The sequence below is a fragment of the Dactylosporangium sp. NPDC050688 genome (assembly GCF_040654515.1).
Taxonomy (GTDB): domain Bacteria; phylum Actinomycetota; class Actinomycetes; order Mycobacteriales; family Micromonosporaceae; genus Dactylosporangium.
Genome location: NZ_JBFAIC010000066.1, coordinates 1 through 57,073 on the forward strand (window position 1 = coordinate 1; position 57,073 = coordinate 57,073).

A 57,073-nucleotide genomic window follows, 5' to 3' on the forward strand; every position below is an offset into this window, starting at 1 on the left:
CCGCGGTAAGAGACATCGTGTCCAGCGCGTTGGGGGGACTCTCCTACGGCCGCGCGGTGGCGAACATCGCCTCCGTGTTCATCCTCGGTATCGGCGTCATCGCCGCGCTCAACCAGATCGGGGTGGCGACCACCGTCACGACCCCGATCCTGATCGCGGTGCTTGCCGCCGTGGCCGGCATCCTGATCGTCGGCGTCGGCGGCGGTCTGGTGAAGCCGATGCAGGCGCGCTGGGACAGATGGCTGGACCGGGCGGAGACAGAGTCGGCCCGCCGCTCCGAACTCCCGAAGGCGTACGCGGCCGGCCAGAGCGACGCCGAACGGCTGATGGCAGAAAGGCCGCAGCCCGCCGCCACACCCGTCGCCGCCGGCCAGCAAGCCCCCTCGGCGTCCCGTGACCAGTCCCCCGGCCAGCGGGCCACCCGCCCGCCGTCACCAACGCCCGCGGCGGACGACGACACGCAGGCCGCGCCGCCGCAGACCGGTCAACGGCCACCGACCCGGTAGCGCGGGTGGTCGCGACCCGGCCGGGCCGTGCCACCGCCGTGCGCGTGAGCGGCAAGTCTGGATAGCCGAACGGTCATGATGCGGTAAAGGAGCGGCTGCGGCCTTTTCGTCCCGGTACGGCGGCTGCTCCGGCGCCAGACGAACTCACTGGGTCACGTTGCGAGCGGTACCGGCCGGCGGGCGGCTCGGCGTCGAAGTACACGCTGGGCCCGGCCCGCCGTGCGGCTCGCGAGAAGATGATGTCCGCGACACCGCCTTCGCGGATTGAAGTCAGAAATCGCTCGGCGCCGATCAGCATCGGTTCGGCCACCCCCGGCGGCCGTCAAGGTCAAGACCGACCGGCACGGAGGAGCGTCCATCAGCACAGGTCGACCTGAACCGTTCCGAAACAGCCGATCACTTTCGGAACACCTCAGGGCCACGATGGACGAACAACGCGAGAGGCGGTTGATCTACGTTTCCGCAGTTCAACCGCCTCTTGATCGTGCGCGCCCGAAGGGACTCGAACCTCTAACCTTCTGATCCGTAGTCAGAAGATCGAGGTGCGTTCTCTTCCACGGTTGCACTCTCACGAATCGTGCCGTTTCGCAAGGCCCTGTACCGGAAGCGTGCGGCGCGTATCCGCAGGTCCACGCGATCTCGCCTTCCAACGCCCGCCGCCAACGGGCGGCCGACGGGCTCGCGTGCCGAAACGGCGCCCGGCGTGCTGAACGGTTGCGCTACATCCGATCACCACCGGAACACAACGCGATCGCTACGGCATGGACCACGAGACCCTGGACCGCCGATCGCGCACCCTCACGAAACCGAGATCGACGCACTCATCTGCCGATGAGCGGACGTTTCTCTTGGCCGGGTGAGGACCGCCGGTCAGGACAAGACGCTGGAGGGAGGTCGGAAAGCATGCTGTTCGACGGTCCTCTTCCTGGGCTTGAGGGGTCGTTCGCGACCGCCGCCCGCGTCCTGGCCGCCTACGACCTCCTGCAACCGACTGACCGTGGCCGGTCCCGGTGGTCCCGGGCACGACGACGTCAGCGAGACTGGGAGCAATGCCGCTCTAACGACCTGGAGCTTTCCTATGCCGCACGGGATCGTCCGCTGGTTCGACGCCGAACGGGGGTTCGGCTTCCTCGCGCCTGACGACGGATCACCAGACGTGTTCGTGCACGCCTCCGAGATCGTCGGGGACGGCGGCTCGAAGGTGCTCCGTGAGGGCCAGGCCGTCGAGTTTGAGGCCGGCAAGAACGACCGCGGTCCCCAGGCGCTGCGCGTGCGCGGCACCGCCGAGCAGGCCGCTGGCGGTGCCGTGGGCCTGCTCGGCACGGTCAACTGGTACGAGCCGACCAAGGGGTACGGGTTCGCATCGCCAGACGGCGGCGGCCCCGACATCTTCGTGCACAGCTCGGCCATCGTGACCGGCGGCGTGGTCAGCGACGGGCAGCGGGTGGCCTTCGTCGTCGTCGAGGGCGAGCGCGGCCCGCAGGCCGCGCACGTGATCCCGCTCGGTCCTGGGGCCGGCCTGTCCGCCACGGCAGGCGGTGCCGACGGGGCGGACGGAACCGTCTCCTGGTACGACGAGGACAAGGGCTTCGGCTTCATCGCCCCGGACTCCGGCGCCGGGGACGTCTTCGTCCACGCCCGGTCCCTGGCCGAGGGCCTCACCTGGCTGACAGAGGGCGACCGCGTGGCGTACGAGCTGGTCAGCAGCGACAAGGGCCCGCAGGCCCGCGACGTGCAGCTGGTCCGAGGGGCCGAGCCCGCGCCGCCACCGCGACGCCCGGCACCGGCCGGGCCGCCACCCGCCAGGAGTAAGCCGCCGTCACGGGGCGTGCCCGCACGCGCGGGCCACGGCGTCGTCGCACGTTACGACGGCGACCGCGGGTTCGGGTTCATCACCCCGGACGCCGGAGGCGACGACCTGTTCGTCCACGTATCCGTGGTCGCCGGGTCGGAACCGCTGCAGCAGGGCGACCAGGTCCGGTACACGGTGCGTCAGAGCGACCGGGGCCTGCAGGCCGACCGCGTGGAGCGCCTCTGACACCTCTGAACACATGCTCATCTGCCGCGGCGTGAGTGCTGGCGTTCATCACCGCTGGTGACGCACCGTGATACATGGCTGAATTTCGTGTTCCCAGCGCCCGTCTCGAGCCCTCGGGTGAGCTTGTCCTGCGAGCCGCGGTAGCGGCCTATCTCGGTCGCTACCGCGGCCTGACCCGTCAGCACAGCGAGTCCGACCTGCACGTCTTCCTGCGCTGGTGCACCGATCACGAGCTCGACCCGCTCACAGCGGTCCGAGTCGACATAGAGCGGTACGTGCGCTGGCTGCAGGACGTCCGTCACTACCAGCCGTCCACCGTCTCACGCCGGCTGTCGATCGTGGTCGGGTTCTACCGAGTCTGCGTCATCGACCGCATCCTGCCGCACTCACCCGCCGACTACGTCCGCCGTCCCACCGTCCCAGCCGAGTCTCCGACCCTCGGCCTCGGCCACCTGCAGTTCGAAGCGCTGATCACCACCGCCCGGCTGTCGAACAACCCGAACGACTTCGCTCTCGTCGCCCTTCTCGGCCTGCTCGGACTGCGGATCTTCGAAGCGTGCGGGTCGAACATCACCGACCTCGGCGAAGAGTACGGCCACCGCGTCCTGCGCGTGCGGGGCAAAGGCGGCAAGGTCGTTCTGATCCCGTTGCCGCCAGCAGTAGCCAGGACGATCGAACGTGCCGCCGACGACCGCACCGACGGTCCGATCCTGCGCAACTCCCTCGGCGGACGAATGGACCGCCACGCCGCCTCCCGCCGGCTGCGACATCTGGCCTTCGCGGCTGGCGTTCGGATGCCTCGGATGCATCCCCACATGCTGCGTCATACGTTCGTCACGACCATGCTGGATGCCGGCGTCAGCCTCCGCGACGTGCAGATCGCCGCCCGCCACGCCGACCCGCGAACGACGATGCGCTACGACCGGGCCCGCAACAACCTCGACCGGCATCCCAACTACATCCTCGCGGCCTTCATGGCCTCCGGAACCTGACCTTGGAGCGCGACCATGCCGATGACAGGAAGTTTGACGAGCGCATGAATTCGAGTCCGAAGCCGTCAGGTGGTCCTGTCGCAGGCCGTTCTATCGCGTTCCCTGCTGAGCTGGCCCGTCTATCGTGATGCCGTGGAGAACGGCATCGGGCGGACGTTTTACGCTGGCCCCGCAATCGATGGCATAGCTGATCCGGACACCAGAGACCTCCTTGTGTGCAACGGGCTGCCCACCGAAGATCTGATCTTCGAGGCGGATCCCGCGGCAGATGTCGTCATCTCACCGTACGGCACACCGGCCGTATGCCTCGGTCAGGTTTCAGGAGGCCGCCTCTGCGTCGACCCGCGCTCCGGCGAGGTCTTCGTGTCCGGCACCTATGGCGGGACGTGGTATGTCAACAAGACGGTCCGGCAGTTCGCGCTGTCCCTGGCGAAGTTCGACGAGATGGTTCCGTTCCATGAGCGGAACGCGGACGACGAGGTGATGGATGCAGCCGTCGCGAAGTTGGTAGCCGCGCTGACAGCGATTGATCCGTCAGCGTTGAGCATCCCGGGCACGCACTGGCAGGACATCGTGGCCGACGTCGCTGACGGCGACTATGGGGCAGAAGAGTAGCGGGCCGGTCTACGTGACCAGTCAATAGGGCCACGAGCATGCTTCTGCCATGAGTCGCGCGCACCGTCCGGCCATTCCGACCGCTTGATCAAATGCACGCTCATGCCGCCGTTGGTGCGCTGGACCGAGCGGAGCTCGTCACAGACCGTCAACGGCGCACCGTGGCCGAGGCTTCCTGTCCTGCTGAGATGAGTGCGCAGCGCCGGATGCGACGGACGTCTGCGGTGTTCACCAGCCCAACGTCGGCTCGCCGAGGATGTCGCCACCGACCGCCGCGGCAAGGTGTTCGGCAAGTTGGGGCATTGCCGGGGGCACGTGCACGTAGAGACTGTGGCCGGAAGGCGGCGGACGGTGCCACAGCACGGCACCGTTGACGCCGAGCTGGAACCCGGACTCGTGATGCACGCCTGGCCAGCATGTCATCCACGAGATCTCCGCCGGCTCCATGTTCACCAGCGCGAGGAACGTGTCAGCCAACGTGCTTGGCAGCGGATGGTCAGGTGGGTAGACATGAGCGTTCATCGGCGGCAGTTCCCGCAGTGCGGCGGCCATTTCGACCGTCAGGGTCGTCGCCAGGTGTACGCCGCCGTCATCCCTGCGTGACATCGGCAGGTCATCTGGTGCTAGACACGGCTCCAGCACAGCTCTGGCCTGACGCACCGCATAAGCCGGGATGTCGAGACTCAGGCAGACGATGGCGGCGACGCCCACGTACCGGTCCAGGTCGTGCGAGTCGGTCTCGACGTACACACCGACTTCCGGCTGACAGCAGGTCGGCGCGGTGGCCAGAAGGCGCTGGGCCATGGCGTACACCTTGCCGAGGTCATCGCTGGTGTGGATCAGATAGACGGCCGAGTTTCCCATGGCGGGTAGTCTCTCCTGCCTGTCAGAGCGCGACCATGCTGGCGTGCGAGCCCCAGCCTGCGTCCCTCCTGGAGTGAATCAGCACCGTCTAGGCTCTCGCCAAGGTCAATATCTGACGCCGGGTGGGACAGGTATGGGATTCTGGGGCACCTACGTGGTCTTGCGGTCGGACGAGCCGCCCGCACAGATGTTGCCGGCGATTAGGACGCTGCAAGGCGCTGTTTCCCGCGGCGGCCCGTGGAGTGCAGGCTGGCGGGTGTGGATCGTCCATGACCCGGCCGGATCGCTACCTGACGATCTCCTCGAACAACTGCACGCCGTGATCGGAGCTCCGGTGCTGCTCGGTCGCGTGCTGGACAGCGACGCTGTGCACGTGGTCGCCGCGGGGACATCCGCCCAGCCGTGGAGCGTGTGGCTGCAACTCGACTCTGCCATGGGTTTTCTACTGCCCCCACCGGCTCCCTTTGACGACGACGGCAACTACCTCGGCGACGATTGGCGTGACCCTGCGTATGAGGCTCAGGTCGAACTGACCCGAGGCGAAATCCTCGCTCAAGCGCCGGGTGGCATGGCGGGCGCCCGTTCCGCGCAGGCCTGGGCACGGGACGCCGGCCTGACCCCGGACACCGTCGAGGCAATCACGAGCGTCCTGGACGGGCACGAGACGTTCGCAGAAGATCTCTTCTTACTGCTGCTCCAGCGACTCGGTCTCAACCCCGCGTAGGCGTCCTTCACCGATGCGACATTTGTGGGACGAATCGATGAAGGGTCCAGGCGGGGGTAACCGCTACGGTGGCGGCGGATGACGAGTGTATCGACGGAGGTGGACCGGTGGTGGACTGGATTGCGACGGCATCGGGCATGGCGGCGGCGATTGGGCTCCTGTTCACCGGGTATCAGGTGTGGCTGCTCAACCGACAGGCACGACATGATCGTCGGGTCATGCTCGACGGCGTGGCAGTGTCATGGCGTCCTGTGGAAGCACCCAGCCGCGTGGAGCGCGCCGACGGTACGTCCAAGTGGTTGTACGAGATAGTCCTGGTCAATCCAGGAAGGCTGCCGATAGACGACGTACATGTTCGGTTGCAGTTCCCGTGCGACGTTCTCCGTCTCCGCCACGACGGGGTCATGGACTCGCGAACGGACACCCTGACACTGAGCGCACCGGTGGTCGTCGGTGGCGGCGAACGCACGTGGCGCCGCCACCTCCTGATCGACTACAGCAAGAAAGGTGATCTCATAACGACCTATGCTGAGGTGAGCTTCAACGATATCGATGGTCGCCGGCGCACCAACCGATGGCCACGCGCTCCGCGGCAGCGGCTGGACAGCAGCGCCGCGACGCCATCACTCCGAGAGTAGTCATCTCGGCCGGCCGCCGACCGGGCAGCGGTTCGCCAAGGATCGTCGCGCCGCCGGCAGGACCCGGCCGGCAGCCCGCGTCGCGCGTCGACAAGCGTGCGGTGAGTTTGCCAGCCAGCAGAGACGTCGGCCGTCACGCTTTGTAGCGGCGCGTCCAGTGCGGCGAGTCGCAGTAACGGCGCTCACTCGTAGCCGATGAGCGGGCGCCGCGCCCGCCGTCGTGCCGAGGTGAGTCCGCCGAGAAGTGGCCGTGGGCGCCAGCCTGGTCGCGCGAGTCTTGCATGTCGACCGTACTTCTCGGCGATGTGCGGGCCCGTTGGCAGACGCTGACTGCAGGCGGGCTACAGGTTGTTGATCCGGGCCAGCAACTCTGCCTCGGTCAGGTTCTCCAGGACCGCGTCCTGCTTGCGACCCAGGACAGCCAGCAGCTTTTCCTTCTCCAGTTTCTTGGCTGCCACTGCCTTCGCCGCCTGGTCCTCCGCGAGGCGGATGGCGATGACGTGCTTGACGACCTCGAGCTTGGTCTCCAAGGTTGCCTTGGCCGGATTGGTCTCGGTGGCCACGAACGACTCGGTATCGATGGCCTTGAGTTCGGCGTTGACCGCCTTGGCCACGTCATCGAGGCTGAAGCCGGACTTGGCGGTCAGCGGAAGCTCCCACAGCTGTTCCGTGGTCAGCAGTCCCTTGGCCGACGGGTAGCGGAACTTCTCCCGCGTGGCCTTCTCAAAAATGGTCACGATGGCCTCTCTCCGATTCTCTGGGTACGAAATCAGAACTGGATGCTGATGAGGTGGCGCCGGCCGCCAGTCATGGTCACCTTGGCGACCACAGAGTTACGGACCGTGGAGCTGAAGCCCAGGCCGGACAGCTGATCCGGGGACGGCTCGCACTTGGTGCGATCGCCGAGAACCTCGAACACCTTGCGGTGCGGTTGCAGGTCGCCGCGGAGGAACTCGTTGTAGATCCCGCGGGTCGGCTGGTCGTTCACGCACCCTTTCAGGATGAAGAAGTAGTGGCGGTTGCCGACCTCGCCGTCGTCGAAGTAGTTCGGCGAGTACATGACGGTGGACACCGGCACGAACTGTTCGGTGGTGATTCCCCAGAGGTCCTTGCCTGCGCTGCCGGACTGCATGTCCTTACCCGGCCGGAAAGCGGTGATTACCTCGTCGGCGACCGTCATCCGGCCCACCTCGACGGTCTCCTTGTGGCCGACCGCCCGCTCGTGGATGTAATGCTCGATCTTCCCGTTGCTCTCGATCTCGATCACGAAGCCGACCTGGGTGCTTTCCCGCCTGTGGAACTGGTTCACCTCGATGCGGTACTCGCCGTCGGGGACGTTGCCGGTCCAGGTGACGTTCTCCACCGGATCGCGCGAGAACGGCCCGCTCGCGTTCATGTCGACGTCCAGCTTGTTGCGCTTGTCCTGGTACCAGATGTGGTCGCCGTTGGGTTCGAACACGTGCAGGTCGAGGTCGTCGTGGTTGAACCAGGACAGGCTCACCCGCAGCTTGCCGGTGACGTTGCCGCCGGCCCGCTTGACCTTCTCCTTGATCGAGTCGGCGACGTTGCCGTTGTAGGACCAGGCGAAGTCGTTGTCCCAGGTGAACAGCCGCGGAGCGGTCGGGTGCCGGCCGGTGGTGAGACTGACGAAGTGCGGTTCGTGGCTGTTGGCCACCCACAGGTCGATGGTCGCGGCGCCGGGCAGGATGTCTTTCATGAAGGTGACCACGGGGATCTCCTCCGGCTTCGCGTCACGAAGGCGCGCACCTGCCGGCCTCATGGTGGCCGCCTGCATGAGCAGCCCTTCGATGCCGTCCTTCATCCGCGACTGTGTGTCGTTGTCGACCCATAGCACGTTGGTGACCGACACGTCGGACAGCCGGGCGAACCGTCGCTGCAACGACTCCTCGATGCCCAACTCGTCGATGGTCTTCATGGCAGCCTTGACCATGGCCGGGGTGATCAACGCCGTAGGGCGCTGGTAGTTCTGCGGTGCCACCTTCGTCTCGAACGACCGGACCGCCTGCTCCAGGTCGACGCCCGCGGAGAGATCCTGGACGAGGGTGCCGATCACCGTGTTGCGGAACCGGGCTGCCGGGTTCATGGCGTTGGCGAAAATGAAGGCCCGTCCGTCGGTCGTCTTCGTCCACAGTTTCTGCAGTGACCGGAACTCGGTCACCGCCCGGCGATGCTCCGTGCCGCGGTAGAGGGCATTGTCGTCGATGAGGTCGACGACGGTGTCCAGAGCGTGCTGGGTCAACTCGGCCAGGCCACGCTGGAACACCTGCACCGCGGCGTCGAAGGCGCCCCGTGCCGCGCCGACGTCTTGGATGCGATGCCGCTTCTCCACCCGGCCGTACAGGTGGTGCCACACCTCGACCTGGCCGTCGCGCAGCGCCCGAGTCGTCCTCGTCCCGTACTGCGCCTCGGTGGACCGGAAAATGGTGGACAACGGCAGCGTGCCGACGAACTCGTCCATTGCGGCGGCGACGACGGAGAAGACCGGGTCGGATGCGGACACCCCGGACCAGACGGAGCGGACCTGTCCGTTGTGGATCTCGACGACGTTACCGAAGTTCTTGATGAACCCGCGGCAGGTCGAGCAGTCGTACTCGGACCGCTCACGGAACCGGAGATTGGTGCCGGCGGGGAAGGAATCGAGAAAGGTGAGCCAGAGTGAGTCCCGGTCGAGACCGTCGCCGACGACGTACATCTCGTCCCTGGACATCGCGGACAGACGTGAAGTCACATCTGTCACGAACTGCTGGAAATCACCCACTGCGTCATCCTCCTCGATCACCGCAGATCCTACGAAGTGCCTGCAATCGGAGAAACGCATTTCCGGCTGTCCGCACGGTCACTGACGACGCCGGTGGCCAGCGGTCAGTCGAACTGCGAGGAGACCAGTAGGTGTCCGCGCGCTTGATCAGATGCTCGCTCATGCCGCGTCTGGTGCGCGAAGGGCAACTGGAGTTCGTCACAGCGGGTGACCGCGCTTCCGCCATCGGTGGCCTGACATGCCGATTTCAGTGCATCCGAGCTGTGTTCACCGGTGGCGATCATGTTGGCGCGTTCGTGGTCATCGTGGTGGCGCCCCGGGTCACCGAGACGATCGGCGCCTCCGACGCAGCCAGCCGCACGCTCTACCTGGACCCGTACGCTGCGGTCCGCGGCGGACTGCGGTAGTCAGCCGGCGGTCAGGCAGAACGGGTGACCGGCTGGGTCCAGTAGCACCCGCCACCGGTTGCCGCCCGGCTGATGGTCGGGCCTGACCGCGCCGAGCTCCAGCGCCAGCTTCTCCGCGGCGTCGAGGTCCTCCACTTGGAGGTCCAGGTGGAACTGTTGTGGCACCTCCTGATCTGGCCACTGCGGGGCTCGGTATCCGTGGACTCGCTGGAAGCCCAGGTCGCGGCCTGAACCAGCGGTCAGGGCAACGAACTCGTCGGCGTCGTAGCTGAGTTCCATGCCTGTCAGCTCTTGGTAGAACCGGGCCAGAGCCCGGGGATCGGCGCAGTCCATGGTCACGCCTCGCACCGTGGCGATCGGCATCCTCCACTCCTTCTCGTCCAGGTTCGCGGGCCACGAAGTGGCCGCAGGTAGTGATCCAACCGCGCTGTCGTGGCCCGGCTCCGCTCAACACCGGTCACGCGGGCGGCCACAGGGACCAATCGCGGTGGCCCTGGTCGATATGGAGTCCCCTCGTGTTCAGCTAAGCTGAGGCTGCCTCGAAATATATCGAGGGGGCCTCGACTTAGCAAGGAGGTACGGTGAGCGCCGCGAACATGCCCCAACGCCGGATGCGTGCCGACGCCCGCCGCAACTACGAACGGGTGCTCGCGGAGGCGGAGGTCGCCTTCCGGGAACGGGGCACGGAGGCATCGCTGGAGGAGATCGCGCGCCGAGCCGGAGTGTCGATCGGCACGCTGTACGGGCACTTTCCGACCCGGCAGGCGCTGCTCGAAGCGATGCTGCACGAGAGCATCGACCGGCTCGTTGCCACCGCCGAGGAGTTGCTCACGCACCCGTCGCCCGGCGAGGCCCTCGCCCGGTGGGCCGGCGCGACTGGGGCGCACATGTCCGCCTATCGAGGGCTGGCCAGCTCACTGCTGAGCTCCCTGAAGGACGAGAGTTCTCCGCTACACCGGGCGTGCCAGCAGATGACCGCCGCCGGCGAGCGGCTGCTCGATCGAGCGCGCTCGGCGGGTCTCGTGCGGGCCGAAGCCAGCGCCGCGGACATGTTCGCGCTCGTCAACGCGGCTGCCTGGGTCCGCGAGCAGGTCCCCGCCGAGCAGGGCGACCGTCTGCTGGCGTTCATGATTGACGGACTGCGCCCGGTAACCGCCGAGACTCGCCGTCCCGCCGACCCTGGCCCGTGAGGTCACGGGGCCGGGAAGCGCCGAGGGCGGGTGCCGGCTCGCCCCCGCTTGAGCGACGAGGTCTTCTGTGTTCACCGCCTCAAGTCTTGCAGCACGTCAAGACGGATGCACGGATCTGCCGCCGCCCGAGTGCGGGCCAGTCGGCAGCCGTCATGCTCTGTACGTCACCGCGTCGTGGTGGTCCGCGCGCTCGTGGCCGATGTGCATGCGTCCGACCTTCATGCGAGGCGTGGTGGTGCACGCCTTAGCTCGGCGGTGGAATCACCCCTGATCCCCGCCGGGCAGTCGTCGTGCCGACGACAAACCAGGGCAGCCGTCCGGGAATTCCCTGATGGCACAGCCAGCACCGCGGCTGAACATGGACGAATGACTGTCCTGTCGTCATCAGTCGCCGCCCAGGCCGTGCCACACCAGCGTTCCGCCCGGCAACGGTGGGCAAGGCGGGTCAGTGTCGCGGCCGCTGCATGGGCCGTCGTCTTCGCCGCAGTTCACGTGTACTGGCTTGCCGGCGGTACGGCGGGCCTGCCGGGCGGGATGTCCCTGCTCGACAACCGCCCGCTACTGATCATCGATGTCCTTGCTGTTCCGGCGTTGGCGGTGGGCGGCTACCTCGCCTGGCTGCTGCCCGGCGGCGGTCCGCGCTGGCTGCGCCGACGCCTCCGGCTCGTCTCAGGCTGGACTGTTGCCGTCGTACTGCTGGCCCACTCGCTACCCACCGTGCCGGACTGGGCCCGGCTGATACTCACCGAGGCGCGACTGACCGATCTACCTGCACTGCAACGCTTCTCCGCCGGCCTGTACGAGCCTTGGTTCCTCGTCGGAGGATTGCTGTTTCTCGCGGCCACCCTCATCTCAAGCACCGGCACGCCGAGCAGCAACGCGACCTGACGCACGTCGCCGACAAGACGGACCACAACGGCGCTGTTGCGTCTGCCGATCAGTAGGCGCGTTTGGGCGGGTGCCGGTCGGGTCTCAGACGGCGGTGGCGAGTTCGGTGAACGCCGCAGCGACGCGGAGTCCGCGCGGGGCGTCGACGCCGAGTTCGTAATGTCCGCGGCGGAGGTTCTGCATGAACGCGTGTCCAGCGATGATCGTCTGGGCAGTCCGGTCGCTGCGTAGCCCGCGCATCGGTCTGAGCCGCTGTTTCAGCTGACCATGGTCGGCCTCGATCCGGTTTTGTTGGCATGCCGTTCGACGTGGTGCCACGCCCACGGTGCCAGCTCATCGAGCACCGCCGGATACACCGGCGCCGCGTCAGTGACCACCTCGGCTGGTCGCACCTTCAACATGGCCATCGCCCGGCGGAAGAACCGGCGCGCCGCAGCAGCGTCCCGACGGGCGGACACGAGCACGTCGATGACCTGCCCGTCCTGGTCGACGGCCCGGTACACGTACCGCCAGACACCGTTGACCTTCACATAGGTTTCGTCGACATGCCACCTGTCACCGGGTGCATGCCGGCAGAATCTGGCTGCATCGGCCAGCAGTGGCGTGAACCGCTGCACCCAGCGGAAGATCGTGACGTGGTCGACCTCGACACCACGCTCGATCAGGAGTTCCTCGACGTCGCGGTAGGACAGGTTGTACCGCAGGTACAGCCGGACCGCGACCACGATGACGTCCGGCGGGAAACGGAACCCGGCGAACGCCGACCGTGCCGGCCGGGCTGGACGCCAGAGGCTGGAGACCTTCACGACTCAAGCGTGCCCGACCAGGGCAACGCTCAACGCAACGGAGCCGCGAAACGTAATGACAGCCGCCGCTTTAAGCGGTTATGGGTGATTTGACGCTATCAATCGTATGATGCACCTGGCCGAACGGGCATGCTTGCCCGCCAATTGGATGATCGATCAAACGGTCATTTTTGGTGGCCGCACGGCGATAGTACGGGTCAATTTTACGCTTCGTATAGACATCGCTGTCGCCGAGTGAGGTCGTCGCGCTATGTCATCAGTTCGTGGAGGTCCGTCGAGTCGACGCCGCACTCGCTGGCTCTGGGTAGCAGCGTCACCATCGGCAGCAGGTCACGCCCGGTCCTACTAGTACGCCGTTCCCGCCGGCATGCTCTAGGTCGCCAGGGTGGGCGAGGATGCGACCGTCCGCGTCTGACCCTCAGACGGCAAGAAGCCCCGGCACGTCCTGCGGGCTGCCTGGGATGCGAACGGCGCACCACGCCACCCGGTGCGAACACCGGTTCGGTGGCCGAGACGTCGCGGAGGTAGAGCACGCCTCGACTGTCGGGATGATCGACTCCGCGGCAGCTGGCATGCAACTATCGTGTCCGCGTATCGGTCGGCGCTGCTGGTCCGGCGGCAGCGCCGTCGAGCGCGGTAGCTCAGCTGGTGGTGGTGATCGGCCAGATGCGCAGGAGGTACTGCTCGACGCCGTCGAGGGCGCGCCATGCTGCGATGGATGTTTCGGTGTCGGCGGTCTGGGTGTCGCGTTCGACTTCGGCGGCGCGTGTCTGCATTTCGATGCGTCCGGTGTGGCCGAGCTGGATGCCGTAGTCGCCTGGGCCTGAGCCGACGGGGATGTCCAACATGCGGTCCGGGACACCCTCCTCGTAAATGTCGACGTTCACCCGGCCGGTGGGCAGGGTGAGGACGGCTGCGGGCTGCCACTGCCACGGCGGTTCGGTGTCGACGGGTTCGGCGTCCAGTGGTTCGATCCGCAGCAGGGGCCTGCTGAATTGGTGTGCGCATCTGACGAGCAGGACCGCGCCGGCTGCACCGAGAAGGCGACCGCCGCGGCTGCCGGGGATGCGAGCGGCGTCCCAGGCCGGCCGCTGCGACTCCGGGCTGGTGGCGGAGACGTCGCGGACGAGAAACACACCCTCGCCGGTCGGGATGATCGACTCGACAGCAGTTGGCACGTCGGTCCTTCCGTTGGGCCGGCTCGGCGGCGCTGCCGCGTGCAGCGCCGCCGAGCCGAACGGCTTCAGTTGGTGATGGCGACGAAGAACTTGTCGTTGTCCAGTATCCGGTTCGCCTTGTAGAACCTGTTGTTCAGGTAAAGGTTGCCGGCGTCCTGGTTGTCTATCTCACCGATCATGCGCGCCGAGCCGTTCCACTGCATCCAGCCGTTGGTGTCGCCGTCGGCTTCGGTGGTGGACCAGTAGGCGCCCTCGTACGTGGATGCGAACGGGTACTCGTCGCAGTTGAGGTTGGGCGTGGCGGCGCCGTCGCCCCAGACGTCGACGCATACTTTCTTCGCTCTGTCTCGATTCTTGTCGATCCTGTCCGTGCCGGTCATGCGGCGCAGCGGTCGCTGCTCGCTGCCGAGCTCCGGTTTGTATTCGCCGGGGATCGCTTTGCCGACGAACGAGGGCCAGGTCCGGTCGACGTGGTGCAGGGCGTCGTCGATGTGCTGGATCGATTCCTGCACGCCGGCGGTGTTGTTCGCGGCGCGGGCCAGGGCTGCGAGGTCGAAGGTGGGGCTGAAGTCGGAGAACACGGTGCCGTTGGCACTGCTGGCCAGGGCTGATCCTGCGGAGTCGAAGCGGATCTCCGCCGATGTCATGTTGTTCTCGGTCCACGGGGTGATCTCCGGGTCCGATGGTGTGATCGCCATGCTGAGCTTGATCTGGTTGTAGATGACGAACGTGTCGCCGACGCCGGTGCCGTTGGGTGACAGCATCGTGATCTGCGTCTGCGGGTCGGTGCGCCAGTTCCCGAGGGGTCGTTCGACGGCGCCGGATGTCGGTAGGCAGGACACCGACGTGGTGGTGCAGCCGCTCAAGCTGATCTTGAGTGGGGTTGTCACGCGTTCCTCGCCGCCTCGTTCCTCCCAGTTGTCGAAGGTGAGGTACCAGTCCACGATCCTGTTGGCGCTCTGGGCCAGACCGACGAGCGTGTAGTCCCATTCGGTCTCTGCAATCATGACCGGGACCGGACCGCCGCCCAACTTGTACAGGGTGACCTTCCGATGGCCGGTGAAGCATCGGTTGAACCGGTCGGCCATCCAACCTTCCCGCGTCGTGGCCTGGTTGAAGTGTTCGTTGCGGCAGGTCCGCTTGAGGTCGTCCTGCGGGGTGCCGACCAGTGTCCGCTGGTTGTTTGTGCGGAGGCTGTTGCTGTTCGTCTGTGGCGGTGCGTTCGCGGGGGTCGGGACGCCGCCGCTGGATTCGGTGACGACCCAGGCGAAGGTCGGTCGTTTCGGCGCCGCGTGCGCGGTGCCGACCCCGGTGAGCAAGGCCGCGACGGCGGCGGCGACGCCAACCATGACACCTCGGGTGCTGCGGGTCATGACAGTCCCTTCCGGGAGCAGATGGTTCCCAGGCATGCGTAGAGCAGGTCGCCGGTCGCCGCTGCGTACACGGCGGTGTATCCACGCAGGTTCGTGGCAGCCCTCCGGCTGAAGCCGGTGACGGTGCCGTCGCCGGTGACGACGTGGATCTCGGCGCCGCCGTCGACGGTGAGGGTGACGCCGGTACGGCGGCCGAAGTCCGCAGCGGTCATCGTGCTCGAAGCGGGTTGGGTCGCGCCGTGGACGTCGGTCTGGACGCGTTGCCGGGCCGTGTCGGCGGTGATCGGCGCGGGTTTCGTGCCCAAGGTGCTGCGGGTGTTGACGTTGCATACCTTGCGGGCCTGCACGCACGCGGCGAGTCCGGGCACCGTGTCCAGGCAGCGTCCCGGGTCGTCGGCCATGCACGCGGCGAGCTGCCGCTGGTCGACGCCGTTGACCGATGTGGTGGTGGCCTGCGGCGTCACCGGTTGCGGCGTGACGGGCCGCAGCGCGAGCGCGCCGGTGGCCGGCTTGCCCAGCTGGATCCGGTCGACCTCCGTCGGCGAGCTCGGCAGGTTGGACACCCGCGGCATGAGCTGGGTGGTGAAGCAGTACGGCGGAGTGTGCGGCTCACCGGCGAGGATCGAACGCGGATCCGGCTGGCCGCAGATGTTGGCCGGGAACGCCGCGACGTCGACGAGCCGGGTGCGGCGCCAGGTGCCGTTGCCGAACACCTGCATCCGGTTCTCGAACGGCGTCGCGAGCGCCGCGTACTCGGCGTAGCCGGCGAACAGCCCGGTCTCCAGCTGCCTGGCACGGCTGCCGGTCGCGTGCTGGGTGGTGCCGACCAGGTTGAAGTCGTAGAAGACGTCCCACTGCCCGGCGCTGGTGCCCATGCTCATCCACGTGTGCACCGACCCGTCGGCGAGCGTCGAGTCCGGACGGCTGATCGGCCAGTACACCTCCGCGGTCTCGCTACCCTCCAGCCAGTACGCGGTGTGGGCGGTGCTTCCCGTCGACGCGGTGTACGACGCTCGCCAGCCCATCTCCTCGTAGTCGTAGCCGGAGTCGCCGCCGGAGCTGTCGATCGGGTTCCAGTTCACCTGGTTACTCAAGTCGTTGTAACCCGGGTTGCTCGGCGGGCTGGGCGGCGGGCCGTTGAACGACACCGGCTGCTGACGGAAGTTGAGCATCACCCCGGAGACCGGCACGTCCTCCCCGACGCAGAGACCGACCTCAGCACGTTCGGGGCAGTCGAAACCACCGACCCGGGTCCGCCACAGCTGCGTCTCATACACCGACGAACAGCCCCACATCGTCGCCGGCTGACCGTCCTCGCTGTACCACAGATCCAGGCACCGGCCATCACGCTGGTTGCGCAGCGCGAACCCGTTCGTCGGCCAGGTCTGTGCACGTACCACGGTCCAGAACTGCTGCGCAGCGGTCCCGCAGTCGACGAGGATCACATCGGAACCGTCACTGGCCGACACCGCCTGCAGGCACCGACCCGACGACGCGTGCCGGATCCGGTAGATAGGCGTCGCACCCGGTGACACCACGTCGAACGTCCACCGTTGCGCCTTGACCGACGCCGGCATGCCGACGCTGTACGTCCGGATCTTCACCTGCGACCCGATCGCGTCGGAGTCCGCGGCGAGCACCTGCATATCTCCGTCCGTGGACTGCCCGATCGCGACCGGCTCCGGCACGGGCACGGCAGCAGCAGCCGTCCCACCGGGTATCAAACCGCCGACAGCAGCAGCCAGCAGCGCACTGAGCGCGGCCGTTCCCTTGTGTCTGAGACGATGCATCCGATTCCTCCCCTGGACGCGCAGGGGCGGCAGCATCACGTCGCCATACCCACTGACCGCCCCCGCAGCAGATCAGCACGTATCTATGACTTGACAGACACTGCCATAGACGAACCGTGAAAACAGTGACGGATCACACACGATCAGTAATTTGGTTGCTATCCGAAAACTCGGACATCGCCACCCCGCGCCGGCGGCCGCGCGGCTCACCGGCGCAGCGGCGACCGCCCTCACACCGATACGCCCAGCACGACAACGAGCGTCAGCGCGCAGGCGACCATGCGGCCCGCCGAGGCGTCGTGCCCGTCAGTGCCACCGGAGTCCTGACAGGCCTCCACGCGGCGCTAGCCCGTAGTGGCACCCGTTCACCTCGTCGGTGACCGCTGAACGTGGTCACTCCAGTGGGTGCCCACTCTCGCCCCGTCCCGGCGATCACAGCCCTTGCGCTCGAACACATTCTGGCAGGCTGCATTCGCCTCGGTGGATGCCATCTCGCTACGACGCCGCCGTGCGAGGCATCCCGCTGGGCCCGCAGCTGTCCCGCCTGCCGAACTGGCACGCAAACCGGTGCGCTTCAAGGTTGCCGTCGGTGATGTCGACTTCCGCCATCCGTCCAGGGGTGGCTCTGGGGTGGGTCAGAACGGCATCGCCAAGTCAAGTGACGGAGGTCACCCGTTCGATTCGATCCACTATCCTTTGTAATAGGAAATTTTTGAGTGATGCATGTCAATGCAATGATCACCAGCACTCACGCATGCGGTTTGCGTGCGTCGAGGCCTGACGGATCGTAATCCTCCTAAACCATTTGTCGGATTTGTCATTTTTCGACGCACCGCACCTGGGGCTCCGCCCGACGAAACTTCCCCATAGGGTTCTGACAATGCCTTTCGGTCGACCGGACGACCGGAGAAAATCGCAGAACGGGAGGACGGGAACAGTGCGTCTGTTGACAAGAATGGCGACCGCCATATTGGTGAGCATGGCTGCCGTTGCGGCGCCGGTGGCCGCGCAGGCGAATCCGACCGAGGATGTGTACATTCCTCCGAAGCCCGCCGGGGCAGTCGCCTACGGGGTGATGGTGAATGGCAAGCTGACGGCGTAACCGCCTATGCCGCCCGCACGTGTGCTGAGGCCGGCGAACGAGCCGGCCAGCGTACTCGGAACGGGCGGCGGATGCAAGAACACGCTGAACATCGGTTCTTGCATCAACAAGGGTAACAACAGGTTGCGAGGAGACTTCTACTACAACTTCACCAATGATGCGACGGACTGGGCCCAGGTGAATATCGTCCGGCTCAGCGACAGTGCGGTGCTCGGGTGGTACAGCACCCAACTCAACCACCTCGGCCAATTCCCGGTCCAGGAGTGGGTCATCTCGGGCAGCGGTGCCGCACAGACGCAGGTCGACGTTACCAGGACTGCTTGTGCCCGGGGCACCTTCAGTTCGTCGCGCAGAGCCCAACGTACTACTACCCGTAGGGCCTGCGGTCCTCTCGATCGGACGCTGGAGAGGGCTTCTCGGCTCTCTCCAGCATCCCGGGCCGGCATGTCGAGGTTCGTATCCCCTACACCGGCAATTCACCGATGCGATTCACGATGGTGTTTCGCAGCAGGGCGGTGGGACGAAGCGCGGTCGGCTCGTCGCCCAGGATGTTCATCTGCGTCCCGAGGAACTGACCGGTTTCCGGTTCGAAGATCAATTCCTGTCGGGCAGTGTTGTTGCCCTGTCCGACTGCGACACCTGCCCGGCCGGCCGCGTCGGCGACGCCAGAGCGAACCGTAACCCCCGGCAGCTTGGCCACTGCGAGAAACAGCGCGGCACGTGCCTGCGGTTGGATGTAGGTCTGCTGCAGCAGGTCCGCCGCGGCCGCGAACGCGCTCTGGCTGCCTGCCGCAACGGCTGGGAGCTGCCGCAGGAAGGTCAGCATGCCGTCCGGGCCGGTTGGCAGGTTCGCTCGATAGCCGGGCTCCGACTCGCACGGCCGGGTACGTGTGGCGTCGAGACGGCCATCGCCGGTCCACTCGGGCGCTCGGCCGTTGCGGCAGCCTGGAATTGGAAACTCGAGACGACCGCCTTCGCCGGGCGCGTCGCGCTGCACAAGCCCGTCGACGTCGCCGTTGACCGAACGCCACGACCTGATCAATGCCACCCGCTCCGCATCCGGACCTCGTCCCGGACCCCAAGCCTTGATCTCAACGAACACGAACTGGTCGACCTTCGGCGACAGCGGCGATTCCAGCCGGACAAACGCAGCGGCGCGGGTCAACACGGCAAGTGCCTCAGAGTTCTCGGCGGGTGCACCGGGAACAGTTCGGACCGCGACAACGGCGACGCCGCCAGCCAGGAGAACTGCCACCGCCGCGGCGGCACCGGCGAGCAGCAATCGTCCGCGCCACCGAGCCGGCGCGGTGCTCAACCCGCTGAACACGCGGTGTCGCGCCCGGAACGGCACGATGCCAGCCGGCGGATCGAGCGCCTCACCCAACTGCCGCATAGTCGTTCCTGTCTTCATGCCCACTCCTCAAAGACGCCAGCCAGTTCACGCGTGCCCAACATCTGCTGCATCTGGCGCCGGGCCCTGTTCAACCGTGACCGCACCGTGCCCACGGGGATCCCGAGCACCCGGGCGACCTCTTCGTACGACATCTCCTGCCACGCGATCAGCGTCAACACGTCCCGATCCCGCAGGTGCAGCCCGGCCAGCGCAGCTGCCAGGCGCGCGCGTGAACTTCGCGCCGTCAGGTCCTCAGCGACCCGGTCAGCCAGCCCGTCAACCTGGTCGGGTTCAGCGGCGCGAGCCAGTGCCATCAGCCGGGAGGTCTCCTTCCGGCGATGCCGCGACACCTCCCTGACCAGAATCCCGAACAGCCACGGTCGAGCATCACTGCGACTCAGGTCATACCGGGCCCGCTGCCGAAACGCTGCGAGGAACGTCTCGGCCACGACATCCTCGGCAACCTCCGCACCCACCCTGCGACAGGCGTAACGGAACAACGCCTCCGAGTGGCGCTCGAACAACGCCCCGAACAGTTCGGGGTGCGTGCGGGAACGGCCGATGATCTCGGTATCGCCCAGACTCACCGGTAGCACCGCATCACCCAACGATCTGCTCACCCGCATCCAATCTGTCATGGAACCTCGCGCCTACCGTGTATCGCCCGCCCGCGCCAATCGAGTTCACGCTCGACCGCAGAACCTTCAAACTCGCAGACGGCTACGGTGTCCGACTGAGGCATCCCCGCCGCTCGTGCCAGCGGTCGCAGCAGCGGCGGCAGCACGTCCAGCGTCGCCACACCCTCTACGCCCCGGGTTGGCAGGTCGAGACAACCTGGATCAACCGCGACGACACCGGCGAGCAAACCTGAAACAGCTCCGTCGACCCGCACGGCGCGGAGCGCTGGTGCACCACCAGCCAGCTGCGGAACCTGCAGCACCGCGAGGGACTCGACATCGGCGACCTCACACCAGCGCTGCAAATGCCTCGCCTGACCGACCCGGACGACGGCTGCAAGCCTGGCGGTGGCCTGGTGGGCCGAGTCGGTGATCGTCTGCCGGGTTCCCCAGAAGCGGGCATGCTCGGCGACGACCTGACCGGCGCAGGAGGCCACGACCCGGGCCGGGTTGGCGAACACGTCGACGAACCGGCCGATCGCGCGTGGGTCCACGCTGTAGTCGTTGCTGTCGACACGGACGTAGTAGTCGCGGCCCAGCCGGACCCGGTGGGTCAACCTGAGCCACTGGCGCCACCGGCGGCAGGCCGACCATCGCAGCCCGGTCGGCATTCCACCGCTGCGCCGGCGAAGCACCGATCGCACGCAGGTGCCGCACGTTCACCCGGGTCGTCAGCCAGTCACCGATCTGGACGTTGAAATCGAACGGCGACGTGAACGTGCGGCCCGACAGGAACGACGTCTCGAAGTAGCCATTGCGCCGCTCGACGAGACCCTTGGACTCCGGATCGCGTCGCGGCGCCAGCCGGATGCCCACGCCCAACGTCCCCGCGAACGACGTCGCCTCCGCCGTCAACCGCCCGGTCCCGCCGATCGCCGATTCCCGATCCCAGGCCAGCGTGCGCGGACACGCACCCCACCCACCAATGAGCTACGACCGAATCTGCGGCTCGAACACATCAACCGACGAACCCCGCGGCCCACGCTCACGCCGCGGCGGCTTCACCGCTCGCATCGCCGACCGCACCGTGTTCCGCGACAATCCGAACCGCCGAGCGAGCTCCACCCGACAGGCCCTGCTTCACCCAACCATGGGACGGCAGCTACAGCACCCGACGCCGCCGGATCGCGGCAACCGCGCCAAACCACAGGGGGTTTACCTGCTCAACAGCACGCCTTCTGGTCGGCAAAGCGTGTCACCAGATCTCCGACCCACCGATTTATCCACATCCCCGATACCACATGTCCACTTTGCATGTGCACCCAAGGCGAGTGACAAGACCCACAAATATCGTTCGACGTCAATCTTGTGGAGGTCGACCCTGTCCGGACAGGATCAATTCACCACTTACCGCAACGGGGAGGATTACAGAGTGTCACACTCGTTCAAGCGGTGGCTCGCTGCCGCCACCTGCGCTGCGACCGTAGGGCTGCTGCTACTGGCCGCTCCGGCTCAGGCGGCACCAACGGCGGAAGCAGCCGCCGTCAAACCGAGCACCGCAGAACCTAGCGCTGCCGAGATCGAAGCGAACAATGCCGCCGCGAGGGCGGCGTTGCCGCCGAACGTGACCATGACGGTCATCGGGAAGGTCCCGAAATACAATGGCCCGGCCGACTTCTACTCTCAAAACGGCTCAACCATTGCGAGCGGAGCAACCGCCCTTTCGGCGTCAGCAGTGCCGTACCACCACACCTTTAGTCATGTCCAGAGCTTGCCTGGCCGCGAATGGCAAATCACCTTGGACAGTACAGTCTGTCAGGACATCTACGCCAGCTGGGAAGCTGGCTACCACGACCAGTTCCACAAATTCTATGTCTCACTGGGAAACGACGGAAATGCGTCCGTCCTAGTGCCCGTTGACGGCATCACGCGGTCGTGGTGCTGGTCGCAGGTCTCCACCTACACGGACCACCACTTCTACTATAAAGTCGAAAACAACTCACCCGGGAATTACGCATTCGTGTATGGCGGGGGCTACACCCGGTATTCCTGGCAGTAACCCGGACCCGCGAAGTCCGCTGACCTCGCGAAGTACGGTTTAAGACAAAGGCGTGCGGGAGGCAAGTCGCCTCCCGCACGCCTTTCGACGTTAACAATCGCCGCCAGCGGGCGACGTCATAATTGACACTTCGCGCACGTGGGTGAGGTCGACCGTCGGTGTCAGTTCCATACTGGTAGCCGACGCCGCCTTGTTGTCCGAGGAGGCTCGTCCAACCGTGACAGCGCCGACGTGGTCGTTCGGCTGGCACGGATCCGGCATCACGACACGATTTCCCGCACTTATCGAATACACAATGCTACCGGTCGGTATGTGCTCCATGACGAGGCTCGTGCCGGTGCCACGCACCGAGCCCGGGACATCGCTGATGCTGGTGTAGGCCGGGCCGGCGAATCCGGTGCTGGTGACCAGGTCAATTGTCGCTTCGCCACGCGGGACGTCAACTGCGGTCACGCGTCCGACCAAACCTTCGGTCACAACAGCGAGTTGGCCTCGCCGCACCGCCTGGATTTGCTGGACAGCCACAACGATCTGTTGGCCGGTTGCAGCCGACACCTTGCCCGGCACCGCTCGCGGGTCGTCGTCGGCACCGCCGTCGCCTTGCACCTCGAACACCTTTGTTGGTTTGGCCAGCGGTCGATTCGGCTTGACAAATCCGGAGATGGTCGTTGTTGGCGCTGTCGCGGCCAGCGGGAACCTTTGGACAACAAGGCGGCTGGTCGGCGCGTCGGGATCGCCGATCATCTCGTCGTCGATGATTGTGTTCGAGACTCGCACTGTCGTAACGCCCGGCATGGCAACAACGATGGCGTAGGTACCAAAATCATCCGTACTGACTGCTCCGACCGGTCCGGTCAACCGGGGACTGACCAGGCTGATCACCTGAGTCGTGACCGGGTCGGGTGCGGGCCGATCCGCTCGAAGCCGCAACGCGTTCGCCGCGCTCACGTCACTGGTGAAGAACGCCAGCCGCGCGGCACCCTGCTGGTCGTAACCCTCCAGGACCGCGATCGAGTGCAGTTGTTGGTCATTCCGTAGTGCGACGAAGGCCCGGACAGCGGTGTGCGGCCCTCCCGTCCCGGCAGCATCCCAGAGGGCCGTGGCCTCACGTACCAGACCGGCATCGACGTCACCGGCAGCAGACCAGCCCAGGAACGGGCCGTCCGGGGGTGGCGCGGCAAGCTGCGACGCCGAGCCGAACCCGACCACCCTGAACGCGGTCACCAGTACTGCCACGCACACGGCGGCCGCCGCACCGGCGGTCATCCGCCGCTGCCGACGAAGCCGACGCGACCGCCGCATGACCTTGTCCTCGTAACCCTCGACAGGTTTCACCGGCTCGGCCAGCGCAGCAAGATGGCCACGAAACTCTGTCTCGCTATGCATACCGCACCTCGTGTTCAGCTGTGGCGTCGAGCTCGACCCAACGCTGACGGAGAGCCCGTAGGCCCCTTGACGTAAGGCTCTTGACCGTGCCCACCGAACAGCCCAACGCCAGCGCAGCGTCCTGCTCGGACAGGTCCCCATAGAAGCGCAGGACGACCGCGGCGCGCTGTCGTGGCGGCAGAGCATCTAGCGCCCGACGCAGCCAGTCCCGCTGTTCCACCCCCGCGTACTCATCCCGGGCCTGACTCTCCATCAGCCGGCCGAAGGGCAGCTCCCACCAGGCCCGGCGACGACGCGCGCTGAGGTACGTGTTGATCAGCGTCCGTTGCACATAGTTATCGATCCCCTCGGACCTTTGCAGACGCGACCACACCACGACCGTCTTCGCCAACGTGGTCTGCACCAGGTCTTCGGCTCGGCCAGCATCCCCGCAGAGCAGAAAGGCCTCATGAAGCAAACGACCGTAGCTAGCCCTGACGAAGGCTGTAACCCCCTCGTCGTCCTGCCTGTCCATGCTTCCTCACCATCCTCGCCGACATCCTCATAGCAACTACCTACGCAGTGACCGCATTGAAACGTTGCCGCCAGAAAGAAGTTTCTCGTCCAATTTGCCGGGCACGTCGTGGATTCGGCGGCAGCAACACGGGACGACCGCCACGTTTCGAACACCGATCGCGGCGGTGAACGGCCCGGTCGCGTCGCGACCTGAGCTGGCGCTCTCCGCGAACCAGGCCGTCAGTTGACGCTTCCGCCCCGAGCTGTACCTCTTCCCGTAGAGCCCGACGGCTGCGGCGCGCGGTGGACCTCAGACGTGAGCGGCGATCCGCAAGAGCAGCCGCCGCTTACGAATGCGTCGATCAGCTGTCGGCCGAGACGACCTTCGTCAGCCGCAGCGTCGGTAGCCTCGGTATCGAGCTGGGCGAGTTCACCGTCCATGTCGACCGAATGGGTGCCGTAGAAGTGCACGTCTCGTGGTGGGTCGGCCAGATGTGCGCCAGGATCTCGTCGTCGAACTGCCGGTCGGCCCGACGCGGGGCGGCCACGCCGAGGCCGGCGTACTCCGTCGGCCAGCAGACGATCGCGTTGGTCGCCAGGGTCAGGCACCACATCTGCTCGGTCTGCTGCTCGTGGTACCGGCACCGCAGTGCTCCCTCCCTGGCGTATCCGAGGGAGCGGCGCAGGCGTGCAGGTTCTCACCCTTGTTCAGCTGCCGGGCGATGCGCCGCCGGTACGTCTCGTCGGCCAGGTAACGGGCGGCATAGACGGTGCGGCGCAGCGCCATGTACTCCTTGATCGCGCTGGTAACGCATTCTGCTGCCCCTTCGACAAGCACAGCTTTCCCACGACCGGCGCCGCGGTGGCGTGTCCACCCTGCACCGACGCAGCCACCCGCAGCAGGTCGTCCCACATGTTCGTGACCAGATCCCAGCTGAGCCGCCGGGTCAGCAGTGTGCCGGCGCGTGTGGGTATCGGTCGAGGAAGTCGGCACGGGCGCCGGTCCGGTACAAAGTGATCTTTTCGAGCTGCATGACGCGACGGCTGAGCGACCGATCCCAAGCCAGAACCCGTCACGGTTCGCCGGGTCTGCCTCCGACTGGGCCATGGACGTCGCAACAGCGAGGCGTTTCTGCGGTCAGTTCTACGGCGGTCAAAATCTCGACGCAGGCTTGCGCGCGGTGCCGGCCATGGCGGCGGTGATGGGCTGGGGTGGTGCGGCGGTCGGCTGGCACCCCTTGGCACCGGTTGGCACCTTGCATCCGTCTCAGGCGCCAAGTTGCGACGGCAGTGTTGTTGGTCCGATCGCTGGCCCCGGGCGTACGTCGCCGGCAGCCTGGCCTCGCTCCGTAGCCGTTGAGTGCTGATCAAGCGCACTGACGGTGCACGGATCTGCCGAATTGCGTGCACGTGATCATGCCGTAGGAAGCGGCGACGTTACTCAGCGCCGCTCGTCGTGTTGCCTCCGAGTGGCGTGCTGTCGACGATGCCGGGCTCCGTATCGCCGCCGACGGGGTCGTGGGTTTGGGTGCGGACTGTAGATCCGTCGCGAGCAATATTGCTGTGGGTCCCGTCCGGACGGGCGGAGAGCTGCCGATGGCCTCTGGACTCCGCTCATCGCCTTGCGACCACGGCCGGGTCGTGTCGAGTGGCCAGCGTGTCGTGGTGGTCTTGTCGGCGAGCCGCCGAGTGGGAACCCGTCCAGGGCCGACGGCGCGGCCAGAAGCTGATCAGCCCATCCACTCGGGTTCGATCGTTCTGCGGGCTCAATGAATCGTCGACGCATTATGGCCGTTATGGCGTGCTTCGGCAGTTGTCCTGACGCTGTCCCAAGAGAGAGATAACACCCATACGGGACGAACGACTCTCTCTTCTCACGCGCGCGCGTGTTCGGCGCGCCGCGTGATGCTGGTCACACACCGTCGATGCCTTGCCTGCTCGCGCCCTCGGTCGTCGGCGTACTGGGTGGGCCTCATTGCGCTCGATGAGCTAGACGCAAGAAACGAAAGGCGTTACGTTCCTTGCGTTGAGGGAGGGTGTCATGGCTGGCGCAGCACTGAAGCAGGAGACCTACCTGCCTGAGGCGGATGCCCAGGTCGCACAAATCTATGACTTCTTGGAAGCTCACGAGAAGGCCGGCCGAGGGGTGCCATCGCCTCGCTACTTCCTTGCTGGGGCGACACCTGGCGACCAAGTTGAGCTACCGGCCGAGATCTACCGGGCAGTTCGCCAGGTTGTCGAGGCGATGCAGCAAGGCCTTGCTGTAACTGTGGTACCGCAAACCCAAACCTTGACGACACAGCAAGCGGCAGACCTCCTGGGCATCACTCGCCCCACCGTCATCAAGTTGCTTGATAGTGGGAAGATCCCGTTCGAGAGGTCCGGAACCCATCGTCGCATCTTGCTTCGGAACCTACTCGACTACCGTCAGCAGCGTCGCGCGGAGCAGTACGCAGCAATCGACGCGACCGGCGCCGGTCGTGACGGTGAAGAAGATCTTGAAACAACCTTGCAGGAACTTCGCGAGGCACGACGCGCCGTGGCCGCCCGTCGTCGAGGCGCAGCTGAATGACATGAAGCTGCCGTCCTGACAGGATGCATGCGTGTTCACAGCCGTTCTCGACACGTGCGTCCTCTGGCCAAGCTTGCAGCGCGATTTCCTGCTGTCTCTTGCCGTCGAGGGCATGTATCGGCCTGTGTGGAGTTCGGCGATCTTGGAGGAGCTTGAGTTCCACGAGGCGGGGAAGCTTATCTCCCGCAGCGAAGAGCCCGTCGTGGCGAACCAGAGAGCCGGCCGCCTCGTGTACCAGATGCGGACCGCGTTCGACGATGCAGAGGTCCGCGGCTGGGAAGCGCTAGACGGGACTTACGGCCTACCTGATCCAGATGACGAGCACGTCCTCGCGGCTGCCGTGATTGCTGGCGCTGGCGCCGTCGTAACACACAACATCAAGGACTTTCCGGCCAATCGCCTCCCGCTCGGCATCGAAATCTTGCCGCCGGCCGAGTTTGCTGCCAACACCGTTGCGCTAGACCCGATTCGAGCGGCTGCCGCGCTGCAGTCAATCGCTCAGCGATCCGGCAAACAGGGCCATCCTTGACCACCGCTGACGTTCTAGACGCGCTTGTGAGCCGTTACGGCATGGTCCAGGTCGCAGCAGTTCTTCGCGGGAGCTGAGGACACTCAGAGAAGAGCCAAGGGTGTCGCGCCCGAAGGATGCTCTGCATCGCGTAGCGACGCGACAATCGTAATGACCCTGTCAAGTTCGCGCGTTCGGTCCCGTTGCGGAGCATGCGCGGAGCGGTCATGTCGATGTAGGCAAGCCGGCGCAGGTCAGGGGTAGTTGCGAGCGTGGGCTGTAAATCCGTCGCAATCTCACAACCGATGCCAGCCAGCATCCACTCATGCCGCGATGCGCTCGGCGCTGCGGCTGGACCCCGGTGTCCACCAGGGACCGTCGGACCCGCCGATCCGCTCCTCGTCATGGCATTGAGCAATCAGGTCGAGTACTCCGTTGATGGCACAGACGGAGTACTGAGCGCGGCGAAGCTGTCGGACGGCACCTTGTACACCTTCCGCCTGAGCTGAGCGGGTCAGGGGTGAGCACCCGCCACGCGACCACGCCGCTGGCGCGACGAGCACGACCACGAGCGCGACGGCCACGACGAACAGGCGGTGCCGCCGCGGCCAACCGGCCTCCCGGGCAACCCCGCCCTCAGGCTCGGCGACGATGGAGGCGGCATCGTCTTCCGGCGAAGCCTCAAGGGCTGGAGAGGGGTCGTCCTGCGAGGGGGCGCTAGTCACGCCGGTACGTTATTGGCGGTGCCCTCACCCGCACGCGTACCTTCGTTATCGGTTGCGCGTGTCTGCCACGAGGCGGCCGTCGTGCAGCATCAGCACCCGGTCGGCGCGGGCGATCACCTGCTCGTCGTGGCTGGAGACGAGCACGGCATGGCCCGCGCGGGCGTGGCTGCGCAGCACGTCGAGCACGAGCCGGATGCGGGCGGGATCCTGGTGGCCGGTCGGTTCGTCGGCCAGCAGCAGAGCCGGGGACAGTCGCAGTGCCCGGGCGAGCGCCGCGCGCTGCTGCTCTCCGCCGGACACGTGCGCCGGCAGCCGATCCGCAAGGTCGGCAATGTCCAGCATGGCCAGCAACTCGTCGGTGCTGCGTCCGGTGTTGCCCGAGAGCAGTGCGGGCAGCTCGACGTTCTCCCGGATGCTCAGCTCCTCGATGGGTGCGAGCGACTGCGGTACGAAGCTCATCTCGTGCCACCCCTTGCCCAGTCGCGTCTCGACCGTACCGGCGTCAGGCTTTTCGTGCCCGGCGAGCACGCCGATGAGCGTCGTCTTGCCCGAGCCAGACGGGCCCGCGACAACGGTCAGATCGCCAGCATGGATCTCCACCGATACCGCATCGAGCGCCGTGACCCGCTCGGCGCCCCGGGTGAACCACCGGGTCACGGCGTGGGCCGCCATCACCGGTGTCATCCTGCCGCCTCCTCGACCCGGCCGGCGCGCAGTCGAAGGACCCGGTCGGCTCGCTGCCACACCGCGGGATCGTGCGTCGCCGCGATCACCGCGACGCCCGCTCGGGCGATGACGCGGAGGGCGTCGACCACGGCGTCGACATTGCCGTGATCGAGCTGACCGGTCGGTTCGTCGGCGAGCAGAACCGCCGGCGGGCCGACGGCCGCGAAGGCGATCGCGACGCGCTGCTGCTCGCCGCCGGACAACTGCCTGGGCAGGCGGTCCGCCCGGTCGGCGATGCCGAGCGGCTCCAGCAGGGCGTCTGCGAGCGCGACCGGTACACCGCGAATCTGTGCCGCGAGCCGAAGATGCTGGCGGACCGTCAGGTAGGCCAGCAGGTTGTCCCCCGGCGCCTGGCGCACCAGGCCCAGCCGGGAACGGCGCAGCCGAGCCCGGCTGGCCGTCGACAGTGTCCCGACCTCCTGACCGGCGATGGTGATGGTGCCGTGATCCGGGCTGTCCATCCCGGTCAGCAGGCGCAGCAGGGTCGACTTCCCCGAGCCCGAAGGCCCGACCACCGCAGTGATTGTGCCGGCCGGGGCGCACATGTCGACGTCCACCAGGGCCGGCACCACATGACCGTCGACGCGGTAGGACCGAGACACTCCCACGCAGTTCGCGCCCAGCTCAGTCGACGTCACGCAGCACCTCCCCGACCCGGCTCCGGGTGAGGCGCCAGTGTGTCACCAGCGCCACGACAGCCGCGAAGACACCGATCACCGCCAGGAGTCCTGCCATCACCGGCCAGGGAATGGACAGCACCGTGCCGGGCAACGCGCCGGGGTCGACGTTGAGCTGGTCACGCATCACGAGGACGGCCGCGACCGCCAGGCCGAGTCCGATCACGCACCCGGTGACGAGCGGCGCCGTCAGCTCCCCGAGCAGCAGCCACCCTTGGGTGGTGGAGCTCAGTCCCATCATGCGGAGCATCACGAAGCCGCGCCGCAGCACCGGCAGCCGCGACTCCAGGTACAGCAGGAAGCCCACCATGGCCACGATCCCGGTGAGCAACGACAGCGCGGCCAGGTAGGCGAACGTGTACGTCACCGGCTGGTAGAACGTGTTCACGTAGCGGTCATCGGCGACGGCGAGGAACGAGATCTTCAAATTCGAGCCGTCGATGAGCGCGCGTGTCCGCGCCGGGTCGCCACGCACCCACAGCTGGGGCGAGGCCTGCGCGATGATGGAGCGGGCGGCGGCGACGCCGAGGCCGGCGAGTGCATCGCGATCGATGATGATCACCGGGTACCCACCTCGCTGCGCGGGGAGTGTCGCCACGGAGGTGATGCTCACCGCGATCGGCGGGTCGGCGCCGAAGGCCATCGTCGCGGCGCCGCCCGCGATCGGCGCCGACGCGACGGCCGGGAGCGTGCCGGCCGGCGCCGATGTCAGGGCATGGAGCACCTGGGCCAGCGTGGCGTCGTCGAGGCGGTCGTCCCAGTACGCATCACGCGCGAAGGACGCCGGGTCCACCACCAGCAGGGACACCTGCTTGTCAGCGATCTGTACATAGTCGAGGCGCAGCACCGGCGTGGCCCGGTCCGCCAGCGCTGGGGGGACGCTGGCCGGCTCGGCCAGGTGGACCACAACATCGCTGCCGGTCGCCAGCCGGGCCTGCGCGGCGAGAGTCGCGCGCACGGATTTGGTCGCCGTTCCGCCGTAGACGGCGAGGGCGACGGGCACCGCGGTGATCAGGGCGAGGGCCGCCGCCGCCACGACAGCGTGGCGGACCCTGCGCGCGTACAGCAGCCGCACGGCCGACCGGGACACCGTGCCCACCCGGGCCCGGCGCCGCACGGCCGTCACCACCAGGCGGGCGCCGAGGACGCCGAGGCCCACCATCACCAGCATCGGCACGACGAGCAGCTTCGCCGGTATCTGCACCATGGTCCCCAGCACGTCCCCGAGCCTGACCATGTACTGGCCGCCGCCGGCGAACCAGTACACCGCCGCCGCCATGAGGATCGCTAGCTCCCACGGCAGCACGGTCATCCAGCGCCGGGTCCGCGATGCGGGCGGGGCACCGGTCAGGGCCCGGCAGGCCACGCCCGCGGTCACGCCGAGCACCGTCACCGCCGACAGGAACGCGACCGACGCGGCGAGCAGTGACTGCACCCGGGCGTCGTACGACACCACGCTGCTCGGCCCCACCCGGGCGACCAGGAATCCGGCCAGACCCCAGCCAACCACGGCCCCGGCCGCCAGCGCGGGCCACACCTCCAGTGCGGCCTTGACACCCAACCAGCGCGCGGTCGCGCCGAACGTGGCCAGCACGACCAGTTCACGACCGCGCCGGCGGACCCAGAACACGCTTGCCGCCATCACGACCAACAGGCCGACGAGAAGGCCCGCGACGCTGATCGGCAGCACTGTCCCGCGCAGGTCCTTCTCGATGAGCGAGGCCCGGCCCGCGTAACCCGGCATGGCGGTGTGGTAGGCGACCCGGGTGCCGTCGAGGTTTCCCACGGTGGCGAGTCTCTTGCGCAGGCCCTCATGCATGGCGGTCACGTCCGAGGCCAGCCTGCTCGCCTCGGGCGCGGTCAGATCGGTTCTGGCCGGTGCCCGCTCGACGCGCGGGCCGTCAGGATGTGCGCGCGGGACGCGACCGACAGCATGGTCGCACGATCCGCCAGCACAAGATCGAGGATCGGCTTGTCCTGGCCCGGCGACCCGCTCTGCTGCGCCGGGTCGCCCCGGTACAGCCGCGACAGGCTGCACCAGAAAGCGTCATCGGACCGGTCGCGCAGATCCCGGTAGATCGCCACCACAGGTACCGCGGTCGGCTCGGCGACCTCCCGCAGGCCGTTGGGGCTCTGTCCCGTGGGGTCGGGGACCCAAATCCCCGCGCTCGGGAAGATCATGAGTGTGTCGCCGGGCCGCAGGCCGCTGGCGGTCGTGAAGCGGTCGGGCAACCACAGACCCGGACCGGGGCCACCGGCGACGAGCTGGACATGCCCGGCGAGGTCGTCCCGGCCGGCGATGTTGACCTGGGTGCGGCCGGCAGCCGTCGCGACCGTCGCCTCCGAGCTGACCAACGTCACGGTCGGCGCGCCCAGCCCGGGCACCTTCGCCGCCGCGGTCGCCTCCTCGGCCAGCGCCGCGTCCAGGGCTGGCACACTGCTGGCGTCGATCGGCTGCTCCGGCGCGATCACCTGGGACCCGATCGTCGCCGGGCACACCGAGGCGGTCCGCGCGCGCAGCGTCGCACTGCCGGCCGACGAGAGAAACAACGACGACGACGCGGCCGGCAGGGCCACCACGACCGCCGCGACGCCGAGCGCGACGGCGACCCCGGGGCGGCGAGCCAGCAGCAGCGGCCCTCGCCACCACGGCGCCAGCAAGAGCCAACCGCGACGCGCCATCGGCGTAAAATCCACCCTCCATAGTGGTTGCGGGCCACGAATGCGGCCCGCAACTGCTAACCGCAACTATGCACGTCGTTGTGCCTAATATGCCTGGATCCCATAGTTGACCCAGAATACGTTGACCGGGCACTGCGTGTAGGAATGTGTGCCGCCGCCGGCGTACCGCCAGGTGCCGTAATACGTGTTGCCGTTCGAGCACAGGATCTGCGCACGGAATGAACTCGGCGCAGACCCGGTGCAGTGAGCTATCTCAACGACTTTGCGGTAGGTATCTGTATTCGAAGTGGGTCAGGTGTAGTGCGGCGGCGACGATGTCGCCGATGCGGCGTGGGCTGACGGTGGTGTGCCGCAGCGTTTTCCAGCGTCCGATCAGGATGGCGAAGCCGCGTTCGCCCTGCCAGCGCAGGCCGCGCAGCAGCCGGTTGTAGGTGCGGTTGTCCGGCGCGAGCCGGCTGCCGTCAGCGGGTTGCTTGACGGGTGTCTTGATGCCGCGCCCGGTGTTCTCGTAGCCGGAGTCGGCCAGGGTGGGCAGGTCGAGGTGGGCCGCGGCCCAGTTCAGCGCGGCGGTCACCCCGAGTTCGCGGGCGCAGCTGCTGTCGTGCAGATGCCCGGGCAGCGCGGGCGAGGTCCAGACCGGCAGCCCGTCAGGTCGCATGACGGCCTGCACGTTCGCACCGAAGTCGCGGTGCTTCCCGGAGTACCAGGCATCGATCGTTTCGCCCTTGACGCTCAGCGTGGTCTCGGTGAGCCGGTCGCAGTCGAACAGTTTGCCGTCGAGGATCACGTGTGACCAGCCGTCGGCGGCCACCCGGCGCAGTGCGGTGTGCAGGTCGCTCGCCTGGGCGGCGAGGACGGCGATGCCCTCGTCGCGGTAGCGGTACGCGGTGGCCCGGGAGATGCCGAACCCGGCGCCGAGCAGTGTCATGTCTTCGTCCTTGCGGAACCAGATGAGCACGAGCAGGGCCTGGTAGAAGCAGGTCAGTGCACGCGTCCCGGTGCGGGTGCCCCGAGCCCGGCGCTCGGCGGCGAGGAGCCGGCCGAGGTACTGCACCAGTTCCCTCGGGACGTCGACCATGGCACGATAAGCAATCACGTGGAGCCCTCTCGAAGACGTGTTTCTGTCGCAAGGACGTGTCTATCGATGGCTCCACGCCTGTTCCATCACCGCCCGACTCGACGCCTTCGCCCGTGTCGCACCGATCAACCCTTTTGCGTTGCTGAGATCAGCTCACTGGGGTTGACGAGGTCTTTTCCCGGGTAAAGTCGGGCGTCAATTTTGCGACCGCCTCGAACAAAACACCGGGGAACCCGCCACAGCGACTTCAGAACTGGCCCGGCGGCACGCAGCCAGCGCCGTCGCGGTGGAGCGGGCCGACACCACCGCCGGCAGCATCGAGTGGCACGGGCTGCGGTTCGAACCGCTCGCCACCACGTTCGGCATCGCGGACCCGCCACCAGCCCAGCTCGATCAGCTCACCGCGTGCTGGGAGCACTGCCGGACGAACCTGCCGCCGGACATGAAGATCGAGCTGTACGGCAACCGGGTCCGCATCGAGCCGGGCGCGTTCGGCGCCCGCGCGGAGCTGATCACCACACTCGGCGGGTTTCCTGGCCGGGTGCTGTGCCCGACGATCAGGAAGTCACGGTGGGATCACAGGTCCGGGGCCCGGCTCACGCGCGGGAGCGGTTCCGCCGGGCGTGTGCCCCGCCGGTACCGGACGGGCTCATCCGGATCGTGTAGGAACCGACCGGTTTCGAGGAGGACGGCCCGATCGGGGCGATCCACCGGATACCCGGCTGCTCACCGGCTCTCACGGCGGCGGCAGGATCAACAGGCATTGCTGCGCGATGCCACACAATGACACGCGGCAGTCGACACACGGCTTCGAACACTTGCACCGCCACAACCTGCGACACGCCGGGCACCTCGCTCGCGGTTCGATCCCAGTATCGCCTAGTGCAGCACAGCAGGTAACGGCCGGGGAAATCTTGATGTTCGGTGTTAAAACGTCAGATATCTGGGCATAACCGACTGGTCGCCGCTGTAACCGCGGCGTCTGCCTGTGCGATGGGAATCCGATGGAGATCAAACCTGCGGCGATGGTGATCCCGAAGGACACCAGTCATCTTGAGCAGGGCAAGTACGGTCCGGTCTTCCCGCGCACGCCTGCGTGCTACGGGTTCACGATCATCGCGAAGGTCAAGCCGGGCCGCGCCGACGCGATTCGCGAGCACGGAAACACTCTTGCCAGGGCCGTCGAGGCCGATCCCTACTTCTTGGCGCCGCTGAAGCTGCACTACCTGCGGTGGGCTTTGTTCGACGACGACACCCGGTTCGTGTACCAGGGGATCTTCGACACCGACTTCGACAAGTACACCGAGGACGCGGTCGCCCTGTTCAGCAAGGCGGGCGTGAGTACCACCTTTGAAAATCTTGAGGGGTTCCCGGAGGACTGGCGCACCAACCCTGAGGCGTTCGTGCGGTTTGTGCGCGAGCACCAGTGCCCGAGTTTCATCGAGTACGGCGAGTACCCGTACGTCACCGCCGACGAGATCAAGAAGGCGCTGCGGATCAAGAACGCGTTGTCGGAGATGCTCGACCAACTGCAGTAAGGACCGATACCGATGAATGAGCAGCGCACCGCACGCGTCTACAACTCCCGGCACCACCCACGCCCGTATACCCCCGGTCGCCGGCGGGTCAGCATCTATGTGTCATGGAGCTACCCGGCCGAGGCTGGTCGCAACCCGGCCGAGCTGGACAACCGGTTCTCCACGATGACGGAGGTGCGCCGGGTGGCGTGGCCTGCGTACGAAGACCCGCAATGGTCGGATCCGATGCGGTTCCAGCCGGGCGTCGCCGGGTCGCTGGAGCTGTTCTTCCGGGCCTGGGTGCCGTTCCAGGACTTCGTCGAGGAGACCACCGGCCATCCGGTGGCGGTGTATCAGCGTATCGACCAGGCCGGGTTCGTCACGCCGCTGGACGAGCGGGTGCTGGCCGACACCGACACCCTGTTCGTGTTCGGGCTGGATCACATGGTCACCGGGCAGGACGCCGGCACGGAGGAGGTGCAGGCGCTCAACGAGTGGGTGCACCGGGAGGGCACCTGCCTGGTGCTCGGACCGCACCACGACGTCGGCGCAGGCGACGACCTCAAGGTCCGCGACGTGGAGTATCACCACCACGGCGACGCGCTGGTACCACGCCAGCAGCGGTTCGGCCGCTACGTCCGGTCGCTGATGGAAGGGCTCGACGTGCCGGTGCAAAACCGCTACGGGCTGCGCCCGGCCGTGGTGGGGCCGAACCGGATCGCCCCGCTGTCAATCGACCGGGACCTGGACACCACGGGCTGGCTGACCGGCGTGACCAGCTTCAACTTCCACATGCACCTGCCGCACTACGCGGTGACCACCGACGACGAGAAGGCCGTGCGGGTGCTGGGCCGCCAGCCGATCGACCTGTCGCGGCCGCACCCGTTCACCGACGAGGGCAACACCGAGTTCAACATGTTCCTGTGGCTGCCCCCGACGGGCGCCCGCGGCGGCGACATCCTCATGGCCGACTCGACCATCTTCAGCGCACTGTTCGGTGGCGACGAAAGCCTGCGCAACTTCTGGCGCAACATCGTCACGCGGTAGCGACCACGAAGCCAGCACCGGAAGGCGGGGGACGTGGAACTGCACGACATCCAGCGCGGGGTGCTCAGCCCCCGCCCGTCGCCCTACGCGGCGACCTATCTGCTGTTCCGCATCGACGACCGCGCCGACGGCCGTGAACTGATGCGCCGCGCCGCCGCCGTGGTCACCAGCGCCGCCGACACCGTCAGCCCGGAGGGCGAGACCTCGGTGAGCGTCGCCGTCACCTACCAGGGCCTGCGGGCGCTCGGCGTACCGCAGCAGTCCCTGGACACGTTCGCGTGGGAATTCCGTCAGGGCATGGCCGCCCGGGCCACGGCGCTCGGAGATACCGGCGACAGCAGCCCCGAGCATTGGGAAGCGCCGCTGGGCACCCCGGACGTGCACGTCGTCCTGGTCGGGCTGGCTCCCGACGCGGCGAACCTCGATGCGTCGATCGACCGGGCCCGACCCGCCTACGAGCAGCTGGCGGGAGTGCGCGCGATCTGGCGGCAGGACTGCCACGCGCTATCCACCGAGACTGAACCGTTCGGCTACCGAGACGGCATCAGCCACCCTGCCGTCGAAGGCAGCTTGATCGCGGGCTCCAACCCCCTGGAACGGCCCCTCAAAGCCGGGGAGTTCGTGCTCGGCTACCCCGACGAGCTCGGCGGCGTGCAAACCACCACGCCGGACGTCCTCGGCCGCAACGGCAGCTACGTCGCCTTCCGCAAACTGCACCAGAACGTGGCCGCGTTCCGCCACTTCCTCACCGACAACTCCACCGGCCCCGACGACGAAGACCTACTGGCCGCCAAGATCATGGGAAGGTGGCGCAGCGGCGCACCGCTGGCACTGAGCCCGCAGCACGACGACCCCAAGCTGGGCGCCGACCGCGCCCGCAACAACGCGTTCCAGTACCAGCAGGACGACCCGGACGGGTTCACCACTCCCGGCGGCTGCCACATCCGCCGCGCCAACCCCCGCGACGCGACAGTGGCCGGCGAACCCCGGCTGCACCGCATGATCCGCCGCGGCACCGCCTACGGGCCGCCGCTGCCAGAAGGCGTCCTCGACGACGACCGTGCCGACCGCGGACTCATGTTCGCGTTCGTCGGCGCCCACCCGGGCCGGCAGTTCGAGTTCGCCCAGTCCCAGTGGCTCAACGACGGCGTCTTCTTCGGCGCCGGCAACGCCCGCGACCCCATCGTCGGCTCCAACAACGGTCCCGGCGACTACACCATCCCCCGCCGCCCGGTCCGCCGGCGACTGCCGGCCCTGCCGCGGTTCGTCACCACCCGCGGCGGCGAGTACGCGTTCCTGCCCAGCCTCAGCGCCCTGCGCTGGCTCGGCGACCTGACCGACTGACATCACTGAGCCGGGCACAGGAGACCGATGGCCACGCTGCATCTGCTGTTCAACGCCGCCACGGTGATCTTCATCGCCGCGACCATGTTCGCCGCCGGACTCGGCTCGAGCCTGGCCGCGCTGCGAGCCGCGTTCACCGACGTGTCCCTGCTGCTGCTCGTCCTGCTGGCCAACCTGGTCGTCGTCCCGCTGCTGGGGTGGGGTCTGGCGGCGCTGTTCCACCTCACGACCGCGCCGTTCATCGCTTTGCTACTGACCGCGTCCTCCCCAGGCGGACCGTTTGGTGCCAAGCTCGGCATGGTCCAGCACGGCGACATCACCACCGGCGCCGCCATGCAGGTCCTGCTCGCCGCCGTGGGCAGCATCACCTTCGGCATCACCGCCAACGCCCTGCTCACCGCCGCCGACGTCGGCGGCGGCATCTCCCTTGACGTCGGCGCACTGGTACGTACCGTCGCGCTCCTGCAGCTCGTACCGTTCGCCATCGGCCTGCTGCTCCGCCACTACACCACCAACACTGCCGTGGCCTGGCACCCCGCCGCGGTCAAGGTGTCCAACGTGACGTTCCTGATCGTGCTGGCCGGCATGCTGCTGGGAAACTGGAGCGACGTCGTGGCCCTGCTCGGCTCCCGGGCGCTGCTGGCCGGCTTCCTGCTCTCCGCCCTCGCCTTCGGTTTCGGCACCCTGCTGGCCACCGGGCCGCCGGCACGACGTACCACCATGGGCGCCGTCACCGCCGTCCGCAACGCCGGACCAGCCCTCGCCGCGATCGGCATCGCCTTCGACAACCAGCCCGCCATCCTCGGCGCACTCGCCGCCGTACTCCTCAGCGGCCTTTGCGCCGCCATGCCCATCGCCGCGGTCCTCGGCCGCCGCCGAACCGACCCAGAACATGAAACCAGCTGATCAAAGGCACACCCAGCCTCACCTACGACATGGCGTTACGACTGGAACGCATGCTTGGGCACGCCCGCCGCGTTCTGGAACCGGTTCGAGGCCAACCACCAAGACCAGCGCGCACGGGAACGAGCCCGGCCCACTTACCTGCTCGACAACCACTCTGCGGCCGACCAACCCAGCCAATAACGGCGACCGCTCAACGACAACGGTGTCACCCTGTCGAGTGACGACCGCACTCGCCCTGCGCGCCGATGCTGACCCGAGGCGGAACCGGCGGGAGGTGGCGGTCATGCGGTCGAGCAACGGTGTGGTCTTCAAACGGTGCGGATGCCGCGACGACGGCAAGCACCGACTTGAGCAGCGATGCCCCCGGCTCGCCGAACGCGGGCGCGGCTCGTGGTACTTCCACTGCTCGGCCGCCAACCTGCTCGGCCGCCGCGAACGCGTCCGCCGCGGCGGCTACCCCTCCCGGATCGCCGCCCGGCAGGCCCGCGACGCGTGGCTCGCCGGCACCGCCGCCGACCGGACCGCCCAGGGCTGGACCGTCGAACGGTGGCTGCGGCACTGGCTCGACAGCCGCACCAACCTCCGGGCGACGACCCGGTTCCACTACACCCGCGACGTCGACCACGTCCTCATCCCCCACCTCGGCGGCTACCGCCTCGCCGACCTCGACGCCGGCCTGCTGCGGACCGTGTTCGCCCGGATCGCCGCGATCACCAATAGCAAGGGCCGACCACAGTCGGCGTCGGCGATGCAGCACCTGCGGACCACCCTGCGCGCCGCGCTCAACCTCGCCGTCAAAGAAGGCGTCCTCGACTGCAACCCCGCCCGGCACATCGAGATCAGCGGCTACCAGCAGCCGCACGCCAAGGTCTGGACCGAGGCCCGCGTCGCCTCCTGGGAACAGACCGGCGCCCACCCGGCTGTGGCGGTCTGGACCGCCGATCACCTCGCGGAGTTCCTCGGCGCCGTCACCGACGACTCCCTGTTCGCGTTCTGGTGGCTCGCCGGGCTGCGTGGCCTGCGCCGCGGCGAACTGTGCGGGCTGCGCTGGACCGACATCGACCTCGACCGCGCGACCCTGACCGTCGAACGCAACCGCACCACCGCCGGCTACCAGATCGTCGAAAACGACCCCAAGACCCCCGCCGGACGCCGCGCCGTCGCCCTGGACAAACACACCGTCCGGGTCCTCCGGGCACACCGCCGCCGCCAGGAGGATCAACACCGCGACACCCTCGCCGACGGCCAGCAGTGGATCGACTCCGGCTACGTATTCATCCGCCGCGACGGCCTGCCGATCAACCCGAACTACGCCACCACCCGCTTCCGCAAACTCGTCCAACGCGCCGGACTGCCCCCGGTACGGCTGCACGACCTGCGCCACGGCGCCGCATCCCTCGCCCACGAGGCCGGCGCCGACCTCAAGACGCTGCAGGACCTGCTCGGGCACTCCAGCATCGTGACCACGGCCGACACCTACACCAGCGTCCTACCCCAGATCCAACGCCGATGCGCCGACGACACCGCCCAGCTCGTCCTCGCCGCGGCTCGCCGCACCCGCAAGAAGATCAAGACCAAGGCCCGCAAGAACCGACCCGACCGAGGCCCGAAAACAGGTGCCCCCGCACCCGCCACACCCGAGTCGACGACGAAGCAGCAGGTCAGGAAGCCGAAGCGCGCCGAAACGCCCACGTCGGCGACGGCACCCACATCACACCCACGTGACACCCACCGTCCACAAAGGCCGGACAACGCGAAGGGCCCGAACCGCATCCCTGCAGCTCAGGCCCTGACGATGTTGCGCGCCCGAAGGGACTCGAACCCCTAACCTTCTGATCCGTAGGACGCGACGGCCCGATTACTGCACAATTACGTAGATCGTCCATCCACTGTGGATCGACTCGCAGCTTGGCAGATCAAGACGCGCCGATCACGGCAGACATCCCATGTTTGCCTCGAAGCGCCCTCAAAGCGGATCATCGTATGGCGGCATCTCGTCGGCGAACGTGCCGTAGGGAGCGCCGCCGGAGGTGTAGCCCGCTGTCAAGGGTCAGGACGAAGAACGGCCTGCCGTCCAACATGATCCACCACTCGTCGTGGACCGGGAGGGTGGCTCGCTCGACGGTACGGCAGGGGGTCGCTGGTGGGCGCTGCGCCCACTGCCGCGCCGAGTCAGGCAACGCGAACCCGAGCGCGGTCAGATCGTCATAGGCCGCGTACCTGTCGACGCCGTACCGCTTGGCGTAGTGCTGCACCGTGACCGCCGACCCGGAGCGGATCCACGCCTGTGCCGACTCCCGGCGCTGCCGCTGGCGCATCCGGTACCGACGCGGTTGCATGCCCGGATGCTACCGGCGGCGGCCCGCCGCGGTTCCGGCCCGCAGGCGCGCCGCTCGGGGCGGGTTGGTGCAGCGCCGTCAGGAATGTGCGATCGGCGAGGTCGGGGTGCTGGTCGCGGACCAGCTCTCGGACCAGCGAAGAGTGCGCTGGGTCGGGAGGCTCAAACCCGGTGCGAGGTTCGCCGAACGAGCAGGCATTACCGTTGCGTCATGACCTTCACGTTTCAGCGACTCCACCATGTCCAGTTGGCCATCCCGCCGGGCGGCGAGGATGTCGCCCGTCAGTTCTACGGTGGCGTCCTGCAGATGGTGGAGTTGGACAAGCCGTCCGTGTTGGCCGCTCGCGGCGGATGCTGGTTCAGCGGGGGTGGGTGGGAAATCCATCTCGGCGTCGAAGCGGAGTTCGTGCCCGCTCGCAAGGCACACCCGGGTGTATTGGTGGATGACCTGGACGCCCTGGCCGAGCGACTCCAGACTTCAGGGCGCACCGTGCAGTGGGACCCGAACTTCCCCGGCCACCGTCGCTTTTACTCCGCCGACGACCACGGCAACCGCTTGGAATTCCTTCAGCCGCTCTAGCCGGTGTCCCGCTTGACGATGGCCGTGCGGACTGGCCGAACGTCCTCAACTCGGGATGTCAGGCCACCGATGGCGGAAGCGCCGGTCACCCGCTGTGACGAACTCCAGCTGACCTTCGCGCGCCAGACGCGGCATGTCCGGAAACCTGATCACCGGAACCTCATCCGCAGACGCGCCGTCAGGACCGTACACAGCGGACGCAGGTAGCTGTGCAGCGGCGCCCGTCGGTCAACTGAAGCCCGACGAGGACCGCCACGCGATCCCCGGCCGCCGGTCTGAGGTCCTACCTCGGCAGCCTCTTCATGCACACGCGTATCGGACGTCCGCCCGGCCCGTCCATTCGCAGGTCGGTGTCGGTCTGCGGCCACGCACCGCGGGGGATTCGGCCCGTCTTGTCGTCCTCGATGTCCTCGACGCCGAGGACGACGTGGTCGGCGTCGCCGTCATCGCAGCCGACCACCGCCAAGTGCACGAGTTGGACGCAGTCACCGGCCTTGAACCGTTCGCGGTGGTGGTGCAGCAGCACGTAGGTGGCCATCGCGGCGACGACGACCACCGACGCGACCATCAGGTTGAGCTGGTCGGGCTTTGGCACAACCTGGTGGAGCAGGACTGCCAACTACCGCGTTGAGCACCGAGCTTCACCGGGCACATCGCGGGGCATCCTGGCCGGTGCGATCTCCTGAAAATCTCTGCCACGGTCGCCGCTGCACGCCACCGCCGCCGGAGCACCCCCGCGCGTGCAGGGGTATTCACAGAGCTCTCGCAAGGTTTGACTTTGTGTCGCAAAGGCAGATCCAGATGCTGAGCAGCGCCACATAACGGAGTGACCCTTACTTCAGAATCGCGTAGATCGTCCATCCACTGTGGATCGACTCGCTACTTGGCAGATTAGGACGCGCCGATCACGGCAGACATCCCATGTTTTTGCCTCGAGGGTCCGCGGCGCCGCGGACATGTCGGCGTCACTCACAAGCACCGTCCGCCGCTCTGGCCCCTCGCTCACAGGGCGCTCACAAACGTCGTGCCTCGCTCACAGCCGCCGCCCGCGCTGCAGCATCACGCTCACAGCGAGAGCGGCGCTGCGCTTACAACGGACACCGTCACGCTCACAGCCGCTCGCACGACGCACCCGGCCCCGCCTGTGAGCGCCCGTGAGTAGCTGTGGGCGCGAGGGGGCGTTCGCCAGCGCTCACAACGCCGGATAGGGAGATGCGCGGCCGACCACCCCACCAGAACGGAACGCGACCATGCCCACGTCCACTCCCCGTCCCACTTGCCCTCAGTCATAGGGTCAGCCTTGAACCTGACCGCCGGACTGACCCCTCCACCGCGCTCCCACCCCAGCTCACCGCCGCTGTCCACCCCACGCCGATCGACTGCGACAGACCCTCATGTCTGGGGTCTCCGGTGGGGAGGGCGGCGCCATGGATGACCCCGTCCTGAGTGTCCAGGTCCGTCTGACCGACCGCGACCGTCTCCTGCTCGGCTGGCTGTACGACCACGGGGTCTTCACGACCTTCCAACTCGCCAACGCACTGTTCCCGTCACTGGACTTCTGTCAGCGACGGCTCGCCACGCTGTACAAAATGAAGCTGGTGATGCGGTTTCATCCGCACCGGCCCGAGGGCGGGTCGTTCCCGTATCACTACGTCATCGCGCAGCTCGGCGCCGAGGTCGTCGCTGCCTTCCGCGGTGTGCCGCCACCGCGGCGTGACCGCGCTCGAGCCGAGGCAAGGCGGCGGACGGCCGGCCCCTGCTGCTGCCGCACCGGCTCGGCGTGAACCAGTTCTTCACCGACCTCGCCGGCCATGCCCGCCGCGATCCATCCACGCAGCTCGAACAGTGGTGGCACGAGGCCGCCTGCCGGCATGTCCACGCCTTCACCCGTCCCGGCGACCCAGCGCTGCTGCGTGCCTATCAGCCGCGCGTCAGACCCGACGGCGGCGGTGTCGTTCTTCCTCGAGCACGACACCGGCACCGAACCACTCACCAAACTGATCGACAAGCTTCACGGGTACGGCGAGCTGTTCGACCAACTGGGCCGCGCCCGGCCGGTGCTGTTCTGGCTGCACAGCAGCACTCGCGAACGCCACCTGCGCCGACTGCTCACCGACGCCCCGCTCGGCGCGCTGGCGGTGACCGGCGCCCGGGACCTCGCGACCGCGCTCGACGTGTCGCCGGCCGGACCCGTGTGGTCGGCCGCCGGGCGCAGCGGGCCCGTCCGCCTCGTCGACCTGGCCGTTCTCGTCCACGACGGCGCCGAGGTAGCCGACCTCGGGTGAGCCGGCGACCGCCTGCGCCTCGTAGCTCAGATCCCGCACCGCGGCTTCTCACGCGCCGGGCGCGTCGTCGACGGTGCGGCGCAGGATCTCGGTGCGTAGCCCGGCCGGGATCGGCTCAAGCGGGACCGGTAGCGCGGCGGCGGCGTTGCAGATCGCGATCATGAGCAACACGATCGTCGGCTGACGTGTCGCAGCCCTTCCCGGTCCACGTTGCCGACGAGTTCACAGGATGTGTCCGGCGGCGGTGCAGGCAACCGGCACGCTGACCGGCACCAGGCATGCGCCCGCTGCACGGCATCTGACCGACCGCCGAGTGCGAAGAGCCAGAACAGCCAGGAAGGCCCCGGAGCCTACTCCGGAGCCTTCCTGGCTGAGCGCGCGAACTCGGAAGCGTGGTGACCCCCGGCTCACGCCGTGCGGTCAGGAACCCATGCGGTAGTACGTCATGTTGCCCTTGCGGTGATCGCCGCTGGCCACGCTGTTGTTACCGCCGTTGCCGTCGATCGTGTAGACCTTCGTTCCGCTCACCTTCACGACGATCTCGATGTGCTGGCCGCTCCTGGCGACCGCGACGTCACCCGGCTTGGGCGTGCTCACCTTGGTGAGGGCCTGCACCCAGCCCTGCACCGCGAAGGACTTCGGCGTGTTGGGCACACCCGCCTTCGTCCACACCCAGCGCGTGAAGGCAGCGCACCACTGACCGTTCACGTCGTCGTCACAGTTCAATCCCGAGCCGAGGTCGCGGAAGTACTTCTGGCAGTTGTTCGCCTTGCGCGTCTTGGTGTTGCGCTCACGCACGCCGAGCTGCGACTTGGCGATGCAGACCACCTTCTCGCGCCGGTCCAGTGACCGGTCGTTCTGGCAGGCCTTCGCCTTGGTGTCGGGATTCGCCGTGGCCGCGTTGGCCACGGCCACGCCGCCGAACAACAGGGCCGCGATCGCCGCGAAGGCCACCAGCAGCGGCGCCACCTTCTTCTTCAAGATGCCGTTCATCAACGCATTCTCCGTATCGACTGACTGTCCTCGAATGTGTGCGGCGTCCCGGGATTCGCCGCACTCACAGCCAATGTGACCGAGCGGTGCAAAACAATGTGTAAACGCGTCCCGAACAGCCTCGGACACCGCATCTGAGCTGCAAATATGCGTCCCGTACGGTCCCGTACCGATCAGCCCTTCCCAGCCGTCGTTCGGCCGTGAAATACCTTTCCCACCACGTGGCGAATCATTTCCGGCAGACATTCGAGGGGCAATTCGTGAAACGCAACCTGGCAACATTGTGCATCGCGCTCGGCGTGGTCATCGCCGCCATTGTCGGCCTGGCCGGGATCAGCCAGGCCGCGGCGACGCCGAGGCGCGCCGACAGCAGCAACGAGCCGGTCTACTTCGTCCACGGCTGGCAGATCAACAGCAGCGTCAACTGCAACAACTACTGGGGCGCCGCAATGCGGGAGATGCGCGCCTGGGGCTGGACCGGGCCGCAGCACACCGTCGGCTTCTACGCCGGGGACACCAACTGCGGGATCGCCATCAACCGCGGCGACCAGAGCGTCGGCCTCAAGGAGCTCGGCAAGAAGCTCGCCAACGAGATCTACCACCGCTACTCCAAGCGCGGGAAGTCGGTCGACGTCCTCGCCCACTCGATGGGCGGCCTGATCATCCGGGCCGCACTCGCCGGCACGGCCGCACGCGAGCGCGGCTTTCCGCCCTACCTGTACGTCGAGGACGTGGTGACGCTGTCCACGCCGCACCAGGGCTCGGCCGGGTTCACCCGGCTGTGCCGCACCGTCCAGTGCAACGACATGGCGGGCGGCTCGACCTTCCTGCGCACGTTGAAGGCCAACCCGCAGTCGAAGCAGGGCACCGACTGGACCATGATCGGCTCGGACGACGACCAGGTCGTGTCCGCCGACTCGGCGACCAACATCTCCGGCGGCCACCGCGTGATCTACCGCGACGGTGCCGATATCAGCCACGGCAACATCACCGACACCGTGCGCGGCTCGTACAAGCAGAAGTATTGGAACGCCGCGGATCGGCGCTGGCGCGAGACGAACAGCGGCGCCGCGCCGATCCGGGCGGCCAGCAACGCGCTGCACGCCTGGAGCAAGTGGTAGAAGTCGAGGAACGTGAAAGGGCCCCGTGGCGACACGGGGCCCTTTCGCGTCACGGCCGACGGGATCCGGCCGTCACGGCTTGAAGAGGAACACCTGCGCGTCGTCGCCGGAGCAGGACAACTGGGCGATGACCGTGCCGGCGCTCCGGCCGCCGCCGATCGGGCCGATGCACATCCGCGGCGCCGTCGCGGCGTGCAGCCGGTAACCCTGATCCGCGCCGCTCTGCACCGGCTCGAAAACGAACCGCTGGTCCGGCCGGTCGCAGTACGAGCGCGGCGCGACCAGCTGCCCGTCGGCGGTCGACGGCTGGCCGTTCGTGTCCGGGTCGACCTGGAGGCAGCCCCCGCCACCGCCCGGGTTGGGCCAGAAAATCTGATACGTGTTCGTGCCGACCTTCCGCAGCTCGCTGGTGGCCGGTGTCACCCCGGCGCAGGGCGTCAGAACCGCGACGTCCGGCCGGCCGTTGCCCGGCTGCGTGCCGGCGCCCACACAGTACGAGCTGCCGGCGGTGGCGGCCGGCATCATCCGGTATCGCCCCGGCCCGGGCAGTGCGGCGGCGGCCGGTGTCGTGGTCGGCTTCGGGGAGTTCGGCGCGGCGCTGCGGGTCGCCGGCGCGGGGCTGTTTGGCTGCACCGGCTCCGAAGATGCGCTGCCGGTGTCCTCGGTCGCCGGCACGTCCGACTCCTCGACGTCCGGGGCAGGCTCGGCCGTCGCGCCCGCCGGACCGGCGTCGGAGCCGGGATCGCGGAAGGTCCGGACGGAGACGCCCACGGCCACCAGGACCAGCAGCACGACGAGCACGCCGAGCAGCACCCGTGCGGACCAACCGGCCCGGAAGACCAGCGGTGGCACGAAGTCCCGTGGCCGCAGCGGCCCGGATGGTGTCCCGTCGGTGCTGTCGGTCTCGGGCGCTCGTTTCCGATGCAGTCCCGACCAGGCCTCGTTGCGCCGGCTCTTCACGGCCGTGGCCAGCGTTCCCTCGGCGTAAGTGGGGACGCGGACCGGACGGTCCGCGGTCGGAACACCGTCATCGACCGGCCCGACCGTCACCGTCGGCGTGCTCGTCCCGACCGGCGCAGCACTCTCCACCGGCTCGGCGGCGCCGACCTGGTCGGCGTCCGTGGTGAGCACGTCCCACTCGGTGGGTTCGGCGGCCCCGACGCCCGCGGCCGGGTCGGCACCCGCGACCGGCACCGCACTCCCGGTCGCGTCAGCGGCCGTCTCCCCGTCGGCCCGCTCGGCGGGCTCCTCGTCGGCCGTCGCCGGAGCACCGCTCGGGTGAGCGTCCAGGTGTCCATCGGTGTCCCGCGGGCGTTCGGCGTCGTCGGTGTCCCATCCGGGGAGCCGGGACAGCTCGGGCGGAAGGGGCCGCACCTCGTCGAGCAGGCCCCAGGGCGGCCGCACGCGTGGCTCGTCGGCGAGCGCTCCGGCACCGGCTTTCGCCGCGACGCCGGCGGCGACGGGCTCGGGTGCACCGGCCGCGGCCACGGCGAGCCGCTTGCGGACCGCGATCCAGCTGTCCACGGTGTCCCGGTCGCTGCCACAGGCACGGACGAACGCCTCGACCAACTCCTCCCGCGGCAGGGTCGGCCGGCTGAGCGCGGCCGCGAGTGTGCTGTGCGGCAGCACGTCGCCGGCCTCCTGGGCCTTGCGCGCCACCTGCCGGATGGTCAGTCCGGACCACTGCCGCAGCGCGCGCATCTGCGCCACGAATTCGGCCGCCGAGGCGGCCACCTGCGGATCCGGCACGCCACCACCGGTGGACAGCTCGTTTGCCATCGACGTTCCTCCCCCGCGCCGCAGCACCCTAGGTGTCGCCGGTCGATTTAAGCCGATCGCTCGACTTCTCGCCACCTCGCGTGAACCGACCGGGACACCACGGCGACGCGACCCGACCTGACCCGGACCGCCGAATGCCTGGCACGGACGTCGGCGGCTCGATTGGCTGGTCGCCGAAGCCGACCGGAGAAAGGCAAACCCTGATGAAACGCTTCCGCGACGTGGCGACACTGTTCTTCGCCGCCGTCATGATCACCGTCGGCCTCACCATCGGTGCGGGCACCGGCATCGCCTCGAGGACGACGCCGGCCCCCGACCGGAAGGGCAAGGAGGTGATCGTCACGATTCCGGCCGGCAGCCCGAAGGGCACCGCGACCGCGAAGCTCTCCGACGACGCCGAGAACAGCAAGGACACGCCGGCCGACGAATGTCCGACCGACGACGGCGACGCTGACACGACCGGGGGTGACGACGGGTCGAAGGACGACGACGAGTCGAAGGACGACACCAAAGAAGAGGATGGCGCGACCGAGGACGACGACGCCGCCGAGGACGACAACAAAGCCTCCGAGGACGGCGGTGACACGGACACCGACGCGGACGCTGACGAGCGCGGCGACGGGAATGACGACAGCAGCGACGGGACGGACGAGAGCGACCGCAACGACGGCAACAAGGACGACCGCGACACCGACAGCAACGACAACAACGGCGACGACAGCGGCGGCTGCGGCGGCGGAGACGGCAAGGACGGCGAAGGTGGCGAGGGAGACGGCGAAGGTGGCGAGGGAGACGGCGAAGGTGGCGAATCCATCGACGACTGTCTCGACACCGACCCGGTGCCGCCGATCGTCAGTGTCGACCCGAAGCGCGGTGACACCAACCCGGGTCAGGTGGAGCCGAGCGGCCCGGCGACCAAGGCACCGACGGACCGCTGTGTCCGATGACCACGTCACTCACGCAGGCAGGATGCGCTCAGCGTGGCGCGTTGCCCTTCCAGGGTCGCCGACGAAGACCGGGGTCGGCAGGTCCGCCGGCTTCACGTCGAGGACCGGCGCGACAACGCCACTCGATGGCCGCATCGCATGCAGGCACGGCGAAGGATTCACATCGGCAACGTGTCGGCGGCGCCCGCGATGAAGCCGGCCCGATCGAGCCGGTCAAGGAAGCTCGGCTTGCGGGCGTGTTCCAGGCGCAGCTGGTCGATCCGATTGCCGAACGCCTCGCGCTCGCCGTCTCGCTCGCTGAGCGCCTTCAGGTCGTCCAGCAGTGCCACCGCCGCGTCGTACGCCGCGGGCTTCTTGGTCGCGATCAGGTCTGCCACCCGCTGCCACGCCCGCTCCGAGTCGGCGGCCGGTTCGTTGAGACGTCGTTCGCGGGCGGCCCTGGCCTCGGCCTGCTGGCGAGCCTGTTCGGCGGCTGCACGCTCCTCGGCCAGGCGTTGCCGGCGAGCCCGGCGCACCTCGGCGCCGGCCAGCAGTTGGCCCACCTTCCGTCCGCCGGCCACGCCTCCGGTGCTGTGCCGCCGTCGTACCGTCGCAGCAACTCGGCGCGCAGGTGCGTGCCGTCGCCACGCAACAACCGCACGATGACGTCGTCCTTGTCCACCGCTGGGAGCTGCTTCACCCACTCGGTCAACGCTGTCGCGGAAGGCGCCTTCATGGCGAGCGGCGCGCTGGCCTCGGCCGCGATGTCGAGCAGAGCCTGGTCCAGCCGCAGGAATTCGGCGAGGCTTCGCAGCGGCCCGGACAACTCGGCCAGGCCCGGCGGCACCGGCGGCTCCAACGCGTCCTCGTCCAGCTCCTCGCCCTGCACGCACAACAGCCACGCAAGGTGGAGCAGCCGGTTGTCGCCGGCGGCCAGTTCCGCCCGGACGGAACGATCGACGCGAGGGCGGCCTCCTCCTCCCACCACTCCTCGTCGCCGTCCTCGTTCTCGCTGTGCCGATCGAGGATCACGTGCTCATCCGTGGCCCCGTCGAGCACCTCCCCGATCGTGCGGTGCTGGTCGAGTACCCGGGCCCGCCAGTCGCCGACCAGGTCCAGCAGGTCGCTCCAGGCGTCGTCGAACAGGACCAGGAACGCGATCCACAGCGTGGCGACGTTCAGCCGCCCAAAATTGGCAAGATCACCGAGGCCCTGGGGTGGGAGACGATCTTCTCGTCAAGGCAAAAAATCCGGCCGAGGTCAGAAGCCCGGACAACCCTGCTGGAGAGCGTTCGACCGCTGGCGTCACCACCCAAGATCCAGACCAGTCGGCACGGACCGGCGCCCATCGGCACGGGCCGGTCTGGACCCTTCCGAAACAGCCGATCACATTCGGAACACATCAGGTCCACAGTGGACAAACGAAGAGAGGCGGTTGATCTACGTTTCCGCAGGTCAACCGCCTCTTGATCTTGCGCGCCCGAAGGGACTCGAACCCCTAACCTTCTGATCCGTAGTCAGAAGGTCGTGGTGCATCCTCTCCCACGATTACACTCTCACGAATCGTACCGTTTCGCAAGGCCCTGTACTGGAAGTGTGCGGCGCGTATCCGCAGGTCCACGCGATCCCACCTTCCAACGCCCGCCGCCAATGGGCGGTCGACGGGCGCGCGTGCCGGAACGGTGCCCGGCGTGCTGAACGGTTGCGCTACATCCGATCACCACCGGAACACAACGCGATCGCTGCGGCATGGGCCACGAGACCCTCGACCGCCAATCGCGCCCTCGCCACAAGCCAAGATCGACGCACTCATCTGCCGATGAGCGAGCACGGGATCTTGTTGTTGGTGTCGTGGCTTGCTGGAGCGGTCCGTCAGTACGGTGTGCCGGTCCTTGATGTGAGTGTGCGTGCGTGGCGTACGCTCGCCGACCTCAAGTTGGTGGGCTGGCTGGACGATAACGCCTGACCCGCGCCGCGCTCGCCGCCCTCGACACCGTCAATCTCGACGGCAGCTCGACCGGCTTTGTCCTGGCTGGCGACGCTGCGCCTGTGCCGAAGCCGGGCCCGTGGGTGGCGCTGCTGCCCGACCGTGACGCTGGGCCGGGCGGCGTTTGGTATCTCGGCCCGCACACGGCGCAGCTGTTCGACCGGACCGGCGACGCCCGGGCCACCGTCTGTCCGACGGCCGCATCGTCGGCGGCTGGGCGCAGGACTCCTCAGGTCGCGTCGTGGTGGAGCTGCTGTCTTCCGTCGCGTCAGTTGTACGAGCGGCGATCGACACGGTCGCTGCGCGGCTCGGCGAACGGGCCGGCCCGGTCCGGGTCACCCGCGGTTCCGGATGCCGCTGGAGCGGCGGTTCGAGGAAAGTGTCGTACCTGGCGGGTAGGTTCCCTGGCGTGTTAGAAGCCTTGGACGCCGAGGATCTCGGCTACCGTACCCGGATGCTGACCGGCTGCATCCCGCCGTATGCGGTCATCCGGCTGCTCGAGCTCGGTCACGCCGGTGAGGTCGAGCGGCAGGCTGCCCGCGGCGAGTGGTTCTGCGCTCTGGCGGTCGCTGAAGACGCTGCACCGCAGCGGGCCCGAGCGGTGCTCGCCCCGTTCGTCGCTACGGGCTGGTGGGAGGCGGCGGAGGCCCTGGCGCGGCTGCTGGAGCGGTGGGGGCAGGGCGAGGAGGCGATCGCGCTGGTGCGTTCCCATGTGGCGGCTGGTAACCGGTCCGCGCTGGAGTTCCTCGGTCGGCTGCTGGCCCGCCACGGGCGCGCCGGGGAGGCGTTCGAGCTGCTCCGCCCGCACGTTGAGGACTGGTGGCTCGCGGCCGCCCTCGTCGACGTGGCCGAGGTTTGCGGTCGCGACGAGGAGGCTGTCGCGCTTCTGCAGGCCCGCGTCGACGCGGCCGTGCGTGTCTGCGAGCACCCGACGTGCAACTCGCGCCAAGTCGAGCCGTTCAACGCCGTCGGCCTGCTCGCCGACATCCGCGAGCGGCAGGGCCGCATCGACGAGGCGATCGCCCTGCTGCACACCCGCTACGGCACCTCGGTCAACGGCCGCGATCAGCTCGCCGACCTGCTCGCCCGGCACGACCGGGTCGAGGAGCTGCGGGCCTATGCGGCGGCGGATTACCACGGGCACGCCGCCAAGCGCCTCGCGGAGCTGCTGGAGGAGGGCGGCGACGTCGCCGGCGCGGTCGAGGTCTATCGGCAGCTCGACGACGCCGTCGTGCCGTGGGTGTGCCGGGCGGTGCCGTTGGCGGAGCTGCTGACGCGGCACGGCCGCAGCGACGAGGCGGTCGAGGTGCTGCGCTCGCTGGTCCTGAGCGGCACCGGACACGACGACTGCCTCGCCGACCTGCTGTGCACGCAGTATGCCGAGCAGGGACGCGCCGCCGACGGCCTGACCTTCCTCGACGAGCTCAAGGCCGACCGCGGCGAGGAGGACTGGGAGTTCTTCAGGCTGCGGCTGCCGCTGCTCGCGGCGCTCGGCCGGCTGGAAGAGGCGGTCGAGCTGGCACGGTCGCACCCGGAGGGCGACAGCTGGTATGGGTTGTTGACGCTCGCCGCGCTGCTGGCCGACGCGGGGCGCACGGAGGAGGCCGTCGAACTGCTCGCCCAAGACGAGCGCGGCCACGGGTACGACCTGTCGACCTATCTGCTGGACCTCGGCCGAGTCGCCGACGCCATCGCGGTGCTGCAACGCTATGAACCACGACCCGTGGCACCGCCGCCATTCGGCGATGGGGTCGACGAGCCGCCGTTCTGACCAGCCGCCGTCGTTGGTGGCGCCCGCATCCTGGACGTCGAGAAGCCGCAGTCGGCTGGGAAGCCGCGGCTGTCAAAGTCCATGCCTCACACAAGATTGTCGCCGAGCATCACGAGCCGGTCGGTCGGCGCGTGCTTGCCCGGTACCGCGCGCACGGTCAACACCAGGTGGCGGGTCGCTGGGCACCGCGAACAGCCGCTCGATGGTCAGCCCGTCGCCGGTTGGCGAGCCGGGCGGCGAAGGGGGCGCGACGACATCGCAGCGCGGACGCGGCGAAGGCCGACAGGGCGCCATGACCGAGCGGCCGGATTTCCGCTCATGCCGTTGTCACGGCGCGGAGACCGTCAGCCGTCTCTCACCTTGCGAAGCTATCCGACGGTGGCGCAGCCGTCCTGCTTCGCCGATGACAGCGCACGTGATCCTGCCGTCTGGGGGTGTGATGGATAGCTCTACGTGCTGTTCTGCTGGACGGAGACGATCTCGACGCCGCAGGGACTGCCCTCGTGGTGGGTGAGGACGTAGTCGCGATCGTGATCGATCGCCAGCCCGTCCGCCGTGGCGATGCGGTTGCCGGGCTGCCAGCCGACGTACTTCGCTGCCTCGATCCGCCAACCGTCGTCGGTGTCTCGCAGCCGGTACCGGTAACCCGGGACAATCCGGATCGGTGTCCCGTGTTCACTCAGGAGTTGCCGGGCAACATGGGCGTGATCGGGCTCCGGGCCTTGGGCTGGCCGTGCGTCGCCTGGCTCGAACTCGACCCGTTGCGTGGCCAGCAGGGTCGGAGTGGGGTCCTTGATGATGCGGACGACGGTGCCGTCCGGCGCTGCGTGGCGGACGAACAGGGTCCGCGAGGTGGTGGGCGGACCGGCCACCGTCCACAGCTCGCGGAAGCCCTGCCGCCGCAGGTAGGCATGCAGGTTCGGAAGGTGCGGCCAGGCAGCGATGCGCAGGAAGAAGCTGCCGTCGCGGTACGCCCGGGCGCGGGCCCAGTCCAGCAGCTGGGCGCCGACGCCCTGGCCGAGGAAGTCGGGCCGGACCGCGAGCCGGGACAGGTGGGTTGCCGCGACCCGGCGGTCGCTTTCGTCCCAGAGCCCGGGACCCGGATCAGCGGTGCTGAGCGTGGCGGTGGCGGCGACGTCTCCGGTTGCGGTACTGAGCAGCCACACCTCACCGCGGCCGATCGACGCAGCGACCGTGTCGTGCCGGTCCGGCCATGTCAGCCACTCGGGGATGCCCTGGCTGTGCTGCCACGCGGCGGTCCTGTCCAGCAGCTCGAGCACAACGTGAAGGTCGTCGGTTCTGGCCCGGCGCACGGTCAACGGACCCGTGACCATGCTCCTGAGCGCTCCAAACGCGCCGCGATGCTCGTCCATGGACCTATACGCGGTGGTCCGCTCCTCCCCGATGTCGCCCGCACCGGCGGACGCCTCGCCGGCGGCTTCGCGGTCCGCCCGGTCGAGGAACCTCAGCAGCAGCCGGGTGGCCGCCAGCCGATCGTGCGGGTCCTCGTAGCCGGCCGCGCCATCCGTGATGTCCCCGGCGCAGTCGTACCGGTGGGCCTCGTCCGTGAGCTCCCACAGGACGGCACCGCACGCCTTGTACACGCCCATGGGCAGCGGCCCGTCGTAGGGTTGGATGGCGTCGTCGTCCTCAAGGCCCGGGTACGTCAGCTCCGTGAACTCGCGGTCAAGGGCGTTCGCCGCATCGTGCACCGGTATTCCCGCCGCCGCTCGGGCCGCCAGCGCAACGATGGCGTCGACGATGCGGTTCAACGCCTCGGACAGCCCGCTGACGTGGTACAGCCGCTGATACTCCGCCACGAAGGCGGCAACGCACCGCAGATACGCATCGGGCGGCAACGTCGTCAGGCGAGCACTGAGCTGGGCTCGCAACTCGTCGGGGTCGAGCTCGGCCAGCTCGGCGTCCGCCCGCCCGCCCATCCAAGATCCTCCCACTGCCAGATCCGATGCGCCGCCTGCGTCGCTCCTTGCGCCAGCGATCGGAGCCCAGGCAGATCGACGATGCCAAGTGACAACGGAATCTTCCGCGTCCGCGACTGTAACGCTGCACGCGCGGACGCGCGACGACGCCGCAGACCGAGCGTGCTGGAAGAGCGCCGCAATCCCGGCCCCATGATCACGGCCGGTCGCAGCCCGCGCCCGAATCCGCCGCTGGCCGATTGCTCGAATGACGCGACTTGATCACGTTTCCGCACATGCCGCCGATCGAGTACTGAGACTCGCCGCCGACCGTCACGCTCTGTTGTTGCGTTCTGATCGCTGGTTCGCGGCCTGCGCACGCTCGTGCCGATGTGCGTGCACCTGATGTGGCGACTCGGCTTGTCTGCCTTCGCGCATCTCCGCACGGACATTGGCCTGGGTGGTATCGTCCGGCGATGTTGGGCCATGTCCTGTTCGGCTTCGGGTATGCAACGTTGATGAGCTGGATGGTCTACCGGGTGTTGTCTCCGGCCCCGGCAATCTGGCGAGGGGATGCCTCTCGAGTGCCGATAATCCCCAACATCCCGCCCGAAGCGAGGACATACCTGCCCTACGCGCTGTGGTTCACCATGGTCTGTGGCGGTACCGGCCTCATGGCGCTCTTCGCCGCCGTGGACACGCTGATCGGTCCCGCGCTGTTGTTCAAGGTTGTTGCCCGAAGCGGGCTGTACCTGTTCTTTGCCGGTCTCGCCCTGCTCCCGGTGCACCTGTTCGCCTACTGCCTCAACCGGCCGCGCATCCTCATCACTCCGGCCTGGCGCCAAGAGGTTGGACCGTTCATCGCGATCTGGCAACGGCTGCGCGACAGGTGAGGCGGTCTTCGACTGCAGGTTCCCACTGGCCTGAGGCTCCCCCCGGGTACAGCGCTGAAAGCAAGCCCGCACTCATCTGCCGCGAGTCGCGCGTGGTCCGAGGTCGCGCCAATTGGCCTCCGACCACCGTCCGGTTCAGGTGTCGTGGACTACGTGGAATTTGACGGGGCGCCGCAGGTTGGGCAATGGACCGCCTCGGCGGGCAGCGACCGGCCACCTGCCGAGCGTCGACCTCTTGCGGCGAGGGCCAGCACCAGCAGCGCCGATCCCACCACGGCGACCAGTATCGCAGCGGCGGCCATGGACGACCACATCGGGACCTGGGGCCGGCCGGGGCCGGTGTCTTCGAGCATCGCACCGAGCGGGTTCAGTGCGAGCATGCCGATCGGCGTAAGCAGGATCAGCAGCGCCCAGACACCGCGGTAGTCGTGCCGGGCGGCCAGGCCGAGCGCGAGCAGCGTCACGCCGATCAGCAGCGTCGCCCCGGCGGCTGGCAATACTGTAGTGGCGGGCAGATAGTAGTCGCCGTAGAAGTTCAGGCGCATTTCCGCGGCAACGGTGACCGGCATGGTCAATGCTGCGGCGGCGAGCGGCGTCAGCCGAACCCACCGGCGGTGCCGTGTGGCGGCGCCCACCGCGACGACACCGAGGACGAGCTGGGGCAGCAGCACGCTCAGCGGTGGGCGGGGTATTCCGGTCAGCATCGCGGCCGGCACGACACCGGCGGTGACCAGCACGGCGAGGACCGCCAGGCGACGAAACCACCGGCCGGGAGCGACGACGTACACGACGGCCGTCATCAACCAGACCGCCCACGCCGCTACCCCGAGGGACATGAAAGGCCCGGTATGCCTAGACCGGAACACTATGGGTGCCAGCGCCTCGAAGATCGCCCACCCGCTCGCGAACGCGCTCGTGGTCGTCAGTGCGAGCAGGCCGGCGAGCCGGAAGCCGGGGCCGAGGCCGAGTGCGGTCCGTAGGTGCTGGCGCAGCCCACCGGCCGCGAGGTCCGCGATGTCAGCCGACGAGGGTCTCCTACGGTTGGGCGCGGCCAGGGACAGGTAGGTGTCCACCAGCTCCGAGCCACGCGTCCGCTGATAGTCGGCCGGATAGAACAGCGCCGTCCAGCGCGCATAGCGCCGTTCGAGATCGGTCATGGCAGGACGTCCTTGGTGATGCCCTTCCGGGCGGTCCGGCTGGCTTTGCGGCAGACTCATGCGAATCTCCGGCTCGGGCGGGGCGCGACCTTGGCGGCGCGTAGCCGGGTGGTTGCCGCCTTGACGTTGCGGCGCATGCGTTCGGTCTCGCCGGCCAGCAGTCCGCCGCCCGGCTCGGTGAGCCGGTAGTAGCGGCGTAGCCGGCCGTCGACGATCTCCTCGTGGTCGACGCCCACCAGGCCTGCGTCGACCAGCCGGTCCAGCGCGCCGTACAGCGTGCCGGGCCGCAGCGAGACACGGCCGTCGGACAGCCGGGCCACCTCAGCGATCAGACCGTAACCGTGCATCGGCTCGCCGGCGAGGGCGATGAGGATCAGAAATGTGGGTTCACGCAATGGGGTTTCCACGCGCACCAATATATCGGCTGCGAAGGCATGACGGAACATCGCCACCGCCTGCGACCAAACAATCCTCGATCCGCGATCTTGGTACACGCATCTGCCGCGGACAGTGCTCGCTGCGCGGAGCCGATACTCTCGTCGGGTGGATGATCCGTCCCAGTTCAGCGACGTCACCTGTTCTCTGTGCGGCCGCCACAACCAGCATGTCAGGGTCGTTTCCACCGAGGCCGGGCCGATCATCTGCCAGGTGTGCGTCGCGAAGTGCGCTGAGATCTTCGATGAGGAGGTCGGGCTGACACCACCGCACGGCGGCTGGTCTCAGCGCTGGCCGTTAAAGAGCTAGAAAGTTCGATGTCGCGCCATCCGCTCATGTTTGATATGCGCGCTCAATCCGGTTTCCGCACAAGTAGCCGCAATGCGATCGTCGTCGTCTGTAGGGCTGACTGCACTCGCCAGTGCTCGCCGTCCCGTCTGGGGCACTGTCGCGTCGAGGAGGTAGCGCATGAGCGCGGACGACGAGGCTCGCATCCCCGCCTGGGTAACCGGGGAGGCGGAGGAGCCGGACAGCGTCTCGACCCTGCTGTACCTCGACGAGGTCGAATCGATCGAGTCGGTGCGCGACGTCCTGCGCCTGTGGTACGGCACCGCCGGCAGCGCGCTGCTCTCGGCCGCCGTGCCCGAGGGCTGGGCTGCGCCGCGCACGAGGGTCTCGGCCATGCAGTGGGTCTCCATCGCCGAGGACCGGGTCGCCCGGGCCCGGTTCACCCGATGGGACCAGGGGCTCAACGAGCAGCTCTACCAGCTGCAGGGCAACTGGTACTTCGACAGTGAAGAGCCGTACATCCCATATCAGGTGTCCACATTCGCCTCCCGGGTCGACGGTTCGCGGCGGCTCATGCTGCGGACCGGGGTCAGTTTCCCGCCGTCGCGGGAGGAGGGCGTCTCGGCCGCCGCCGTCGAGCTGGTCCGGGTGGTCGCCGACGCCGCAGACCTCGCCTACGGCCAGGTCTCCTTCACCGCCGAGCCGGCTCGGCTCGATCCATACCGGCCCGGGCTCAACGGCGCGCTCAACCGTGACCCGAGCAAGGCGACGGAACCGGCCCGGGTCGCGTTGCGCGGCTACGACTGGGTCACGGTCATCCCGCCGGAACTGGCCGAGCGGCTGGGCGGCGCCGACGCGCTGCGGGCCACCGGCGCCTTCCACCGGGTCATCGGCCTCGCCCACGGCGGCCTCCTGGCCCAGGCCACCGAGTCGCCGCGCGACTTCACCCGGCAGGCCGCCAGGGCCGTCGCCGACGCAC

50 protein-coding genes and 8 pseudogenes (1 of these 58 cut by a window edge) are annotated in these 57,073 nt (G+C 68.0%); 30 read left to right on the forward strand and 28 right to left on the reverse strand.

The annotated features are described in order from the left end of the window. The 6 genes and pseudogenes from AB0H83_RS41100 to AB0H83_RS41125 form a co-directional block, all read left to right on the forward strand. Positions 1–506, forward strand: a pseudogene (locus AB0H83_RS41100) (hypothetical protein); the annotation flags it as partial. Positions 507–1,584: 1,078 nt separating this feature from the next. Further along, positions 1,585–1,782: pseudogene (locus tag AB0H83_RS41105) on the forward strand (cold shock domain-containing protein); the annotation flags it as partial. A 36-nt stretch (positions 1,783–1,818) separates the two neighbouring features. Beyond that, positions 1,819–2,010: pseudogene (locus AB0H83_RS41110) on the forward strand (cold shock domain-containing protein); the annotation flags it as partial. 60 nt (positions 2,011–2,070) lie between these two features. After that, a pseudogene (locus AB0H83_RS41115) lies at positions 2,071–2,544 on the forward strand (cold shock domain-containing protein); the annotation flags it as partial. A gap of 74 nt (positions 2,545–2,618) precedes the next feature. Further along, positions 2,619–3,536, forward strand: a complete 918-nt coding sequence (locus tag AB0H83_RS41120; RefSeq protein ID WP_360105575.1) for a tyrosine-type recombinase/integrase — start codon at positions 2,619–2,621, stop codon at positions 3,534–3,536. Positions 3,537–3,668: 132 nt separating this feature from the next. Then, positions 3,669–4,151, forward strand: coding sequence for an SUKH-4 family immunity protein (locus AB0H83_RS41125; protein ID WP_360105577.1), 483 nt, complete (start codon positions 3,669–3,671; stop codon positions 4,149–4,151). 228 nt (positions 4,152–4,379) lie between these two features. Here AB0H83_RS41125 and AB0H83_RS41130 read toward each other — a convergent pair whose 3' ends face one another. After that, complete coding sequence (locus AB0H83_RS41130; RefSeq protein WP_360105580.1) at positions 4,380–5,015, reverse strand: hypothetical protein; 636 nt, start codon at positions 5,013–5,015, stop codon at positions 4,380–4,382. 133 nt (positions 5,016–5,148) lie between these two features. Between AB0H83_RS41130 and AB0H83_RS41135 the strand changes: the two genes are divergently transcribed. After that, positions 5,149–5,739 carry a hypothetical protein gene (locus AB0H83_RS41135; protein WP_360105583.1) on the forward strand — a complete coding sequence of 197 codons (591 nt, stop codon included), beginning with the start codon at positions 5,149–5,151 and terminating at the stop codon, positions 5,737–5,739. A 107-nt stretch (positions 5,740–5,846) separates the two neighbouring features. After that, entirely contained in the window at positions 5,847–6,377 is a 531-nt protein-coding gene (locus tag AB0H83_RS41140; protein ID WP_360105586.1) for a hypothetical protein, read from the forward strand. A gap of 341 nt (positions 6,378–6,718) precedes the next feature. On the opposite strand, the gene AB0H83_RS41145 is transcribed toward AB0H83_RS41140, so the two are convergent. Both AB0H83_RS41145 and AB0H83_RS41150 read right to left on the reverse strand, forming a co-directional pair. After that, complete coding sequence (locus tag AB0H83_RS41145) at positions 6,719–7,114, reverse strand: hypothetical protein (RefSeq protein ID WP_360105589.1); 396 nt, start codon at positions 7,112–7,114, stop codon at positions 6,719–6,721. 32 nt (positions 7,115–7,146) lie between these two features. Then, complete coding sequence (locus tag AB0H83_RS41150; protein WP_360105729.1) at positions 7,147–9,156, reverse strand: hypothetical protein; 2,010 nt, start codon at positions 9,154–9,156, stop codon at positions 7,147–7,149. A 161-nt stretch (positions 9,157–9,317) separates the two neighbouring features. Between AB0H83_RS41150 and AB0H83_RS41155 the strand changes: the two genes are divergently transcribed. Continuing rightward, positions 9,318–9,563: a hypothetical protein gene (locus AB0H83_RS41155; RefSeq protein WP_360105592.1), complete on the forward strand. Its 246-nt coding sequence runs from the start codon at positions 9,318–9,320 to the stop codon at positions 9,561–9,563. On the opposite strand, the gene AB0H83_RS41160 is transcribed toward AB0H83_RS41155, so the two are convergent. After that, positions 9,564–9,926, reverse strand: a complete 363-nt coding sequence (locus AB0H83_RS41160) for a VOC family protein (protein ID WP_360105595.1) — start codon at positions 9,924–9,926, stop codon at positions 9,564–9,566. A 218-nt stretch (positions 9,927–10,144) separates the two neighbouring features. Here AB0H83_RS41160 and AB0H83_RS41165 point away from each other — a divergent pair, with 218 nt between their 5' ends. Further along, positions 10,145–10,753 carry a helix-turn-helix domain-containing protein gene (locus AB0H83_RS41165; RefSeq protein ID WP_360105598.1) on the forward strand — a complete coding sequence of 203 codons (609 nt, stop codon included), beginning with the start codon at positions 10,145–10,147 and terminating at the stop codon, positions 10,751–10,753. Positions 10,754–11,119: 366 nt separating this feature from the next. Next, positions 11,120–11,641 carry a DUF3995 domain-containing protein gene (locus AB0H83_RS41170; protein WP_360105601.1) on the forward strand — a complete coding sequence of 174 codons (522 nt, stop codon included), beginning with the start codon at positions 11,120–11,122 and terminating at the stop codon, positions 11,639–11,641. A gap of 84 nt (positions 11,642–11,725) precedes the next feature. Here the strand turns inward: AB0H83_RS41170 and AB0H83_RS41175 are convergent. The 4 genes and pseudogenes from AB0H83_RS41175 to AB0H83_RS41190 all read right to left on the reverse strand — a co-directional run bounded on the left by AB0H83_RS41175 (position 11,726) and on the right by AB0H83_RS41190 (position 16,692). Beyond that, a pseudogene (locus AB0H83_RS41175) lies at positions 11,726–12,447 on the reverse strand (IS6 family transposase). 641 nt (positions 12,448–13,088) lie between these two features. After that, on the reverse strand, positions 13,089–13,625 hold the full coding sequence (locus tag AB0H83_RS41180; protein WP_360105604.1) for a hypothetical protein: 537 nt from the start codon (positions 13,623–13,625) through the stop codon (positions 13,089–13,091). 65 nt (positions 13,626–13,690) lie between these two features. After that, entirely contained in the window at positions 13,691–14,974 is a 1,284-nt protein-coding gene (locus AB0H83_RS41185; protein WP_360105606.1) for a hypothetical protein, read from the reverse strand. 20 nt (positions 14,975–14,994) lie between these two features. Further along, positions 14,995–16,692, reverse strand: coding sequence for an RICIN domain-containing protein (locus tag AB0H83_RS41190; RefSeq protein WP_360105609.1), 1,698 nt, complete (start codon positions 16,690–16,692; stop codon positions 14,995–14,997). Between the two features lie 1,075 nt (positions 16,693–17,767). On the opposite strand from AB0H83_RS41190, the gene AB0H83_RS41195 reads away from it, so the two are divergent. Continuing rightward, complete coding sequence (locus tag AB0H83_RS41195) at positions 17,768–17,890, forward strand: hypothetical protein (RefSeq protein ID WP_360105612.1); 123 nt, start codon at positions 17,768–17,770, stop codon at positions 17,888–17,890. Between the two features lie 463 nt (positions 17,891–18,353). On the opposite strand, the gene AB0H83_RS41200 is transcribed toward AB0H83_RS41195, so the two are convergent. From AB0H83_RS41200 to AB0H83_RS41210, 3 genes and pseudogenes are all read right to left on the reverse strand, one after another. Beyond that, positions 18,354–19,301: a CU044_5270 family protein gene (locus AB0H83_RS41200; protein WP_360105615.1), complete on the reverse strand. Its 948-nt coding sequence runs from the start codon at positions 19,299–19,301 to the stop codon at positions 18,354–18,356. Next, positions 19,298–19,870 carry an RNA polymerase sigma factor gene (locus tag AB0H83_RS41205; protein ID WP_360105618.1) on the reverse strand — a complete coding sequence of 191 codons (573 nt, stop codon included), beginning with the start codon at positions 19,868–19,870 and terminating at the stop codon, positions 19,298–19,300. The genes AB0H83_RS41200 and AB0H83_RS41205 overlap by 4 nt, the downstream gene beginning before the upstream one ends. 479 nt (positions 19,871–20,349) lie before the next feature. Continuing rightward, positions 20,350–21,022 (reverse strand): annotated as a pseudogene (locus tag AB0H83_RS41210) (IS21 family transposase); the annotation flags it as partial. A 310-nt stretch (positions 21,023–21,332) separates the two neighbouring features. On the opposite strand from AB0H83_RS41210, the gene AB0H83_RS41215 reads away from it, so the two are divergent. Continuing rightward, on the forward strand, positions 21,333–21,959 hold the full coding sequence (locus AB0H83_RS41215; protein WP_360105621.1) for a hypothetical protein: 627 nt from the start codon (positions 21,333–21,335) through the stop codon (positions 21,957–21,959). Positions 21,960–22,049: 90 nt separating this feature from the next. On the opposite strand, the gene AB0H83_RS41220 is transcribed toward AB0H83_RS41215, so the two are convergent. The 3 genes and pseudogenes from AB0H83_RS41220 to AB0H83_RS41230 form a co-directional block, all read right to left on the reverse strand. Next, positions 22,050–23,345, reverse strand: a complete 1,296-nt coding sequence (locus tag AB0H83_RS41220) for a rod shape-determining protein MreC (RefSeq protein ID WP_360105624.1) — start codon at positions 23,343–23,345, stop codon at positions 22,050–22,052. Continuing rightward, entirely contained in the window at positions 23,338–23,859 is a 522-nt protein-coding gene (locus AB0H83_RS41225; RefSeq protein ID WP_360105627.1) for a SigE family RNA polymerase sigma factor, read from the reverse strand. Before AB0H83_RS41225 ends, AB0H83_RS41220 begins: the two co-directional genes overlap by 8 nt. Positions 23,860–24,331: 472 nt before the next feature. Next, positions 24,332–24,895: pseudogene (locus AB0H83_RS41230) on the reverse strand (Tn3 family transposase); the annotation flags it as partial. Positions 24,896–25,881: 986 nt separating this feature from the next. Between AB0H83_RS41230 and AB0H83_RS41235 the strand changes: the two are divergent. Both AB0H83_RS41235 and AB0H83_RS41240 read left to right on the forward strand, forming a co-directional pair. Continuing rightward, positions 25,882–26,412, forward strand: coding sequence for a helix-turn-helix domain-containing protein (locus AB0H83_RS41235; RefSeq protein WP_360105630.1), 531 nt, complete (start codon positions 25,882–25,884; stop codon positions 26,410–26,412). A 31-nt stretch (positions 26,413–26,443) separates the two neighbouring features. Next, complete coding sequence (locus AB0H83_RS41240; RefSeq protein ID WP_360105633.1) at positions 26,444–26,941, forward strand: PIN domain-containing protein; 498 nt, start codon at positions 26,444–26,446, stop codon at positions 26,939–26,941. A gap of 749 nt (positions 26,942–27,690) precedes the next feature. On the opposite strand, the gene AB0H83_RS41245 is transcribed toward AB0H83_RS41240, so the two are convergent. From AB0H83_RS41245 to AB0H83_RS41265, 5 genes are all read right to left on the reverse strand, one after another. After that, a complete protein-coding gene (locus AB0H83_RS41245) occupies positions 27,691–28,329 on the reverse strand; it encodes an ATP-binding cassette domain-containing protein (RefSeq protein WP_360105636.1) in 639 nt (212 codons plus the stop codon). Beyond that, positions 28,326–29,009, reverse strand: coding sequence for an ATP-binding cassette domain-containing protein (locus AB0H83_RS41250; protein WP_360105639.1), 684 nt, complete (start codon positions 29,007–29,009; stop codon positions 28,326–28,328). The genes AB0H83_RS41245 and AB0H83_RS41250 overlap by 4 nt, the downstream gene beginning before the upstream one ends. Further along, positions 28,996–30,867 carry an FtsX-like permease family protein gene (locus AB0H83_RS41255; protein WP_360105732.1) on the reverse strand — a complete coding sequence of 624 codons (1,872 nt, stop codon included), beginning with the start codon at positions 30,865–30,867 and terminating at the stop codon, positions 28,996–28,998. Before AB0H83_RS41255 ends, AB0H83_RS41250 begins: the two co-directional genes overlap by 14 nt. A gap of 41 nt (positions 30,868–30,908) precedes the next feature. Beyond that, positions 30,909–31,730 (reverse strand): hypothetical protein, encoded by an 822-nt coding sequence (locus tag AB0H83_RS41260; protein ID WP_360105642.1) that lies wholly within the window; start codon positions 31,728–31,730, stop codon positions 30,909–30,911. Positions 31,731–31,983: 253 nt separating this feature from the next. Continuing rightward, positions 31,984–32,808 carry a transposase family protein gene (locus tag AB0H83_RS41265; RefSeq protein WP_360105735.1) on the reverse strand — a complete coding sequence of 275 codons (825 nt, stop codon included), beginning with the start codon at positions 32,806–32,808 and terminating at the stop codon, positions 31,984–31,986. Between the two features lie 286 nt (positions 32,809–33,094). Here AB0H83_RS41265 and AB0H83_RS41270 point away from each other — a divergent pair, with 286 nt between their 5' ends. The 6 genes from AB0H83_RS41270 (at position 33,095) to AB0H83_RS41295 (ending at position 39,450) form a co-directional block, all read left to right on the forward strand. Next, on the forward strand, positions 33,095–33,595 hold the full coding sequence (locus AB0H83_RS41270; RefSeq protein WP_360105645.1) for a hypothetical protein: 501 nt from the start codon (positions 33,095–33,097) through the stop codon (positions 33,593–33,595). Positions 33,596–33,833: 238 nt separating this feature from the next. Then, on the forward strand, positions 33,834–34,346 hold the full coding sequence (locus AB0H83_RS41275; RefSeq protein WP_360105648.1) for a hypothetical protein: 513 nt from the start codon (positions 33,834–33,836) through the stop codon (positions 34,344–34,346). A gap of 12 nt (positions 34,347–34,358) precedes the next feature. Next, positions 34,359–35,372 (forward strand): hypothetical protein, encoded by a 1,014-nt coding sequence (locus AB0H83_RS41280; protein ID WP_360105650.1) that lies wholly within the window; start codon positions 34,359–34,361, stop codon positions 35,370–35,372. 33 nt (positions 35,373–35,405) lie between these two features. Beyond that, complete coding sequence (locus tag AB0H83_RS41285; protein ID WP_360105653.1) at positions 35,406–36,716, forward strand: Dyp-type peroxidase; 1,311 nt, start codon at positions 35,406–35,408, stop codon at positions 36,714–36,716. A 27-nt stretch (positions 36,717–36,743) separates the two neighbouring features. Beyond that, positions 36,744–37,622: a bile acid:sodium symporter gene (locus AB0H83_RS41290; RefSeq protein ID WP_360105656.1), complete on the forward strand. Its 879-nt coding sequence runs from the start codon at positions 36,744–36,746 to the stop codon at positions 37,620–37,622. A gap of 283 nt (positions 37,623–37,905) precedes the next feature. Then, positions 37,906–39,450: a tyrosine-type recombinase/integrase gene (locus AB0H83_RS41295; protein WP_360105659.1), complete on the forward strand. Its 1,545-nt coding sequence runs from the start codon at positions 37,906–37,908 to the stop codon at positions 39,448–39,450. A 148-nt stretch (positions 39,451–39,598) separates the two neighbouring features. Here the strand turns inward: AB0H83_RS41295 and AB0H83_RS41300 are convergent, their stop codons facing one another. Then, positions 39,599–39,961: a hypothetical protein gene (locus AB0H83_RS41300; protein WP_360105662.1), complete on the reverse strand. Its 363-nt coding sequence runs from the start codon at positions 39,959–39,961 to the stop codon at positions 39,599–39,601. 210 nt (positions 39,962–40,171) lie between these two features. Between AB0H83_RS41300 and AB0H83_RS41305 the strand changes: the two genes are divergently transcribed. Further along, positions 40,172–40,540 carry a glyoxalase gene (locus AB0H83_RS41305; protein WP_360105665.1) on the forward strand — a complete coding sequence of 123 codons (369 nt, stop codon included), beginning with the start codon at positions 40,172–40,174 and terminating at the stop codon, positions 40,538–40,540. A 283-nt stretch (positions 40,541–40,823) separates the two neighbouring features. Here the strand turns inward: AB0H83_RS41305 and AB0H83_RS41310 are convergent, their stop codons facing one another. Next, the gene (locus tag AB0H83_RS41310) at positions 40,824–41,135 is read right to left on the reverse strand and encodes a hypothetical protein (RefSeq protein WP_360105668.1); all 312 of its coding nucleotides are present in this window, start codon (positions 41,133–41,135) and stop codon (positions 40,824–40,826) included. Between the two features lie 832 nt (positions 41,136–41,967). On the opposite strand from AB0H83_RS41310, the gene AB0H83_RS41315 reads away from it, so the two are divergent. Both AB0H83_RS41315 and AB0H83_RS41320 read left to right on the forward strand, forming a co-directional pair. Continuing rightward, entirely contained in the window at positions 41,968–42,324 is a 357-nt protein-coding gene (locus AB0H83_RS41315; protein ID WP_360105671.1) for a replication-relaxation family protein, read from the forward strand. Next, positions 42,321–42,825, forward strand: a pseudogene (locus AB0H83_RS41320) (replication-relaxation family protein). The gene AB0H83_RS41315 and the pseudogene AB0H83_RS41320 overlap by 4 nt, the downstream one beginning before the upstream one ends. 420 nt (positions 42,826–43,245) lie before the next feature. Here AB0H83_RS41320 and AB0H83_RS41325 read toward each other — a convergent pair. Beyond that, positions 43,246–43,818, reverse strand: coding sequence for a CHAP domain-containing protein (locus AB0H83_RS41325; protein ID WP_360105674.1), 573 nt, complete (start codon positions 43,816–43,818; stop codon positions 43,246–43,248). 260 nt (positions 43,819–44,078) lie between these two features. Between AB0H83_RS41325 and AB0H83_RS41330 the strand changes: the two genes are divergently transcribed. Continuing rightward, positions 44,079–44,939 (forward strand): hypothetical protein, encoded by an 861-nt coding sequence (locus tag AB0H83_RS41330; protein WP_360105677.1) that lies wholly within the window; start codon positions 44,079–44,081, stop codon positions 44,937–44,939. A 72-nt stretch (positions 44,940–45,011) separates the two neighbouring features. On the opposite strand, the gene AB0H83_RS41335 is transcribed toward AB0H83_RS41330, so the two are convergent. Continuing rightward, complete coding sequence (locus AB0H83_RS41335; protein WP_360105679.1) at positions 45,012–46,718, reverse strand: helix-turn-helix domain-containing protein; 1,707 nt, start codon at positions 46,716–46,718, stop codon at positions 45,012–45,014. A gap of 32 nt (positions 46,719–46,750) precedes the next feature. Here AB0H83_RS41335 and AB0H83_RS41340 point away from each other — a divergent pair, with 32 nt between their 5' ends. Then, entirely contained in the window at positions 46,751–47,665 is a 915-nt protein-coding gene (locus AB0H83_RS41340) for a hypothetical protein (RefSeq protein WP_360105682.1), read from the forward strand. Positions 47,666–47,823: 158 nt separating this feature from the next. Here AB0H83_RS41340 and AB0H83_RS41345 read toward each other — a convergent pair whose 3' ends face one another. Together AB0H83_RS41345 and AB0H83_RS41350 are read right to left on the reverse strand one after the other, a co-directional pair. After that, positions 47,824–47,994, reverse strand: a complete 171-nt coding sequence (locus AB0H83_RS41345; RefSeq protein WP_360105685.1) for a hypothetical protein — start codon at positions 47,992–47,994, stop codon at positions 47,824–47,826. A 35-nt stretch (positions 47,995–48,029) separates the two neighbouring features. Then, the gene (locus AB0H83_RS41350; protein WP_360105688.1) at positions 48,030–48,629 is read right to left on the reverse strand and encodes a hypothetical protein; all 600 of its coding nucleotides are present in this window, start codon (positions 48,627–48,629) and stop codon (positions 48,030–48,032) included. 1,411 nt (positions 48,630–50,040) lie between these two features. On the opposite strand from AB0H83_RS41350, the gene AB0H83_RS41355 reads away from it, so the two are divergent. After that, positions 50,041–51,402, forward strand: a complete 1,362-nt coding sequence (locus tag AB0H83_RS41355) for a hypothetical protein (RefSeq protein ID WP_360105691.1) — start codon at positions 50,041–50,043, stop codon at positions 51,400–51,402. Positions 51,403–51,851: 449 nt separating this feature from the next. Here AB0H83_RS41355 and AB0H83_RS41360 read toward each other — a convergent pair whose 3' ends face one another. Then, positions 51,852–53,342: a GNAT family N-acetyltransferase gene (locus tag AB0H83_RS41360; protein ID WP_360105694.1), complete on the reverse strand. Its 1,491-nt coding sequence runs from the start codon at positions 53,340–53,342 to the stop codon at positions 51,852–51,854. 455 nt (positions 53,343–53,797) lie between these two features. Here AB0H83_RS41360 and AB0H83_RS41365 point away from each other — a divergent pair, with 455 nt between their 5' ends. Next, the gene (locus AB0H83_RS41365) at positions 53,798–54,214 is read left to right on the forward strand and encodes a hypothetical protein (RefSeq protein WP_360105697.1); all 417 of its coding nucleotides are present in this window, start codon (positions 53,798–53,800) and stop codon (positions 54,212–54,214) included. Positions 54,215–54,363: 149 nt separating this feature from the next. On the opposite strand, the gene AB0H83_RS41370 is transcribed toward AB0H83_RS41365, so the two are convergent. Both AB0H83_RS41370 and AB0H83_RS41375 read right to left on the reverse strand, forming a co-directional pair. Beyond that, positions 54,364–55,431, reverse strand: coding sequence for a hypothetical protein (locus AB0H83_RS41370; protein WP_360105700.1), 1,068 nt, complete (start codon positions 55,429–55,431; stop codon positions 54,364–54,366). Continuing rightward, positions 55,428–55,778: a helix-turn-helix transcriptional regulator gene (locus tag AB0H83_RS41375; RefSeq protein WP_360105737.1), complete on the reverse strand. Its 351-nt coding sequence runs from the start codon at positions 55,776–55,778 to the stop codon at positions 55,428–55,430. Before AB0H83_RS41375 ends, AB0H83_RS41370 begins: the two co-directional genes overlap by 4 nt. 136 nt (positions 55,779–55,914) lie before the next feature. Here AB0H83_RS41375 and AB0H83_RS41380 point away from each other — a divergent pair, with 136 nt between their 5' ends. Together AB0H83_RS41380 and AB0H83_RS41385 are read left to right on the forward strand one after the other, a co-directional pair. Continuing rightward, positions 55,915–56,115 (forward strand): ClpX C4-type zinc finger protein, encoded by a 201-nt coding sequence (locus AB0H83_RS41380; RefSeq protein ID WP_360105703.1) that lies wholly within the window; start codon positions 55,915–55,917, stop codon positions 56,113–56,115. A gap of 159 nt (positions 56,116–56,274) precedes the next feature. Next, positions 56,275–57,073: the 5' portion of a hypothetical protein gene (locus AB0H83_RS41385; protein ID WP_360105706.1), read on the forward strand. It continues 368 nt past the right edge of the window; the window shows 799 of its 1,167 coding nt (coding positions 1–799); it begins with the start codon at positions 56,275–56,277; the stop codon falls past the right edge of the window.

Bases quoted from the DNA above. Each gene is read 5' to 3' on its own strand.
- AB0H83_RS41120 (WP_360105575.1), top strand. From the start codon at position 2,619: ATGGCTGAATTTCGTGTTCCCAGCGCCCGTCTCGAGCCCTCGGGTGAG.
- AB0H83_RS41130 (WP_360105580.1), bottom strand. From the start codon at position 5,015: ATGGGAAACTCGGCCGTCTATCTGATCCACACCAGCGATGACCTCGGC.
- AB0H83_RS41135 (WP_360105583.1), top strand. From the start codon at position 5,149: ATGGGATTCTGGGGCACCTACGTGGTCTTGCGGTCGGACGAGCCGCCC.
- AB0H83_RS41155 (WP_360105592.1), top strand. From the start codon at position 9,318: ATGCCGCGTCTGGTGCGCGAAGGGCAACTGGAGTTCGTCACAGCGGGT.
- AB0H83_RS41160 (WP_360105595.1), bottom strand. From the start codon at position 9,926: ATGCCGATCGCCACGGTGCGAGGCGTGACCATGGACTGCGCCGATCCC.
- AB0H83_RS41170 (WP_360105601.1), top strand. From the start codon at position 11,120: ATGACTGTCCTGTCGTCATCAGTCGCCGCCCAGGCCGTGCCACACCAG.
- AB0H83_RS41185 (WP_360105606.1), bottom strand. From the start codon at position 14,974: ATGGTTGGCGTCGCCGCCGCCGTCGCGGCCTTGCTCACCGGGGTCGGC.
- AB0H83_RS41195 (WP_360105612.1), top strand. From the start codon at position 17,768: ATGGCTGCCGTTGCGGCGCCGGTGGCCGCGCAGGCGAATCCGACCGAG.
- AB0H83_RS41200 (WP_360105615.1), bottom strand. From the start codon at position 19,301: ATGAAGACAGGAACGACTATGCGGCAGTTGGGTGAGGCGCTCGATCCG.
- AB0H83_RS41220 (WP_360105624.1), bottom strand. From the start codon at position 23,345: ATGCATAGCGAGACAGAGTTTCGTGGCCATCTTGCTGCGCTGGCCGAG.
- AB0H83_RS41225 (WP_360105627.1), bottom strand. From the start codon at position 23,859: ATGGACAGGCAGGACGACGAGGGGGTTACAGCCTTCGTCAGGGCTAGC.
- AB0H83_RS41235 (WP_360105630.1), top strand. From the start codon at position 25,882: ATGGCTGGCGCAGCACTGAAGCAGGAGACCTACCTGCCTGAGGCGGAT.
- AB0H83_RS41245 (WP_360105636.1), bottom strand. From the start codon at position 28,329: ATGACACCGGTGATGGCGGCCCACGCCGTGACCCGGTGGTTCACCCGG.
- AB0H83_RS41255 (WP_360105732.1), bottom strand. From the start codon at position 30,867: ATGCATGAGGGCCTGCGCAAGAGACTCGCCACCGTGGGAAACCTCGAC.
- AB0H83_RS41260 (WP_360105642.1), bottom strand. From the start codon at position 31,730: ATGGCGCGTCGCGGTTGGCTCTTGCTGGCGCCGTGGTGGCGAGGGCCG.
- AB0H83_RS41265 (WP_360105735.1), bottom strand. From the start codon at position 32,808: ATGGTCGACGTCCCGAGGGAACTGGTGCAGTACCTCGGCCGGCTCCTC.
- AB0H83_RS41275 (WP_360105648.1), top strand. From the start codon at position 33,834: ATGGTGATCCCGAAGGACACCAGTCATCTTGAGCAGGGCAAGTACGGT.
- AB0H83_RS41280 (WP_360105650.1), top strand. From the start codon at position 34,359: ATGAATGAGCAGCGCACCGCACGCGTCTACAACTCCCGGCACCACCCA.
- AB0H83_RS41290 (WP_360105656.1), top strand. From the start codon at position 36,744: ATGGCCACGCTGCATCTGCTGTTCAACGCCGCCACGGTGATCTTCATC.
- AB0H83_RS41295 (WP_360105659.1), top strand. From the start codon at position 37,906: ATGCGGTCGAGCAACGGTGTGGTCTTCAAACGGTGCGGATGCCGCGAC.
- AB0H83_RS41300 (WP_360105662.1), bottom strand. From the start codon at position 39,961: ATGCAACCGCGTCGGTACCGGATGCGCCAGCGGCAGCGCCGGGAGTCG.
- AB0H83_RS41305 (WP_360105665.1), top strand. From the start codon at position 40,172: ATGACCTTCACGTTTCAGCGACTCCACCATGTCCAGTTGGCCATCCCG.
- AB0H83_RS41315 (WP_360105671.1), top strand. From the start codon at position 41,968: ATGGATGACCCCGTCCTGAGTGTCCAGGTCCGTCTGACCGACCGCGAC.
- AB0H83_RS41325 (WP_360105674.1), bottom strand. From the start codon at position 43,818: ATGAACGGCATCTTGAAGAAGAAGGTGGCGCCGCTGCTGGTGGCCTTC.
- AB0H83_RS41335 (WP_360105679.1), bottom strand. From the start codon at position 46,718: ATGGCAAACGAGCTGTCCACCGGTGGTGGCGTGCCGGATCCGCAGGTG.
- AB0H83_RS41360 (WP_360105694.1), bottom strand. From the start codon at position 53,342: ATGGGCGGGCGGGCGGACGCCGAGCTGGCCGAGCTCGACCCCGACGAG.
- AB0H83_RS41365 (WP_360105697.1), top strand. From the start codon at position 53,798: ATGTTGGGCCATGTCCTGTTCGGCTTCGGGTATGCAACGTTGATGAGC.
- AB0H83_RS41370 (WP_360105700.1), bottom strand. From the start codon at position 55,431: ATGAGTCTGCCGCAAAGCCAGCCGGACCGCCCGGAAGGGCATCACCAA.